Source organism: Hamadaea sp. NPDC050747, assembly GCF_040654195.1.
In the GTDB taxonomy this organism is placed as follows: Bacteria; Actinomycetota; Actinomycetes; order Mycobacteriales; family Micromonosporaceae; genus Hamadaea.
Genome location: NZ_JBFAHM010000012.1, coordinates 288357 through 346027, shown reverse-complemented (window position 1 = coordinate 346027; position 57671 = coordinate 288357). Strand labels below are relative to the sequence as shown.

The 57671-nt window shown below is 70.0% G+C and carries 49 protein-coding genes and 1 pseudogene (2 of these 50 cut by a window edge); 25 read left to right on the top strand and 25 right to left on the bottom strand.

Annotation, left to right across the window (positions count from 1 at the left end):
* The 14 genes from AB0H43_RS28790 to AB0H43_RS28725 form a co-directional block, all read left to right on the top strand.
* Positions 1–693: the 3' portion of a LysR family transcriptional regulator gene (locus tag AB0H43_RS28790; RefSeq protein ID WP_360004354.1), read on the top strand. Its footprint begins 267 nt before the window's first position; the window shows 693 of its 960 coding nt (coding positions 268–960); its start codon lies beyond the left edge, outside the window; it ends in the stop codon at positions 691–693.
* Positions 694–748: 55 nt separating this feature from the next.
* Positions 749–2107, top strand: coding sequence for an alpha-lytic protease prodomain-containing protein (locus tag AB0H43_RS28785; RefSeq protein WP_360004352.1), 1359 nt, complete (start codon positions 749–751; stop codon positions 2105–2107).
* 88 nt (positions 2108–2195) lie between these two features.
* Entirely contained in the window at positions 2196–4562 is a 2367-nt protein-coding gene (locus AB0H43_RS28780) for a M4 family metallopeptidase (RefSeq protein WP_360004350.1), read from the top strand.
* A 64-nt stretch (positions 4563–4626) separates the two neighbouring features.
* Positions 4627–5466 (top strand): carbohydrate-binding protein, encoded by an 840-nt coding sequence (locus AB0H43_RS28775; protein ID WP_360004348.1) that lies wholly within the window; start codon positions 4627–4629, stop codon positions 5464–5466.
* A gap of 161 nt (positions 5467–5627) precedes the next feature.
* Positions 5628–6158: a hypothetical protein gene (locus AB0H43_RS28770; RefSeq protein WP_360004347.1), complete on the top strand. Its 531-nt coding sequence runs from the start codon at positions 5628–5630 to the stop codon at positions 6156–6158.
* Positions 6155–6409 carry a hypothetical protein gene (locus tag AB0H43_RS28765; protein ID WP_360004345.1) on the top strand — a complete coding sequence of 85 codons (255 nt, stop codon included), beginning with the start codon at positions 6155–6157 and terminating at the stop codon, positions 6407–6409. The genes AB0H43_RS28770 and AB0H43_RS28765 overlap by 4 nt, the downstream gene beginning before the upstream one ends.
* Before the next feature lie 21 nt (positions 6410–6430).
* Positions 6431–7369 carry a helix-turn-helix transcriptional regulator gene (locus AB0H43_RS28760; protein ID WP_360004367.1) on the top strand — a complete coding sequence of 313 codons (939 nt, stop codon included), beginning with the start codon at positions 6431–6433 and terminating at the stop codon, positions 7367–7369.
* A gap of 165 nt (positions 7370–7534) precedes the next feature.
* The gene (locus AB0H43_RS28755) at positions 7535–8518 is read left to right on the top strand and encodes an SDR family oxidoreductase (protein ID WP_360004343.1); all 984 of its coding nucleotides are present in this window, start codon (positions 7535–7537) and stop codon (positions 8516–8518) included.
* A gap of 142 nt (positions 8519–8660) precedes the next feature.
* Positions 8661–10034: a condensation domain-containing protein gene (locus tag AB0H43_RS28750; RefSeq protein WP_360004341.1), complete on the top strand. Its 1374-nt coding sequence runs from the start codon at positions 8661–8663 to the stop codon at positions 10032–10034.
* Entirely contained in the window at positions 10031–10309 is a 279-nt protein-coding gene (locus tag AB0H43_RS28745; protein WP_360004339.1) for a phosphopantetheine-binding protein, read from the top strand. The genes AB0H43_RS28750 and AB0H43_RS28745 overlap by 4 nt, the downstream gene beginning before the upstream one ends.
* Positions 10306–11526: a cytochrome P450 gene (locus AB0H43_RS28740; protein WP_360004337.1), complete on the top strand. Its 1221-nt coding sequence runs from the start codon at positions 10306–10308 to the stop codon at positions 11524–11526. Before AB0H43_RS28745 ends, AB0H43_RS28740 begins: the two co-directional genes overlap by 4 nt.
* Positions 11523–12701 (top strand): condensation domain-containing protein, encoded by a 1179-nt coding sequence (locus AB0H43_RS28735; protein ID WP_360004335.1) that lies wholly within the window; start codon positions 11523–11525, stop codon positions 12699–12701. The genes AB0H43_RS28740 and AB0H43_RS28735 overlap by 4 nt, the downstream gene beginning before the upstream one ends.
* Positions 12701–14170 (top strand): AMP-binding protein, encoded by a 1470-nt coding sequence (locus AB0H43_RS28730; protein WP_360004334.1) that lies wholly within the window; start codon positions 12701–12703, stop codon positions 14168–14170. Before AB0H43_RS28735 ends, AB0H43_RS28730 begins: the two co-directional genes overlap by 1 nt.
* The gene (locus AB0H43_RS28725) at positions 14130–14660 is read left to right on the top strand and encodes a GNAT family protein (protein ID WP_360004332.1); all 531 of its coding nucleotides are present in this window, start codon (positions 14130–14132) and stop codon (positions 14658–14660) included. Before AB0H43_RS28730 ends, AB0H43_RS28725 begins: the two co-directional genes overlap by 41 nt.
* Before the next feature lie 3 nt (positions 14661–14663).
* Here AB0H43_RS28725 and soxR read toward each other — a convergent pair whose 3' ends face one another.
* The 3 genes and pseudogenes from soxR to AB0H43_RS28710 all read right to left on the bottom strand — a co-directional run bounded on the left by soxR (position 14664) and on the right by AB0H43_RS28710 (position 15835).
* On the bottom strand, positions 14664–15125 hold the full coding sequence (gene soxR / locus AB0H43_RS28720) for a redox-sensitive transcriptional activator SoxR (RefSeq protein ID WP_360004330.1): 462 nt from the start codon (positions 15123–15125) through the stop codon (positions 14664–14666).
* A gap of 139 nt (positions 15126–15264) precedes the next feature.
* A pseudogene (locus AB0H43_RS28715) lies at positions 15265–15387 on the bottom strand (ADP-ribosylation/crystallin J1); the annotation flags it as partial.
* A gap of 19 nt (positions 15388–15406) precedes the next feature.
* On the bottom strand, positions 15407–15835 hold the full coding sequence (locus tag AB0H43_RS28710; protein WP_360004328.1) for a hypothetical protein: 429 nt from the start codon (positions 15833–15835) through the stop codon (positions 15407–15409).
* A gap of 199 nt (positions 15836–16034) precedes the next feature.
* Between AB0H43_RS28710 and AB0H43_RS28705 the strand changes: the two genes are divergently transcribed.
* Positions 16035–16184: a hypothetical protein gene (locus AB0H43_RS28705; RefSeq protein WP_360004326.1), complete on the top strand. Its 150-nt coding sequence runs from the start codon at positions 16035–16037 to the stop codon at positions 16182–16184.
* A gap of 18 nt (positions 16185–16202) precedes the next feature.
* Here the strand turns inward: AB0H43_RS28705 and AB0H43_RS28700 are convergent, their stop codons facing one another.
* Positions 16203–16907, bottom strand: a complete 705-nt coding sequence (locus tag AB0H43_RS28700; protein ID WP_360004324.1) for an SDR family NAD(P)-dependent oxidoreductase — start codon at positions 16905–16907, stop codon at positions 16203–16205.
* Positions 16908–16994: 87 nt separating this feature from the next.
* On the opposite strand from AB0H43_RS28700, the gene AB0H43_RS28695 reads away from it, so the two are divergent.
* Positions 16995–17636 (top strand): helix-turn-helix domain-containing protein, encoded by a 642-nt coding sequence (locus AB0H43_RS28695; protein ID WP_360004322.1) that lies wholly within the window; start codon positions 16995–16997, stop codon positions 17634–17636.
* A 2-nt stretch (positions 17637–17638) separates the two neighbouring features.
* Here the strand turns inward: AB0H43_RS28695 and AB0H43_RS28690 are convergent, their stop codons facing one another.
* Entirely contained in the window at positions 17639–18991 is a 1353-nt protein-coding gene (locus AB0H43_RS28690; protein WP_360004320.1) for an NAD(P)/FAD-dependent oxidoreductase, read from the bottom strand.
* A 167-nt stretch (positions 18992–19158) separates the two neighbouring features.
* Here AB0H43_RS28690 and AB0H43_RS28685 point away from each other — a divergent pair, with 167 nt between their 5' ends.
* Together AB0H43_RS28685 and AB0H43_RS28680 are read left to right on the top strand one after the other, a co-directional pair.
* Entirely contained in the window at positions 19159–19770 is a 612-nt protein-coding gene (locus AB0H43_RS28685; protein WP_360004318.1) for a TMEM175 family protein, read from the top strand.
* Between the two features lie 25 nt (positions 19771–19795).
* Positions 19796–20128 (top strand): cupin domain-containing protein, encoded by a 333-nt coding sequence (locus AB0H43_RS28680; RefSeq protein WP_360004316.1) that lies wholly within the window; start codon positions 19796–19798, stop codon positions 20126–20128.
* Here AB0H43_RS28680 and AB0H43_RS28675 read toward each other — a convergent pair.
* Positions 20125–21081, bottom strand: a complete 957-nt coding sequence (locus AB0H43_RS28675) for an alpha/beta hydrolase (protein ID WP_360004314.1) — start codon at positions 21079–21081, stop codon at positions 20125–20127. The two genes, AB0H43_RS28680 and AB0H43_RS28675, sit on opposite strands and share 4 nt — an antisense overlap.
* Before the next feature lie 64 nt (positions 21082–21145).
* Between AB0H43_RS28675 and AB0H43_RS28670 the strand changes: the two genes are divergently transcribed.
* Positions 21146–21700, top strand: coding sequence for a TetR/AcrR family transcriptional regulator (locus tag AB0H43_RS28670; protein ID WP_360004312.1), 555 nt, complete (start codon positions 21146–21148; stop codon positions 21698–21700).
* Positions 21701–21841: 141 nt separating this feature from the next.
* Here AB0H43_RS28670 and AB0H43_RS28665 read toward each other — a convergent pair whose 3' ends face one another.
* From AB0H43_RS28665 to AB0H43_RS28590, 16 genes are all read right to left on the bottom strand, one after another.
* Positions 21842–22381: a hypothetical protein gene (locus AB0H43_RS28665; RefSeq protein WP_360004310.1), complete on the bottom strand. Its 540-nt coding sequence runs from the start codon at positions 22379–22381 to the stop codon at positions 21842–21844.
* A gap of 24 nt (positions 22382–22405) precedes the next feature.
* On the bottom strand, positions 22406–29320 hold the full coding sequence (locus tag AB0H43_RS28660; RefSeq protein WP_360004308.1) for a polymorphic toxin-type HINT domain-containing protein: 6915 nt from the start codon (positions 29318–29320) through the stop codon (positions 22406–22408).
* 145 nt (positions 29321–29465) lie between these two features.
* A complete protein-coding gene (locus AB0H43_RS28655; RefSeq protein WP_360004306.1) occupies positions 29466–33902 on the bottom strand; it encodes a LamG-like jellyroll fold domain-containing protein in 4437 nt (1478 codons plus the stop codon).
* A gap of 175 nt (positions 33903–34077) precedes the next feature.
* Positions 34078–34653, bottom strand: coding sequence for an alkaline shock response membrane anchor protein AmaP (gene amaP / locus AB0H43_RS28650; RefSeq protein WP_360004304.1), 576 nt, complete (start codon positions 34651–34653; stop codon positions 34078–34080).
* Positions 34653–35186 carry a DUF6286 domain-containing protein gene (locus tag AB0H43_RS28645; protein WP_360004303.1) on the bottom strand — a complete coding sequence of 178 codons (534 nt, stop codon included), beginning with the start codon at positions 35184–35186 and terminating at the stop codon, positions 34653–34655. The genes amaP and AB0H43_RS28645 overlap by 1 nt, the downstream gene beginning before the upstream one ends.
* Before the next feature lie 12 nt (positions 35187–35198).
* The gene (locus AB0H43_RS28640; RefSeq protein ID WP_360004301.1) at positions 35199–35570 is read right to left on the bottom strand and encodes a hypothetical protein; all 372 of its coding nucleotides are present in this window, start codon (positions 35568–35570) and stop codon (positions 35199–35201) included.
* A complete protein-coding gene (locus AB0H43_RS28635; RefSeq protein WP_360004299.1) occupies positions 35567–35758 on the bottom strand; it encodes a hypothetical protein in 192 nt (63 codons plus the stop codon). Before AB0H43_RS28635 ends, AB0H43_RS28640 begins: the two co-directional genes overlap by 4 nt.
* Positions 35755–36291 (bottom strand): hypothetical protein, encoded by a 537-nt coding sequence (locus AB0H43_RS28630; protein WP_360004297.1) that lies wholly within the window; start codon positions 36289–36291, stop codon positions 35755–35757. Before AB0H43_RS28630 ends, AB0H43_RS28635 begins: the two co-directional genes overlap by 4 nt.
* Positions 36291–36755: an Asp23/Gls24 family envelope stress response protein gene (locus AB0H43_RS28625; RefSeq protein ID WP_360004295.1), complete on the bottom strand. Its 465-nt coding sequence runs from the start codon at positions 36753–36755 to the stop codon at positions 36291–36293. Before AB0H43_RS28625 ends, AB0H43_RS28630 begins: the two co-directional genes overlap by 1 nt.
* 156 nt (positions 36756–36911) lie before the next feature.
* The gene (locus tag AB0H43_RS28620; protein WP_360004293.1) at positions 36912–37928 is read right to left on the bottom strand and encodes a methyltransferase; all 1017 of its coding nucleotides are present in this window, start codon (positions 37926–37928) and stop codon (positions 36912–36914) included.
* Positions 37925–39043, bottom strand: a complete 1119-nt coding sequence (locus AB0H43_RS28615) for an aminotransferase class V-fold PLP-dependent enzyme (protein ID WP_360004291.1) — start codon at positions 39041–39043, stop codon at positions 37925–37927. Before AB0H43_RS28615 ends, AB0H43_RS28620 begins: the two co-directional genes overlap by 4 nt.
* Positions 39040–40242: a hypothetical protein gene (locus AB0H43_RS28610; RefSeq protein ID WP_360004289.1), complete on the bottom strand. Its 1203-nt coding sequence runs from the start codon at positions 40240–40242 to the stop codon at positions 39040–39042. The genes AB0H43_RS28615 and AB0H43_RS28610 overlap by 4 nt, the downstream gene beginning before the upstream one ends.
* Positions 40235–40924 (bottom strand): tryptophan 2,3-dioxygenase family protein, encoded by a 690-nt coding sequence (locus tag AB0H43_RS28605; protein WP_360004287.1) that lies wholly within the window; start codon positions 40922–40924, stop codon positions 40235–40237. The genes AB0H43_RS28610 and AB0H43_RS28605 overlap by 8 nt, the downstream gene beginning before the upstream one ends.
* 101 nt (positions 40925–41025) lie before the next feature.
* A complete protein-coding gene (locus tag AB0H43_RS28600; protein ID WP_360004285.1) occupies positions 41026–41994 on the bottom strand; it encodes an anti-sigma factor RsbA family regulatory protein in 969 nt (322 codons plus the stop codon).
* Positions 41991–42815, bottom strand: a complete 825-nt coding sequence (locus tag AB0H43_RS28595) for an MEDS domain-containing protein (RefSeq protein ID WP_360004283.1) — start codon at positions 42813–42815, stop codon at positions 41991–41993. Before AB0H43_RS28595 ends, AB0H43_RS28600 begins: the two co-directional genes overlap by 4 nt.
* An 83-nt stretch (positions 42816–42898) precedes the next feature.
* Complete coding sequence (locus AB0H43_RS28590) at positions 42899–45151, bottom strand: hypothetical protein (RefSeq protein WP_360004281.1); 2253 nt, start codon at positions 45149–45151, stop codon at positions 42899–42901.
* Between the two features lie 186 nt (positions 45152–45337).
* On the opposite strand from AB0H43_RS28590, the gene AB0H43_RS28585 reads away from it, so the two are divergent.
* Positions 45338–47227, top strand: coding sequence for a hypothetical protein (locus tag AB0H43_RS28585; protein WP_360004279.1), 1890 nt, complete (start codon positions 45338–45340; stop codon positions 47225–47227).
* A gap of 126 nt (positions 47228–47353) precedes the next feature.
* On the opposite strand, the gene AB0H43_RS28580 is transcribed toward AB0H43_RS28585, so the two are convergent.
* Complete coding sequence (locus tag AB0H43_RS28580; protein ID WP_360004277.1) at positions 47354–49396, bottom strand: hypothetical protein; 2043 nt, start codon at positions 49394–49396, stop codon at positions 47354–47356.
* 214 nt (positions 49397–49610) lie between these two features.
* On the opposite strand from AB0H43_RS28580, the gene AB0H43_RS28575 reads away from it, so the two are divergent.
* On the top strand, positions 49611–49964 hold the full coding sequence (locus tag AB0H43_RS28575; protein ID WP_360004275.1) for a hypothetical protein: 354 nt from the start codon (positions 49611–49613) through the stop codon (positions 49962–49964).
* Between the two features lie 51 nt (positions 49965–50015).
* On the opposite strand, the gene AB0H43_RS28570 is transcribed toward AB0H43_RS28575, so the two are convergent.
* Positions 50016–50921 (bottom strand): RNA polymerase subunit sigma-70, encoded by a 906-nt coding sequence (locus AB0H43_RS28570; protein ID WP_360004273.1) that lies wholly within the window; start codon positions 50919–50921, stop codon positions 50016–50018.
* A 286-nt stretch (positions 50922–51207) separates the two neighbouring features.
* On the opposite strand from AB0H43_RS28570, the gene katG reads away from it, so the two are divergent.
* Positions 51208–53439: a catalase/peroxidase HPI gene (gene katG, locus AB0H43_RS28565; protein ID WP_360004271.1), complete on the top strand. Its 2232-nt coding sequence runs from the start codon at positions 51208–51210 to the stop codon at positions 53437–53439.
* Positions 53440–53572: 133 nt separating this feature from the next.
* On the opposite strand, the gene AB0H43_RS28560 is transcribed toward katG, so the two are convergent.
* A complete protein-coding gene (locus AB0H43_RS28560) occupies positions 53573–55036 on the bottom strand; it encodes an alpha/beta fold hydrolase (RefSeq protein WP_360004269.1) in 1464 nt (487 codons plus the stop codon).
* Positions 55037–55121: 85 nt separating this feature from the next.
* Here AB0H43_RS28560 and AB0H43_RS28555 point away from each other — a divergent pair, with 85 nt between their 5' ends.
* The 3 genes from AB0H43_RS28555 to AB0H43_RS28545 all read left to right on the top strand — a co-directional run.
* The gene (locus AB0H43_RS28555; protein ID WP_360004267.1) at positions 55122–55694 is read left to right on the top strand and encodes an ABATE domain-containing protein; all 573 of its coding nucleotides are present in this window, start codon (positions 55122–55124) and stop codon (positions 55692–55694) included.
* Between the two features lie 99 nt (positions 55695–55793).
* Entirely contained in the window at positions 55794–56957 is a 1164-nt protein-coding gene (locus AB0H43_RS28550; protein ID WP_360004265.1) for a hypothetical protein, read from the top strand.
* Positions 56958–57027: 70 nt separating this feature from the next.
* Positions 57028–57671 carry the 5' end (the start) of a S8 family serine peptidase gene (locus AB0H43_RS28545; protein ID WP_360004263.1) on the top strand. The gene runs 1825 nt beyond the window's last position, so the window shows 644 of its 2469 coding nt (coding positions 1–644); its start codon is at positions 57028–57030; its stop codon lies beyond the right edge, outside the window.

Here is a 57671-nt window from a genome sequence, read left to right as displayed (position 1 = left end):
CACCTCGGTACGCTGCGCGCCGGAGTGCAGCCGGACACCCCGGCCGCGACGTTGCAGGCGTTGCTGCGTGAGCTGAGCGCACAGGCGCCGGGGCTCGACGTCGACCTGCAGGAGCTGACGACGGGCGAACAGATTCGGCTGCTGGCCGAGGCCCGGCTCGACGTAGGCCTGATCAGTCATCCGGTCGACGCGCCGGATCTGCGGTTCGGCCCGCCGGTCACGGTGGCGTTGGGCGTACTGGTGCCGCGGTTGTCGCCGCTGGCCCGGCTCGGCGCGGTCCGGCTGTCTGATCTGGCCGGTCAGGATCTCGTCCTGCCACCGCGGGCGACCGCGCCGGGCTGGCACGATCACGTGCTGGAAGTGTGCCGGGACAACGGCTTCATCCCCAACCGCGTACGCCACGCGAGCAACCCGGAGTTCCTGCTCGGTCTGGTTCTGGCGGGCCGAGGGGTCGCGATCGAGCCGGAGTCGGCCGCCCGCCGGGAACCGCGCGTCGTCTGGCGTGCCCTGGAGGGAAGCCCGCTGCGGCGTACGGTGTCGGCGGCCTGGCCGGCACAGTCGCCGCATCCGGCGGCCGAACGGTTCGGCCGGATCGCGGCGGAGACGCTGGCCGGCCCGTCCCCCGCGGCACAGATCGAGCCGGTCACGGCGCCCCGGCCGTGGACCGTGGTGTTCACGCCGTCTTATCGTTAAGACTATAACCAATTTGGAAATATAAAGTTATCAGTTTCATTCCTAGATTCCAGGAATGGTCAACAGATCCAAGCTGACAACATGTCTGATCGCCGTGGCCGCGGTGGCCGCCGCCATGGTGATCACGTCGGCGGCCTCCGCCGGTTCGGTCGCACCCGCGACCGTGCCGGTCGCCGCCGACCGCGGCATGGTCGAGGAACTGGCCCGCACCCTGGGTGTCAGTCCCGACCAGGCGCTGGCCCGCCTGGGCCGGCAGGCGGCGTTCGCGCGTACGGAGGAGCGCCTGCGCCACGGCCTCGGTGATCGGTTCGGCGGGGCGTATCTCAACGACGACGCCTCGGTGCTGACGGTCGCGGTGACGAGCGCCGCCGAGGGCGCTCGCGTCCGGGCGGACGGGGCCGTCCCGGTCGTGGTCGACCGCAGCGAGGCGCAACTGCTCGCCGCCAGCGGGCGGCTCGACGGTCACGCGGCGTCGGCACCCCGGCAGATTCCCGGCTGGTACGCCGATGTGCGCACCAACCGCGTCGTCGTGCTCTACCGCGACGGCGGCCTGGCCGCGGCTCGGTCCTGGGCGGCGGCGAGCGGCGTGCCGTCGGGCTCCGTACGCTTCGAGTCCAGTGTGGAGCAGCCGCGGCCGCTGATCGACGTCATCGGCGGCAACGCGTACTACATCGGCGCGGGCACCCGGTGCTCGGTCGGGTTCGCGGTGACGGGCGGCTTCGTGTCGGCCGGGCACTGCGGCACGACGGGCGCCACGACGACGCAGCCCAGTGGCACGTTCGCCGGATCGAGCTTCCCCGGCAACGACTACTCCTGGGTGCGCACCGCCGCCGGCAACACCTCGCGGGCGCTGGTCAACCGCTATCCGGGCACGGTGCCGGTCGCCGGATCGCAGGCGGCCGGGGTCGGCGCGTCGGTCTGCCGATCGGGCTCGACGACCGGGTGGCATTGCGGCACCATCAACGCCCTCAACTCCTCCGTGACCTACTCCCAGGGGACGGTCACGGGGCTCATCCGCACCAACGTCTGCGCCGAACCGGGCGACTCGGGCGGCTCGCTCATCGCCGGTGACCAGGCGCAGGGCGTGACCTCCGGCGGTTCGGGCGACTGCTCCTCCGGCGGCACGACGTACTTCCAGCCGGTCAACGAAATCCTCCAGGCGTACGGACTCACGCTGACCGTCAGCGGCAGCACCCCGCCCACCAGCACGCCGACCACCGGGCCCACCGGTGGGCCGACGACTCCGCCGCAGGGCTGCGGCGGCCTGCCCGGCTGGAGCGCCACGACGGCGTACGCCCCCGGTGACGACGTGTCCTACAACGGCCGTCGCTGGGAGTCGACGTGGTGGTCCACCGGAGCCGAACCCGGCGCTCCCGGTTCCTGGTCCGCCTGGGCCGACCGCGGCGCCTGCTAGAGACCTCACGGTTTCCTCCCCCTGCCGGCCTGGGCGTCCACCAGCGCCCAGGCCGGCGCCCCCCACCCCCACAAAGGAGAACAACCCCGTGAAGCCCATCCGACTCCGGATCACCCTCGCGGCCACCGCCGCGGTGGCGGGTCTGGCCCTGGTGATGCCAGGTGTCTCGCTCGCCAGTGCCAGACCGGAGACACCGCCGGCGGCCGCGCCGTCAGCGGCTCAGGCGAGCGCGCTCGCCGCGCGGGCCGCCGACCGGGTCGCCGACGGCGGCCTCGACGCGCTGGCCAAGGGTCCGAACGAATCCTTCGTACGCCGCGACGTCGTCGCCGGGTCCGGTGGATTCCAGTACGTCTCCTACGAACGCAGCTTCCGCGGCCTGCCGGTGCTCGGCGGCGACGCCGTCGTCGTGACCGACCAGGCCGGCACCGTCCGGGACACCGCCTCCGCGCTCGGCCGGGGCGTACGCCTCGCGTCGGTCACGCCGGCGATCTCGGCGGGCCGGGCGACGGCTGTCGCACGAAAGCAGCTCAGCAAGATCGAGCGGGCGACCGCCGCCCGGCTGGTCGTCTTCGCCGCCCCGAGCGGCGATCGGCTGGCCTACGAGGTCGTGCTGGAAGGCGTACGCGCGAACGCGCCGAGCCGGCTGCACGTCGTCGTCGACGCCGCCGACGCCCACGTCCTCGATCTCCGGGACGACGTCCGGGAAGGCAGCGGCAACGGCTACTACAACGGCCAGGTGACCCTGAGCACCAGCGGCTCCGGCGGCTCGTACTCGATGACCGACAACACCCGGCCGGGCCTGCAGTGCGGCGGCCAGAGCGGTGGCGCGTACACCGGGACCGACGACTCGTGGGGCAACGGGACCGGCACCAGCCTGGAGACCGCCTGCGTCGACGCCCTGTACGCCGTCCAGCGCGAGTGGGACATGCTCGGCGCCTGGCTCGGCCGCAACGGCATCAACGGCAACGGCGGCGGCTTCCCCGCCCGGGTCGGGCTGAACGAGGTCAACGCGTACTGGAACGGCAGCTACACCAACTTCGGCCACAACCAGTCGAACACCGGGCAGGCCACCTCGATGGACGTCGTGGCGCACGAGTTCGGCCACGCGATCTTCCAGACGACCCCGGGCGGCGCCGGCTCCGGCAACGAGAACGGCGGCCTCAACGAGTCCACAGGGGACATCTTCGGCGCGCTGACCGAGGCGTACGCCAACAACCCGAACGACCCGCCGGACTTCCTGGTCGGCGAGGAGGTCAACCTCACCGGCAGCGGCCCGATCCGCAACATGTACAACCCGCAGGCGCTGGGCGACCCGAACTGCTACTCCTCGGCGATCCCGAACACCGAGGTGCACTCGGCGGCCGGGCCGAACAACCACTGGTTCTACCTGACCGCGATCGGCTCGGCCGGGGGCGGCGGCAACCCGTCGAGCCCGACCTGCAACGGCGGCTCGGTCACCGGCATCGGCATCCAGAAGGCCGGCCAGATCTACCTGGGCGCGCTGAACCTGAAGACATCGAGCTGGCGTTACGTCAACGTGCGTACCGCGACGCTGCGCGCGGCGGTCAACCTGTTCGGCGCCGGCTCGCAGGAGTGCCGCACGGTCAAGGCGGCGTGGGACGCCGTCAGCGTGCCCGCGCAGAGCGGTGAGGCGCAGTGCTCGACGGCCACCAACGACTTCTCGGTGGCGGTGAGCCCGACCAGCGGCACCGTCCAGCGTGGAGCGAGCGTGACCACCACCGTCTCGACCGCGACGACCGCCGGCAGCGCCCAATCGGTCACGCTGTCCGCCAGCGGCCTGCCGTCCGGCGTGACCGCGACGTTCAGCCCGGCGACCGTCACCTCCGGCGGGTCCAGCACGCTCACCTTGTCGGCGAGCGCCTCGGCGGCGACCGGATCGGCCACGGTCACGGTCAACGGCAGTGCGGCCAGCGGGTCGCACACCGCCTCCTACACCGTGACGGTGACGACCCAGCCGACCGGCGACGACTTCTCCGTCAGCCTGTCGCCGACGTCGGCCACCGTGGCACCGGGCGCGTCGACCAGCCCCAAGGTCTCGACGACGACCACGTCGGGCAGCGCTCAATCGGTCGCCCTGTCGGTGTCGGGCGCGCCCACCGGCGTCACCGCCTCGGTGAGCCCCACCACGGTGACCTCGGGCAACAGCGCGACGCTGACCGTCGCGGTGGCGGCCGGAGCGACGGCGGGCACCTACACCCTGACCGTGACCGGTGTCGGCGCGTCGGCGACGCACAGCGCGACCTTCACGCTGACCGTCAGCGGCAGTGGCGGCGGCTGCGGCGGCCTGCCGGAGTGGAACGCCGCCACCCCGTATGCGCCGGACGACCAGGTGTCCTACAACGGCCACCGGTGGAAGTCGACCTGGTGGTCGACCGGTGCCGAGCCGGGCGCGCCCGGTTCCTGGGCGGTCTGGTCCGACCAGGGCGCCTGCTGATACCGCCGGGGACGGCGGGCCAGAAGCCGCCGTCCCCGGTCCCTTCCCCACGAACGGAGAAGTCATGAGCGACGAAGAAGAACCGCGTACCGAGGAGTCCCGGGCCAACGGCGTGTCCCGCAAGACCCTGCTGCGCGCGGCCATGATCGCGCCCGCCGTGCCGCTGCTGGCCGGGGTGCCGGCGCTGGCGCGTACGCCCTCCGGCCAGCCGCTGGCGGCCACGCCCGAGTCCTGTGACGACGACGATCTGACGCCGCCGCAGATCGAGGGCCCCTACTTCAAGCCGGGGTCGCCGCTGCGCACCTCGATCGCCGACGGACCGGGCACCGCGCTGACCCTGACGGGCTACGTCGTCGGGCTGGCCTGCCAGCCGATCGCCGGGGCGCTGCTGGACTTCTGGCAGGCCGACAACGGCGGCAACTACGACAACGCGGGCAACCGTTTCCGGGGTCACCAGCTCACCGACACCCAGGGCAAGTTCACCCTGACCAGCATCGTGCCGGGGCTGTACCCGGGGCGTACCCGGCACATCCATGTCAAGGTGCAGGCGCCGGGCCGGCCGATCCTGACCACCCAGCTGTACTTCCCGAACGAGCCCCGCAATTCGACGGACACCCTGTTCGATCCCGCGCTGCTGATGAACGTGCAGATCGTCGGCTCGGGCCGGCAGGCCACCTTCGACTTCGTCCTCAACATCCAGGGCACGCCGCCGTCGCCGTCGCCCACCCCCACGAAGACCACCAGCCCCACCCCGCCCACCGGCGGCACCTGGGCGCCCTATGTGGCGTACGCGCTCGGCGCGCAGGTCACCTATGCCGGTCTGAGCTACGTCTGTCAGATCGCGCACACCTCGCTGCCGGGCTGGGAGCCGCCGAACACGCCCGCCCTGTGGCGGCGGGTGTAACACCCTGACACCTGGGGAGATCCGGCCGTCGACGTCGGCCTGGCGATGTCGGCGGCCTTCGGCGTGTTCATCCACAGGCGACGGTCAGCCGATTGCCGTCCATCGACACAGCCAATACCTTGGCTGGGGACGATCCGAGCATGGGGGACACGGGAGGGCTCATGGGATCGAAGCGATCTGTCGGCAAGCTCGCCGGTGAGGCCGCTCAGGGGTTGATGCGGCCACTGGCGAAGATCATCAAGAAGGGCGACCGGCTGCCGTCGGTCTCCCGGGCGGCACGCCCGCCCGTCCACGCGCACCCGGGACTCCACTCCCGCTCCGGCGCGCTGAGCAACCGTGAGGTCATGGAGCAGGGCGTCGGTCTGCCGCGTACGCCGGAGACGGTCGACCACTACTCCCGACTGGCCGGAGTGGACATGCGCGGCAAGCCCGTCGACATCGTCGAGGCGCCGGACGACATCGCGTACCTGGACTATCAGGGAGCCGTCGCGCGGACTGACGACATGGGCGTCCAGCTCGGCCCGGCCGCGTTCCAGGACGAGGAGACCCTCGTGCGGACCCTCGGCCACGAGAGCGTGCACGTGAAGCAGTACGAGGACGGCCGGGTATCGTCCATGACAGGGCCGCTGGAGGACGAGGCGTACGCCGCGGAGGACGCCTTCGTCGACACCTGGAGGAGGAACACCCGATGAGTTCGCAGCTCACCGTCGAGCGGACGTTCAAGCTGACCGGGCGCCCCTGGCTCCTGGTGACCGGGCGGCTCGACGGCGAACCGCTGAACATCGGCGACCAGCTGACCATCGCCGGCCCCGGCCAGCCGCCGGTCGGCGGCGTGGTGCGGTCGATCGAACTGCACAGCGCGCCCGGGACGACCACCATCGCCGTCGACCTCGAGCTGGACGACCGGATCCGGCCGGGCACCGTCGTCTCCCGCGCCGAATAGGCCACCGGCCGCTCCGTGTCGATGGGGATGCCCGAGCCCGGAATCGACCCTGCCTCCGCCACCACCGCCGCCGAGTTCGTGGAGTTGTTGCGCCGCGTCCGGCTCAGCTCGGAGCTGAGCTATCGGCAGATCGCGCAACGCGCCCGTGCGCACGGCGTCGCGCTGCCCATCAGCACGCTCGCGACGGCGCTCAACCGGGACACGATGCCCCGGCCGGAGGTCGTCACCGCGATGCTCCTGGCGTGCGGTTGCAGCCGAGACGAGCTCGCTCGCTGGCTCGGCGCGCGCCGGCAGATCGTCCTCGGCGCACCGTCCACTACGGACGAACCATCGGCCGGCCCGACGGACCCGGACGAAAAGGAGCCGGACGAGACGGCGTCCGCGGGGACGACAGCCGTGCCGGAAACGGCGGAACCACGTAACCGACGGCGGTGGCTGCGGGCTCGCGTACCCCTGTGGTCGATGCTGGCTGTGGTCGTCGCGCTCGGCGCGGGCGTCGCCTGGTGGGCCACGGACCGTGCGCCCGAAACCGTGGCCCCGGTCCCGGCCTCGCCCGCAGCGGTGCGGGTACGCCCGATGAGCGGCCCCGGCTGCCTGAGCGAGCACGCCGGCAGCAGCGGCTACCTGTTCATCGAGCCGTGCGAGCAGGCGTATCCGGCGTTGTCGACGGAGCCCGCCGGGGGCGAGGCGTTCCGCTTCCGCACCGACCATCCCGAGTTCGGGCCGGGCTGCATGGGCGTCGACCCGGTCTCGGACAGTGATCGGCCGTCCGACGGCTATTGCACGGACGTCAAGCACCAGCTCTTCACGGCGATCCCGGCGGGCGGCGGGCACCTGCTCCGCAACGTCGAACTCGGGCAGTGCCTCGCGGTACGCCCAGAGGCCGGCCAGCGAGCGGTGGTCTTCGCGGCGTGCTCGGCCGACGATCCGGCGCAGGTGTTCGCCGTCGACCGCCTCTGATCGGCCGCACCCCTCTCACCTGCGCGAACGTCGGCCTCGAACGCCTTCGAACGATGCCGAACGCGTTCGCCGTTGACCTCGATCAACTGCCGCGGCTAACAATCGACCCCGGGGACCGCCGGGTTCCGCCGGCCGGCGGGCCCCACAACGGGGAGTGCACAGACGATGACGATTTTGCTGACCGGGGGCAGCGGGGCTGTGGGCGCGGCCGTGCTGGGGACGGTCCCGGCCGGAGCGCCGGCCACGCGGATCGTCGCGTTGGTGCACCGCGGTGATGTCGCCGCCGCGACAGTGACAGGCGACATCACCGCATCCCGGCTCGGTCTGGCTCGCGACGAGTACGCCCGGCTCACCAGCGAGGTCGACACGGTCGTCCACTGTGCCGGGGCGACCGAGTTCACCGCACCCGACGAGGTGATCCGCGCGCTGAACGTGACCGGTACCCGGCATGTGCTCGAGTTCGCCGCCGACGCCGGGGCACGGGTCGTCTTCGCCTCGACCGCCTTCGTCGTACGCCGGGACACCGCCGCCCCGCTGACGCGGTGCTACCTGGAGACGAAGCTGGCCGCCGAGGAGCTGGTACGCGCGGCGGGGCTGCCCGCAGCGATCGCCCGGATCGGGGTCGTCATGGGTGACGCCCGCACCGGGCGGATGAGCCGGTTCCAAGGCCTGCACTCCACCGTGGATGCGGTACTCCGCAACCTGTTGCCGGTGCTCCCGTTCGCCCGGGACGCCGCGATCGACGCCCTGCCGCGCGACGTCGTCGCCGATGCGCTGCTCGGGCTCGCCGCGGAACGCGGCACCGGCGTCAGTGAGCATTGGCTGACCGCTGGACCGGCCGCGCTCACGATCGGGCGCATGGTCGAACTGGTCGCCGAGCGGGCGCCGGCCCTGGGCCGGACCGTCCACCCGCCGCGGTTCGTCCGTCCCGCGCTCGTCGACCGGGTCGTCCGGCCGGCGTACATCGATCCGCTGCCCGCCCCGCAGCGCCGCAAGTTCGCCAATCTGATGGCCCTGGCCTCGTTGTTCGACGGCGTACCCGGGTTTCCGACCACGCTGGCCGAACCGCCCACCACCCGGCGGCTCGAGGAGGCGTTCGTGGCCACCGTCGACTACCTCGCCGCCAGCCGTGGACTTCTCGCCGCCTGACGGGCTCTGGCTATGGGCGCTCGTCTCGGCGGCTGGATCAGGGTTCTGGGTCGAATCTTGGACCTGGATCCGGCCCAGAACCCTGATCCAGCGCATACGTGCCGCGTCCGAACACCGAACGCAGACCGACTGGGAGTCGCTCATGACCGCCGAAGCACCACTGTCCTATGCCCAGCAACTGCTCGCCGCGTTCGCCGTCCACGACGGAGGCAGCGTCTTCGGCGGCGGATTCGTGAACTGGTGCGCGCATGAGCTGACCGGCCCGGTCACGCCGGAGCTGCTGCAGGAGGCGCTCGACGAGCTGGTCGTGCGGCACGGGGGGCTGCGTACGCTGGTCGTCCGGGACGAGGGCTTCCCCTTCCAGCGCGTCGCCGAACCCGCGCCGGTCCCGTTGCGCGTCCACGACGTCACCGCGTCCACAGCGGAGGAACGCGTACGCGTCACCGCCCGGATCACCGCCGAAGCCCTGACCCGGCCGCTACCTCCCGACCAGGTTCCGCTGATCGCCGCCGACCTCGTCCGATTCGGTCCGGCCGTGTCGGCGTTGATCCTGATGATCCACCGCACGGTCGCCGACGGCTGGACGATGCAGGTCGCCATCCGGGATGTCGTCGCGGCGTACGAACGTCGCCTCCGCGGCATGGCCACCCCCAGCGGACCGGTGCCCCAGTACGCAGACCACGCCCTGACCGAGGCCGCGCCCGACCGGGAGAAGCGGATTCTGGAGGCGCTGCCCTACTGGCGCGAGCAGCTGTCCGGCGTACGCCGGGTCGGCATTCCGGCCGACCGCCCCCGGCCGGCGCCCGGCACGGCGGGCAGCCGGGAGAAGGCGCTGCACACGTTCGTCCTGCCGGATCCGGTCGTGGCGGGCCTGCGCGAGCAGGCCCGGCGGCTGCGGACCACCGAGTTCACTCTGCTGCTGACGGCGTACGCCGTCGCGATGGCGGGGCACGCCGGTCAGACGCGCGTCACCGTGCCGGTGCTGTCGGCCGGGCGGGGCGCCGGGGACTGGGACGGCATCGGCTTCTACCTCAACGGCCACGTGCTGCGGCTGGACCTGTCCGGTGCGATGACGGTCGCGGAGGCGGTCGCGCATGTGCATCGGGTCAACACCGAGGCGCTCCAGCACGACGTGCCGCTCGTCCGCGTCCTGGAGGAGCTGCCGGAGCTGGCCGAGGCGGCCTTCGACGCACGGGACGTCGTGCCCGCGCCGATGCAACTGTGCCGTCCGATCCCCCGCGCCGAGGACCCCGCCGCGAGCATCCACTATCGACGGCTGACGCTGCCGCCCGACGTCGTGCGGGAGACACCCGTCATGCCGGTGGACTTCCTGTGGGTGATGGAGCCGTACGACTCCTTCGTCGTCCGGGTGACCTACGACCCGGCGATGTTCGACGCGGACACCGTCGAGCGGATCGCCGGGCGGTTCCGTTCGGCCGCCGACCGGCTCGTGACCTCGCCGGACACTCCGCTGGCCGCGTTGCCGGCCACCACCCCACAGGAGGTACGCCGATGAACCGCCAGGCCCTCGACCTGAGCACCGAGTACGCCGCGCCCCGGGACGCCGTCGAACAGCAGCTGGCCGACCTGTGGGCCGCTCGCCTGGAGGTCGAGCCGATCGGGATCCACGACGACTTCTTCGAGCTGGGCGGGGACTCGCTGCTGGCCGCCGAGCTGCAGCTGGCGATCGACCAGCTGTTCGGCGTCGAGGTGCCGACGTGGACGTTGTTCCTCAGTCCGACCGTGGCCGAACTCGCCGCCGCCATCGTCGCCGAGCTGGCGTCGGCGTGACCACGCTCGTCGATCTCGCCGATCCCGGCCTGTACGCCTCCGGCGACGCGCACCGGGTGTTCCACGCGTTGCGGGAGGAGGATCCGGTGCATTGGCAGGCGCCTTCCGGCGACCGGCCGGGCTTCTGGTCGGTGACCCGGTACGCCGACGTCAACCGCGTACTCTCGGACTACGAGGCGTTCACCAGCGAACGCGGTACGCTCCTCAACCTGCTGGGCCGCCCGGATCCCGCGGCCGGACGGCAGCTCGCCGCGACCGATCCGCCCCGGCACGACCGGATGCGGGCACCGGTGCAGCAGGCGCTGAACGCCCGCGCCGTCGACCTTCATCTGTCCGCTGTGGACGAAGCCGTGGACGCCGTCCTGGAACCGGTACGGCGGTCGGCCGGCTCCGTGATCGACCTGGCCGGGGTGTTCCGGCTGCTGCCGCTGGCCGCCGTCGGTCCGCTGCTCGGCGTACCGGAGTCGGACTGGGCGCGCCTGGCGGAGCTGGCAGCGATGTGCGCGGCGGAGGACGATCCCGACGTCCAGCTGCCCGACGGCGTCGCCGCGACACTCCAGCGGGGGCATCGAGAGCTGTTCGCGTACTTCGCCGACCTGGTCCGCGACCGCCTTCGCCGGCCCGGTGCCGATCTGCTCAGCATCCTGGCCACGATGCGGTTCGAGGGGGCTCCGCTGCCGGTCGGCTCGGTCGTCGCGAACGCGTACAGCCTGCTGCTCGGCGCGGCCGTGACGCTGCCGTGCGTGCCCGCCGCCACGCTCTGTCACCTGGCCGAGACCGGCGCCTATCGGGAGTGGGCGGAGCGGCCGCGGTCGCTGGACAGCGGAGTCGAGGAGGCGTTGCGCTTCGCCACGCCCGGCATGCATTTCGTCCGGCACGCCCGGCACCCGGTCCGGGTCGGAAACCGGGACGTCGAGGCCGGCCAACCCGTGGTCGCGTGGCTGGCCGCGGCCAACCGCGACCCGGAGGTGTTCGAGGCCCCGGACCGGTTCCGGCCAGAGCGGCGGCCCAACCGCCACCTCGCCTTCGGCAGCGGGCGGCACTACTGCGTCGGCTCGCACATCGCCCGCCGCACGCTGCGTCTGCTCTTCGGCCGGTTCCTCGCCGAGGTGACCGACGTCGAACCGGCCGGTCCGCCGAGCCGAGTCCGCTCGGCGTTCCTCGCCGGGTTCAAACACCTGCCCGTCGTGGTCCGGCTGCGCGGAGGCGCCGCATGATCCCGCTCACCTATGCCCAGGAGCTGCTCGATCTCGTCGAGCGGCACGCTCCGGGCCGCACCACCGGCGACCGGTTCGTCGTCGAGCAGTCCTTCCGGATCACCGGCGTGATCGAGGCCGAGCCGCTGCGGCTGGCGCTCGGCGACGTGGTCGCACGGCACGAGGCGCTGCGGAGCGTCCGGGAGCCCGGCGGCAGCCGGGTGGAGCCGCCGGGTCCGGTCAGCCTGGACGGCTACGCCGATCCCTTTCCGGCGGGCGACCTGCCCGCGCTGCGGGCTCGGCTCGCCGGCGATCGGCTCGACCTGGCCGCGCACCACAGCGCCGCCGATCCGTGGTCGGTCGCCGTGATCGTCCGGGATGTCGCCACCGCGTATCACGCACGGTTGCGGGGTGACCGGCTCTCCCCCAAGGTCATGCAGTACGCCGAGATCGCGGCCGACGACCGCTCACCTCAATGGCAGCGGCGCATCGCGGAGGTGCTGCCCTCGTGGCGTACGCGGCTGGCCGGGATCGGCGCGGTCGACCGCCCCGGCTGCGGCCCGGTCACCGGCGCGTACGCCGAACTGCCCTTCCGGCTCGGCGACGGTCTCTGGCAGGCAGTGGTGAGCAGCGCCCGGCGGGCGCGCAGCACGCCGTTCACGGTGCTGCTCTCGGCGTACGCGGCGACGCTGTATCCGGCCGGGCTGCAGGCCGAGGCGCTGCTGCCGGTCATCACCCCGGGCCGCATCCCGTCGGAGTGGGACACCGTCGGCTTCCTGCTCAACGTGCTGACCATGCGGGTGCCGATGCCCACCTCCGACGATCCACCGGAGCTGGCCCGGCGGGTCGACGCGGCCTGCCGTCAGGCGTACGCGGATGACATCCCGCTCGTCCCGGTGCTGGGCGAGGTGCCGGAGTTGCTGGCCGTCCTGGCCGGTACGCGAGCCGCCCCAGCCTTCCGGTTCGTCGCGCGGCCCCCGATGACCCCGCCGATCGTCCAGCCACTGTGGACGGCGAGACCGGCCGGGCCGGAGACGCCGCCGTCGGTCGTCCTCGGCTGCCCGCTGCTGTTCACGCTGCACCCCGGCGGCTCCGGGATCGTGACCTACGACGTGGGGGCGTACTCGGCTGACCGCGTCGGCGAGCTGGTCTCGGCGTACCTGCGGCGGCTGCCGTCGTTCACCGGAGCCGCCTGATGTGGCCCGATCACATCCTGAATCTGATCGAGCCGCACCTGTTCGGCGACGCCGTCGCGGTCCGCGACCAGGACGGGCAGCTGACCTACGCCGAGCTGGCGGACCTCAGCGCCCGGACGGCGGCGGCGCTCGTCGACGCCGGAGTGACCGAGGGCGAGCCCGTGCTCCTGCACACGCGCCTGTCCCGGTGGGCGATCGTCGGCATGCTCGGCGCATTACGTGCGGGCGCGTGTTACGTGCCGGTCGACGCGGCATTCCCGGCGAGCCGCCAGCGCCAGTACGCCGACGCCGCCGGGGCGCGCGTCGTCCTCACCGAACCGGGGCTCTCCCCGGTGCGACCGGAGCTGGCCGCGATCGACCTGACCTCGCCGCCCACCCGGCGAGCCGCCCGGCCCGGACGGCTGGCCTACACCTGCTTCACCAGCGGCTCCACCGGTACGCCGAAGCCGGTCACGATTTCGGCCGCGGCGCTGGCGTACTCGACGGCGGCCCGGCTCCGGTACTACCGGGACCCGGTGGGCGGCTTCCTGTTGTGCTCGTCGATCTCGTTCGACAGCTCGGTCGCGGGGATCTACTGGACGCTCGCCTGCGGCGGCACCATCCTCATCCCGAGCGTCCGGCCGGGTGACCTCGTCGCGCTCGGCCGCACGGCTCGCGCGTACCGGCCGACGCATCTGCTGCTCGTGCCCTCCCTCTACGCGGTCGCGCTGCGCGGTGGGCTCGCCGACGACCTGCGAAGCCTGCGTACCGTCGTCGTCGCGGGCGAGGCCTGTCCGCCCAGCCTGGTCGGTGACCATTTCGCCCAGTTGCCCGGCACCCGGATGTTCAACGAGTACGGCCCGACCGAATGCACCGTCTGGTGCACGGTCCACGAGTGCATACCGGAGGACGCCGGGGAACGCTCAGTGCCGATCGGCCACCCCATCCCCGGTACGCGCGTCGCCCTCGCCGACGGCGTACTGCACGTGCACGGTCCCGGTCTGGCCGAACCGGACACCGTCCCGCGCACCACCCTCGACGGCCACGCGTTCTACCGGACCGGCGACCTGGTGACCCACCGTGCCGACGGTGCTCTGCTGTACCACGGGCGCGGCGACGACCAGCTGAAACTCGGCGGGATGCGGATCGAGCGGGCCGAGGTCGAGCACGCGCTCACCGGCGCGCCCGGGATCGCGTACGCCGCCGTAGGCGTGGCGGACGGACGGCTGGTCGGCTACGTCGTCGCCACTCATCTCGGCGGCGAGGTCGACCGCCGCGCCGTCCGCCGGCACCTGCTCGACGCGCTGCCGGCCGCCGCCCTCCCACTGCGGTTGATCATCCTCGACGAGCTGCCACAGCTGCCCAATGGCAAGATCGACCACGCCGACCTCGACCGCCGCGCGGCGCAATTGGTTTGCCGGGATGCGCCCGGTTGGGTAGGAAGATCACATGTTGACGGGCAGCAAGGTCGGGCTCCGCGCCCGGCATGAGGAGGACATCCCGGTTCTGCGGACCGAGCTGTTCAACGATGTGGTGAACGCCGCACGTGCGGACAGTGGGCCGTGGCGGCCGATGTCGCCCACGTCGAAGGATCCCCGGCTCGTGGCGGACGGCCAGGAGCCCGGGCATGTTCCGTTCTCCGTGGTCGAACTGGCCGGCGGCAGCCTGGTCGGCGCAGCGACCCTGTGGGGCATCGACACCCACCACCGGTCGGCGCACATCGGGCTGGGCTTGCTGCCGTCCGCCCGCGGCCAGGGATACGGCACCGACGTGGTCGCCGTGCTCTGCCACTACGGCTTCGTCGTACGCGGCCTGCACCGGCTGCAGATCGAGACGCTGGCCGACAACACCGCGATGCTGCGCTCCGCAGAGCGCAACGGGTTCGTCCGCGAGGGCGTACTGCGCAAGTCAGCCTGGGTGCTCGGCGAGTTCCTGGACGAGGTGCTGCTCGGGTTGCTGGCCGAGGACTGGCGGCCCTGACGGTCAGGCTCGCGTACGCAGCAACCGGCGCGGCCCTGGTCCGTCGCCGCCCAGCACGTCGCGTGGATTGGTCAGGTGGCACGCCCGCAGCGACAGGCAGCCACAGCCGATGCAGTCGGTGAGGTCGTCGCGCAACGCCTGGAGCTGGGCGATGCGCTCGTCGAGGACGGCTCGCCAGCCGCTGGACAGCCGCTCCCAGTCCTCGCGGGTCGGGGTGCGTTCGCTGGGCAGCTCGTCCAGCGCCGCCCGGATCGCCGTCAACGAGATGCCGACGTTCTGGGATGCTCGGATGAAGGCCACCCGGCGCAGCGTGTCCCGGCTGTAGCGGCGCTGGTTGGTGGCCGACCGCGTACTGCTGATGAGGCCCTTGCGCTCGTAGAAGTGCAGCGCCGAGACGGCCACGCCGCTACGCTCGGCGACCTGGCCGACGGTGAGTTCGTGCGAAGGGGTATGCGCCCTGGGCATGTCACCGACCGTAGCATCGACCTGAACTTAGGTTGAGGTTGCGCTCTTGGCCGGCGGATCAGGGATCTCGGTCGAATCATGCCGCATGATTCGGCCGAGATCCCTGATCCAGCGCCGACGCGTTACCGCGCGAACGTGATCACGGCCGGAACTCGTGGACCACCTCGATGAACCCGACGATGTGCTCGTTGAACTCGTCCAGTTCCTCGGCGGGCACCCACAGTTCGAGGATGTCGCGCCCGCCCGCCTGCCGCACCGGGTAGGTTCCGGCGCTGACGCCGTCAGAGGCAGATCCAGACATACATCGCGCGGTCACCGATCCCGGCCCGAGCCACCACCCGCAACTCCGGGATGAGCTTCGCGAGCCAGTCCGGCTCGGGCCTCATCCACTCCTCGGCCTCGCTCCACTTCGCGGCCAGCTCGGGAATCCGCTCGTCGGGGATGCCCGCGATCGCGGCCCGGCACTCCTCCCGGATCCGGATGACCCACGGACCCTCCTCATCGGACGGCTCCAGCATCTCCTCGTCGCCGCGGTGCCTGCGCTGGTTGTACTTGACGCCGTCGACGGCCGCCCACAATTGGCCCAGCAGGATCGTCGGCTCCACCCATTTCGCCGCCAGCTGCGGCAGGTCGGTCGGCAGCGGACCGTGCTCCTGGCAGGCCGCCGCCTCAGCCGGCGTGGCGGCGAAGTAATCGGTCAGGATTCCCACCGGCCGACCCTAACGACACCGTCCGACAACGCCACCGATCGGCAACCACGCCGTCCGGAAACCAGGCCGTCCGACAACGACAATGACCGGCGACCACGCGCGGGATACGTTTGCGCGATGACCTGGTCCACGACGACCGACATCGACGTCTTCCTCGCCGCCGCGGGCGACTTCCTGCGTACGCACGACGACCAGCACGGTGAAGCCGTCTTCGCCGCCGTATGCAGCGGCTCGGGAGGTCGCCCACGATGCGCTCGTCTTCGCGGCCGCCGGAGACGAGGCGGCGGCCCGCCGCTACCGAGACCTGGGTTTCGTTCCAGTGCTCGACCGCGTCATGCTCCAGAGCTGAGCCGCCGCCCTGCGCCGCTCAGGTCAACGCGTTGAAGACCGCCTCGGCCCGATCGCGCTTGGTGTACAGCTCCCACGCGGCGTCGGCCAGGTCGTCCGGGTCGAGGATCGGGAGGCCGCCGGTCGCCTGAGCGCTCATGAACCTGTGGATGTCACCGCGTTCGATCAGACCGCCGATGGTCAGTGTGCCGGCGTACACGCCTTGACCGGCGAGCGCGGCGTTGAGGGTCACGGCGTAGTTGCGCAGCGCGGCCGAGGAGAGGGCGAGGTTGCCCAAGGCCGGCATCGGCACCACCGAACTGAGTCCGCCGGCGAACAGCAGACCGCCCTCGCCGCGCTCCACCATGCCGGGCAGGACGAGCCCGACGAGATCCACTGCGGCGTACACCCAGCTCATCGCGGTACGCACGGAGTCGCTGTCGGCCTGCGTGATCGGCGCCGGCCGGTCGGCGGGGTCGAGCGCGGCGGGCCCGTAATACACGATGTCCGGCGATCCGAAGCGGGCGCCGATGGCGTCGACGGCGGCGGCGAGCTGCGCCCGGTCGCGGACGTCGGCGACGAACGCGTCCGCTTCGATGCCGGCGTCGGCGAGCGAGCCGAGATACCCGGCGTGCCGATCCGGCGTACGCGAGACGAGCGCGACCCGATGCCCCTCGCGCCCGAAGCGATGTGCCACGGACAGGCCCAATCCGGGTCCGACGCCGAAGACTGCGACTGTTCCCACGATCTCCTCCTAAGTTGAGGTTCCCCTCAGATTAAGCCGACCGTAGCACGAACATGAGGATGCCCTCAACTTTGTAGGATGGTGGGCGTGACCACGGGAACCAAGCCGCTCCGGGCGGATGCCGCGCGCAACCGCGACCGGCTCCTCGCCGCCGCGGGCGAGGTCTTCGCCGAGCGCGGACTGGACGCTCCGCTGGAGGAGATCGCCCGCCGGGCGGGGGTGAGCATCGGCACGCTCTACAACCACTTCCCCACCCGCGACAGCCTGTTCGACGCGATCTTCCCGGCGCGGATGGCCGTGCTGGACGCGGCCGCGGCGCGGGCGCTCGCCGATCCGGATGCCTGGGCGGGCTTCGTCGCGTTCACCGAGACGCTCTTCGCCTTGCACGCGGAGGACCGAGGGCTCAACGACGCGCTGGCGCAACGCGTACCGCTGTCGCCGGGGGTCGTCGACGCCTGCCATCGCTGTTTCCAGCACATCGAACAGCTGGTGGCGCGGGCGAAGCAGAGCGGTGCGCTGCGCGACGACTTCGAGGTCGCCGACTACGCCGCGTTGATCTGGGCGATGTCCCAGGTGATCCGGGAGAGCGCCGGGAGCGCTCCGGACTCGTGGCGGCGGACGCTGGCCTTCTTCGTGGACGGGCTACGGTCCGGCGCGGCCCATCCGCTGCCCGTCCCGGCGCTCACGCCGAAGCAGCTCGCCGCGATCATGGCCGCGCCACCCGACTGACGCTAACCGGCCGCGGCGTCCTCGCGTACCAGCTGAAGGTGCTCTTGCGGATCACCGCCCGTGACGAAGGCGCGGCGCGGGTGCTGCACCGAGGCGAGCGAGACGATGTCGCGGCCGAACGCCACGGCGGTCAGCCAGATCGCCGCCACCCGGACCTTGCGCTCCCAGCTCGGCACCGCGAGCACGTGGTATCCACGATGGACGAGCCAGGCGAGCGGGCCCTTGAGGACGAGCCGGCGGTACTGGAAGATGCCGCGGCCGAGGCCCAGCGTGGCGATCGTGCCGAGGCTGTGGTGCAGGTAGGGCTTCACCTTGCGCCCCCGCAGGCTCGCGAGGATGTTACGCGCGAGCAGCTTGCCCTGCCGCACCGCGTGCTGGGCGTTCGGCACGGTGATCGCGCCGTGACCCAACGCCAGGTCGGGCACGGCCGCGTCGTCGCCCGCACCCCACGCGTCCGGCACCGGCTCGGCCTCGGTGCCCACGCGCAGGTCCGCGCGCACGACGAGCAGGCCACGATCGTTGATCGGCAGATCGGTGTGGCTGCGGACCATCGGATTCGCGCCGTTGCCGGCGGTCCAGACGATCAGGTCCGTGTCGAACTCCTCCCCGGTCGACAGCACCACATGCCCGCCGGTCGCCGAGAGCACCTGGGCGTTCAGGTGGACGTGGCCACCGCGCTTCTCCAGCGAGCGGACGACCCACCGCCCCGGCCCATCGGTGACCTCGGGCAGGATCCGGCCGCGGGCCTCCACCAGGTGGAAGGCCAGCTCACTCTGGTCGATCTCCGGGTACGCCTGGAGCAGCGACGTGGCCAGCGACAAGAGTTCGCCGAACCCCTCGACACCGGAGAACCCGCCACCGACGAACGCGACGGTGAGCAGCCGCTGCCGCTGCGGTCCCGGCGGCAGCGCCGAGGCGCGGTCGAACGCGGTCAGCAGCCGGTCCCGGATCGCGACCGCCTCCTCGACGTGCTTCATGCCGATCGCCTGCTCGGCCACGCCGGGGATGGCGAACTTGCGGGTCACCGCACCGGCGGTGACGACGATGACGTCGTAGCCGAGCGGGAAGGGTTCACCGTCGGCCGGCTGGACCGTGACGGTGCGGTGCGCGTGGTCGATCTGCGTGACCGAACCGGCGACGAGCCTCGTCTTGCGCAGATGCCGCCGCAGCGACACCGCGGCGTGCCGGGCCTCGACCGAACCGGCCAGCACCTCGGGCAGGAACGGCTGGTACGTCATGTACGGCCGCGGATCGACCACGATGATCCGAGCCTCGTCCCGGCGGAGCCGCCGCTCCAGCTTCCAGGCGGTGTAGAAACCGGCGTACCCGCCGCCGACCACCAGAATGGTTCGCATTCGGTCCTCCATGTGATGCCGTGTCGCGCACTCACCCCCTAGACCGGACAGCCCCCGGCTTTGTGACAGCCGCCGGTGTGACGGCGCCGGTTTGTGACAGTCGTCGCTCCGCGTCGTTGCTGTAGAAGACGCGTCACTCACGCCGGCATCGTCGGAAGGGCGGATCCATGCGAACCAGTCGACTCGAGGCGTTCAGCGACGGTGTGCTGGCGATCATCATCACGATCATGGTGCTGGAGCTCAAGCCCCCGGCCGGGCACGAACTGTCCGACCTCCTCCACACCACCGGCGTCGGCCTGCTGACCTACCTGCTCAGCTTCGTCTACGTCGGGATCTACTGGAACAACCATCATCACATGTTCCACCTGGTCCAGCGGGTCACCGGGGCGATCCTGTGGGCCAACCTCGCGCTGCTGTTCTGCCTGTCCCTGTTCCCGTTCACGACGGCGTGGATGGACGAGTCGAACTTCGCGCACACCCCGGTCGTGATCTACGGCGTGAACCTGCTCGCCGCCGCGATCGCGTACTTCGTGCTGCAGTCGGTGATCATCCGGCACCAGGGCTCGCAGTCGCCGCTGCGCAAGGCCGTCGGCCGCGACGTCAAGGGCAAACTCTCGCCGATCTTCTACCTCACCGGCATCTTCAGCGCGCTCGTGATCGACCCGCACGGCGACGTCGGCGTCGCCATCGCACTGGCCTGCTTCGTCGGCGTCGCGATCATGTGGATCGTCCCCGATCGCCGCATCGACCGGGTCGTGCACCAAATCGAGGACCGCTGAGGTCGGCGAGTCTAGGGTCGGAACCATGAACAAGCTTTCGCTGGTGGCGTCCGGACGTGAGCAGCTGGACCGGGCCCAGCGGTCCGGATCGGGCCGGGCCGCCGTCACGGTCTACGGCGGACACGAGCACGTCCTGCGGCAGACGGTCATCGCCATCGCGGCCGGAGCCGAACTCGCCGAACACGTGAACCCTGGTGAGGCGACCGTCTTCGTCATCGACGGCCGCGTACGCCTGACCGGAGCGACCGCCAGCTGGGAGGGGCTCGCCGGGGATCTGCTGATCGTGCCGGACGAGCCCCATTCGCTGAGCGCTTTGGAGGACGCGGTCGTTCTGCTGACCGTCGCCAAGCTCGGCTAGCGGCGCAGGTGGTCACGAAGGAACTCGAGAATCTCCCGGCGAGCCGGGCGGGCAGCCGGAATCAGTCCGGGCGTACTGATGAACCCGTGGACGGCCCGCGGATACACGGTCAGCCGCGCGGCCGAGCCATCCGCTCGCAGCCGTTCCGCGTACGCCCGGCCCTGGTCGAGCGCGGCGTCCAGCTCCCCCACCACGATTAGAGCGGGCGGGAGGTCCGCCAGGTTGTCGGCCTTCACCGGAGACACGGCGCTGGGGTCGACGGTGGACGGAATAGCCAGCCGGTGGGCGGTACGCCACTCCCCCAGCGACAGCCCCGGATTCCCACCGTTCGCCGCGACGGAGGGATAGTCGGCCCGCGTCTCCGACCAGTCGGTGCCGGGGTAGGCCAAAACCTGGGCGTGGATCGGCGGCCCGTCCTTCCGAGCACGCAAGGCGACGAGCGTGGCGATCGTGCCCCCGGCGCTTTCGCCGAAGACGGCCACGGCCGCCGGGTCGACTCCCCAGCCGAACGGGTCGCCGACCAGCCGGGCGAGCGTCTCGTACGCGTCGTCGACCTGCGTGGGCATCGGATGTTCCGGAGCCAGGCGGTACGCCACCGACACGACGATCGCCGGCAGGCTAGCCGCCAGATGACTGTTGAGCCAGTCGTTCTGGGCCGGGAGGCCGACGATGAATCCGCCGCCATGCAACGACAGGATCAACGGCAGCTTCGCCGACGCGGCGTTCTTCGGCCGATGCACTCGCAGGGTGAGCCGCCGTCCCGGCAGGTCGATCTGGTGCTCCTCGATGCGCGTACGCCGGTCGGGCCAGCCCGTGATGATCCGCGCCACGCGGGAGGCGCGGATCCGATTCACCTTCGCTCGGATCGCGACGACCTCCTCGTCGGTGACGGCGTCCCAGTCCAGCGTGTCGCGCAGGACGAGGCGGGCACGAAGCGGCGCACTACCAGGCATGACGGTCCTCCCGAAGTCGATTACGCTACTAACGGTAGCGTAATCGTGAGGATAATCTGATCTCGTGCCCGCATCCACCGCGTCCTCGGCCGGGCGGCCGCGAACGGACTTGAACGCGACGGTCTTCGCCGCCACCCTGCGCGCTGTGCACGACTTGGGCTACGCGGGAGCGACGATGGACCGCATCGCGGAGGCGGCCGGGGTCGCCAAGACGACGCTCTACCGTCGCTGGCCGTCCAAGGGCGCCCTCGTCGTGGACTGCCTCCTCGACGCGCTCGGTCCAGTGCCCGTCTCCGGCGTACGCCGGGAGGAGATCATGGCCACGGCGATCCGCTGGATCGCGGCGAAGATCGGTGAGCCCGGCGTCGGCGCGGCGTTCGCCGGCGTGTTCAGCGACGCCGTCAGCGATCCGGCACTCCGGACCATCCTGGCCGGTCGCTTCCAGGAGCCCTATCGGCATGCGCTACAGGGGGCCCTGGACGAGCCCGACGACCGGGTCCTGCTGTTCATCGACGTCGTCACCGGGACGTTGCTGCATCGGATGGGCATGACCGGCGAACCGATGCAAGGGTCGGATGTGGACGCGCTCACGGAGATGGTCCTGCGCACCTTCGCCTGAAATCGGCCGGCGAAATGTGATGACGCCAGCCTCCGGTTTCAGATGCGGCAACGACGCCCGAACGTGACGGCATGCCGGTCACGAGGCGTGGACCGATTCAAGTGTCCGGACCACGCCTCGTACACCGACAGTCGATGCGTCCTATGCCCAGTCCACGGCCGCGAAACGAAGCCCCGTAATGCCGGCGGCTTCGATCGCTATCCGCACGTCTTCGCCAAGGAATACGTCAGGATACATCTCTGGAATGCGGAAGATCCGATTTCTCAGCCGGTCGGCCGCGGCCCTGCGGAAAGCGGGAAAGCGCATGATCTCGTACGTCGGGAACTTATCGATGATCGATTTTTCGCGATCAACTAGATCCTCCAGGACAGTAGTGACTTGCACTGCCGTGAGCCGGTTGCTCCGGAACGTCCCCGTCGCATAATCCCGAAGATCCGCCTTGCCAATTTGCTCGAGCAGGAGGAGGCTCCGGTCGTCGCAAACCCAGTCCAGTAGTTCCCCATGCGAGAACACATTGGGCACGCGACCGGCGTCGCCCTCCTCCCACTCGAACGTCAACTCCGCTCCAACCTGGGGGTATGGCATATTCCAATCGTGCTCGACACTGTCCAACGGTAGCGCATCAGTTCCACCGAACAGCATCCCGTACTCATCAACATCGAGCTCGACCAGAAAGACCATTTCACTGCCAACTTTCGGAGGAAATCAACCCCAGATAAAATCATCCACTTGCGATAGTTCTTGCTTCGTCGCGGCTAGGAAATCCAGCACTCCCTGCTTGCCACCCGCGCGGTCCGCTGCTCGAATTTCTGCGTTCAGCCAAGCATAGTAAGTGTGACGGAACGTTGCACTGTGTCCCTTTTGACTCATCCAGACGCCGTTCTCTGCCGAGTTGATGTCGATACCATGCTTCTTGAGCAGACGCTGTGCCGGCGCGGCGAGTTTTGACCCGCATGGAACGATATGATGCGCTTGGGCATCGATATTCGCTGGCTTGGCCTCACCGTTGCGAGTGAGATTCCTACCCAGCTTCGCGCTATCACAGTTGTGGACGAGGACTGGGGCCGAGTCGACCACCACGTAATAGGTGTGGACGACGTCCACGGTCAGGTCGAACATCTGGCGATCGCCGACGAAGCTGACGACCGACGCCACTCGCATGGCAGCGCCGGCGGGCCGGTCTGCGACTCGCAAGCTGTGGCCGACCTTCAGGTCGGCGGCGTCGACCCACTTCTTGGCCGTATCGTCCCAGAACGGGTGGTGCCAGGTCGTCGAGATCGTCGACGTCTGGCCGTCCTCATCGACGACGGTGACGTCGGTGAGGTCCTTGTCCTGGTTGATGTGCCGGGTGGAGACGGTCTCTTCGGTGGTCTTGCCGCTCTCCGGGTCGGTTGCCACCACCTTGTCGCCGGTGGTCAGCTGCTCGATCGGCTTGACCGTTCCGTCCGCGAGCAGCACGAGCGTTCCGGCTGCGAAGCTGTGCTTGCAGCTTTCGGCGCCTTCCTTCGCAGCTTCCTTCGCTTCCCGCTTCGCCCTGGCCTCGGCGGCTTCCTTCGCCGCCCTTCGCGCTTCCGCTTCCGCCTTCGCCTTGGCCGCCTTCGCGGCCGCTTCGGCTTCGGCCTTGGCCCTTCGTGCCGCGGCTAGTCGTTCGGCCGCTTCCCGGGCTGCCTTGCGGGCGAGCTGGTAGTACTCCTCAACCTGGGCGAAGATGCGCTTGGCCCACTTGAGTTTCTCCCAGAAGGCGTTGACCGCCGACCACGCTCGCTCGATCGCCTTGACGAGCTTGGGGAGTTTGAAGATCTTTCCCCACGGGATGATGTTCGCGACGATCGAGATGCAGGCGACGATGTCGCCCTTCTGGAAGCAGTCGAGGATGTCGTTGATCCCCAGCAGCTCCTTCAGGATCTCGCCGCCCGCCTCCAGGATGATGTCCAGGATCGACATCTTCTGGATGCGCTTCGCCTCGTCCAGCATCGCCTGGATGTCCGGCGGCAGGGTGATCTCACCCTCGCCGGTCTCGTCCGTGGTGTCTCCGCCGGTCCCGCCGGCGTCGCCGTCCTCCTTCAGCATCAGGCCCGACGGATCGGAGAAGCTGGTCGGATTGTTGTTGGCGTACGCGTAGCCGTGCATCTGTTGCGGGTCGCCCTGATCGATGATCGGGTCGACGGAGATGAACCGTCCGGTGAGCGAGTCGTATTCGCGGGCCCCGAGGTGCACGAGACCGGTGGCGTCGTTGGTGCCGCCGACGAAGCCTTGACTGCCGGTCCAGTTCGGGGTCGTCCGAAGCTCGCCGAACGGCGTGTAGCGCCGACGGTCGATCGTCGCCGTGTTGGCGGCGTCGATCGAGACGACAGCGGTCTGCTGGCTGTTGGAGCAGAGCCACTTCAGTCCGGTGGCCGTACGCGCGGCGACGGTCTGGCCGGCGAAGTCGTAGTACCTCGTGGCCGTCTTGACCGTGCCACTGAGCTTGACCTCGGTGTCGCCGATCCAGGCGGTGACGGTGCTGCCGTCCTTCTGCAGCAGCCGGTTGCCCGCCGGGTCGTAGATGTAGCTGGTGGTCTTGGTTCCCTCGACGACCTTCGCCAGAGTGCCGTCGGAGTTCCAGGTCAACTGCTGCAATGCACCGGACGCGGTCGGCCGCTGGGTGGTGTTGCCGGCGTTGTCGTACTTGTAGTCGTACGCGCGGGTGCCGGCCGCGTCCGTCACCTTGATCTGGCTCAGGGAGTGCGGCTTGTCGCCGCCCGCCGACGGGTAGACGTACTCGGTCTTGACGTCGGTGCCGCCCGTGGTGATGGCGTGCTTGATCTGTTCGGTGCGGTTTCCGACGGTGATCTCGTTGTTCTGGCCGCTGGTGTCGTACTTCCAGGTGTGCCAGTAGGGTGCTGGCCCGCCCAGCGTTCCACTGGTCGGCTGCGAGGCGCAGTCGTTGCTGCTCGGTGTGTACGCCTGCTTGAGGCGCCGCTTCTCGTCATAGTTGAAGCACTGCGTGTCGGTGGTGCCGCCACCGGTGGTCACCAGTTGCGTCAGGTCACCGATCGCGTTGTAGGTGTACGCCTCCTTGTGCGAGTTGCCCAGACCACCGTCCCGGGTGACGAAGATGCTCTCGGTACGCCGGGAGCCTTCCTCATAGGTGTAGTTGAGATTGACCCGCTTCGGATACGTGCCCAGCACCAGCTTGCTCACCTCGCCGTACGAGGTGTAGAAGGCCGTGTTGACGTAGGTCCCGAGCTCCGACGACATCGACAGGGGCAGGCCCTCGGCCGTGTAGCCGTAGGTGAAGGTCTCCTGCGGGAGGTCGCCGATCTGCGGTGAGGTGGAAGTCGCCGGGGAGCCGTCCGGGTTGTAGGTCGTGCTGAAGGTGTACGACCCCGCCAGCAGACCCTCCGACGGAGGAAGCGTGACCGTGGTCCCGGTCGGCCGGTACGCGGTGTCGTATCCCTGGACCGAGACGGTGTACGGATTGCCGTCGACGTACCGGGTGGACGACGTCGGCGCGCCCTTGACCAGGGTGTCGAAGGTGGCCTCGGTCAGGATCGTGCCGGTCTCCGAGTCCTTCCGGGTCCGGATCACCCGGCCCAGATCGTCGTACTCGTAGTAGGTCTTCTGACCGACGTCGGTCTGCGGGTCGATGTTGCCCTCGCTGTAGACCACGTCATTGGCGTCGTTGTACGAGACCCGGCTCTTGCCCTTGTCCGGGTCCGTACTCTCGATCAGGCGCCCGCGGACGTCGTACTTATATGTCCACTTGTTGTTCGCGGAGTCCCAGATCTCGGTCTGCTGGCTACGACGATTGAACTTGTACTGCGTACGGGTGAAGGCTCCGGTGACGCTGCCGGAGGTGAACTCCTTCAGTTCCGTCGCCCGTCCCAGAGAGTCGAAGGTGACCTGGGTCGGTGTGCCGCCCGAGGGCGGGATGGACGTGATCCGGTCGCCCTCGAAGACGGCTTTGCTTCGCCACTGCTCGACGCCCTTCTTCAGATAGATCTGGTCGGTGACCCGACCAGATCCGTCATAGACAGTCTTGACCATCGCGGGGATCGTCGCGTCGTCGAACGACTGGTACGTGTCGGCCGGCGCGGCCGGATCCCAGAAGCCCGAGTGCTGCTTGACTACCTGGCCACGCGAGTTGTAGAAGGTGCTGGACACCGTCCGGCCGCCGCCCGGCGCCGCGACCTGGGTCTGCACGGACCGCATAAGTCCGTCGAACAGCTCGATCGACACGTTGTACGAGCCGTCGGAGCGAATGCTCCGGGTGGTCACAGCGTTGGTTCCGTCGGCCTGCCGGATCTTGTAGTCGATGAAGGAGTTCGGCTGGTCCACGCCCTTCGTTCGGCCGGGGAGCCAGGACCGCACGAGGCGGCCGAGTCCGTCGTACTCCAGCTCCGTCGTACGTCCGTTGGCGTCGATCTGCTTCAGCGGCGCGCCGTTGCCGACCTCGAACAGAGTCCGGGTCTCATGCCCGAGCGGGTTGATCGTCTTGACCTCGGTGACCGGCCCGCCGGTCGCCGGCGTGTAGACCGTCTGGGTCAGCTTTCCGGCGGAGTCCCACTGCTTGACACCCCGGCCGTACGCGTCCGGCTCGATTTTGGTGACCTGGATGTACTCCCGGCCGGACGGTGTCCATTTCTTGATCTCCTCGACGGAGGTCACATCGCCCTTGGCGACGGCCATCGTCGACGACCACGTCGTCGCGCCGTCGTACAAGGTGCGCTGGTCGGAGATGATGTCCTGCTCGCTGGCGACCTCGGCCGTCAGGGTGCCGTCCGGATTCAGGTCGGGCACCGCCGAGCAGTCGAGAGCGTACTTCTCCGTCCGGATCGCGAAGGTCGTGCCGGGCGCGTAGGTGATCCGAGTGCATTCCTCGTCACCGCTGACCGTCTCGTCCCCGAGGTCCGACAGCTTGGTCACCATGCCCAGGCTGTTGAAAGACTTGGTGATCTTGTTGACGCGGGTCGAGTTGTAGGTCTTCGACTGCACCCGCGTCGAAGCCACCTGGGTGAAGGCGGCCTTCACGGTGGCCCACGTGTGCGTCTCGGTTGCGGTCGGGGTCGACACCCAGCCGTCGGAGATACTCCGCGTCAGCACCGTGCCGCCGTCGGCCGAGTACGAGATGACCTCACGGGGTTGTCCGGCCAACTCGGGCAGGTCCGCGACGACGCCGCCGAGGCCGTCGGTGATGTTGGTGTCGGACGCCGGGCGCTTCGACGCGGGATTGGACGGATTGTCGCGGTCGCCGTCCATCCCCCGGTAGTACCGGGTCACCTCCAAGGTCTTGCCGTCGGTGGCGTTGCCGGTTCTGGTCTCGACGAGTCCGTAGCCCCGCCATTGCCCCCACGTCTTCTTCTCCGGCGCGACCAGCCCGTTGTCCTCGTCGTAGTGCCAAGCGGCATTGCCGACGTACTTGTACGCGGTGGTCGTGTTGAGGCCGAGGCCGATGGCGTTGCGGTCTTGCTCGTCGACCTGTGCGACGACGTACTTGTGGAACCAGTAGAGCCCCTCGGTCCCACCGGGCGGCGTCCACCACACCGGCATGCATCGCATGGTGTTGGCCTGCGGACTGGCGGGCAGGTTACTCAGCGAGCACTCGGTCGGCGCGTAGGTGATCACCGTGGAGCCGCCGGTCTCGTTGTCGATGTGGGTCATCCGCCACTTGCGGACGGGGTTGTTGGTCGAGCTGGTGATGCGGTTGTCCGTCGGGGCGCCGTCGAAGACCACCGCCGGCATGGCGGCGTCGGTCGAGCCCAGGTGCCCCGTGTGCACGATCTTCTGCAACCACAGCACCGGCGTGCCGATGTTGTCGCCGGTCGAGGGGAATCCGTGCGTCAACGTCCAGGAGTCGACGTCGTCGTAGGCGGACCCTCGCAGGACGCGCGTGGTCACCTTGCCGAGGCGCTTCGAGGTCCAGAAGGTCGGCGCGAGCTTCGTGCACGCCGAGACGCACTCTTGGTCCCAGGGCACGTCCGGGTAGTCGCCGGGCTTGGCGCACGGCGACCCGGGGACGCACCGCTCGACGGCGTCGAACTTCACCTGCGCGGTCGCCGCGGTAGCCGTCCAGGTCTGCCCGGCGCGCATGCCGTACTCGATCCGGTCGAGCCAGCCGCCGCGGACGTAGGCCTTGTCTACGCCCATGGTCATGGACCGGTACTTGTTGGACTCGGCGCCGTAGAAGTAGGCCATCGTGTTGCCGTGCGTGTCCACGACGTAGTCGAGGTTCCACCGCCAGGCTTGCTGGCACATCGAATCGGCCGGCTTGGTCCGGAAGCAGGGCTCGCCGGTGTTGTTGCCGATGACCGGCGCGGTCCAAGCCGAGTTGCTGTTCGGTGCGCCCGGCATACCGGTGACGCCCGCGCTCGCCGGAAGGGCCGAGAGCTTGTGGAGCCCGAAGAAGTACTGCGTGCCGTCGGTGGTGGTGACCTTCCAGAACTCGCCCTCGGTGCTGCCGTCGACGTTCAGGTCGCCGTTGTCGGCTCCGGTGAGCCGCTCCACCTTGGACCCGTCGTCGTTCTTGAACCGCCACACACCGGTTGTGTCGTCCTTGACGAGCTCCGAGGCACGGCCGTTGAGCGAAATGGTGGCGTTGTCGCTGAACCAGCAGTTGTCGTACGCCGACCAGCCGTCGGCCTGGCAGTCCTTGTACTTGCGTTCGACGTAGCCGGGCCAGTAGTCGAAGCCCTCGCCCAGCCAGGACGGCTGAGTGTTGGCCGACGACACCCGGCCGTCCACCGTTCCCGACGAGTAGGCGAAGCCGACCTGGGGCAGCGGGCCACCGAGCGCCGGGGGCATGGTCATCTGGTAGGACCAGGAGAAGTCGCCGGTCGAACCGCCCGACTTCCAGGTCGCCGACGGCGACAGGCTGGACGCCGCGTAGTCGCCGCCCTCGCCACTCTCGCCCGAAGCGAGTGCCACCATCACGCCGGCTTCGGAGACTGTGATGTCACTGCGCACGGTGTGCTGGGCGGTGTCGTTCGTGCTGGGGAGCACAGTACCCAGGCATTCCGCGCGTCCGGGCGTAGTCAGCGCACAGTCCGGCACCACCATGAGACGGAGCCGGCCGGCCCAGTCCCCGCCATATGCGTCGCGAAACGACGAATAGTCGACCTCGGTCGAGACCGCTGCCACGCTAGCGGCCGAGTCCACTCGGGACATCCGGAAGAGCACGCCGTCGAAGCCGGCTGCGACTGCCTTGTCGTGACCCAGCATCTCCAGGCGTACCTTCGCGGGCGTCGGCGTCGCCTGGCGATCGGCACCTCCCCCCGCGGTTCCCCGCGCCGGGCCGATGCGTACGGGCAACCCATCGGCCTTCACCGCGGCGGTGGATCGCTGCGCGGCGGCGGCCGAGAGGTCCACCTCGACCGCGGAGGGCGTCGGCCAGGCCGGTCGGCTGCCCGCCTTGAGGCTGGCCTTCTCCGCCCGGTTCTCGCCGCGCGGAATGGGCGCGTGATTGGTCGTACGCGTCGCCGCCGGCTCATGCGGTGGCGCGCCCGAGTCGGTGGCGATAGCGGCTCTCGCCTCGGGCGTCCAGCCCATCAGCGACACTGCCAAGATCACCGGCAGCGCGGCCGCGGTCAGGAACACCCACCGCGGGGATCGTCGCCGGGGCTTCCATAACTGAAGTGTCATGACAACTCCTCGGAGGGGACGAGGTGCTACGGATTTCCTCAGGCCGGTCGGGTCGGCCTTGGCATTTTTACCTGCGCATAAATGGATGCCTGATGTGCGGGGACGCCCCCGAAGCATTGCTTCGAGGTCGTCCCCGCCGCTGCGGCTAGGCTGCGCCCGTCGCGTACAGGGCAGCGATCTCCGAATCGCTCAACGCGCGCTCCCAGGCGCGTACGTCGTCGATCTGACCGTCGACGAAGTCCACCCGGGTGCTGTTGGACCGAGCGGCTCCGATGACAAGGTTTCCGCTGGCCGCGACCCCTGTTGTCACGGCGACGCTGCCTTCCAGGACGCCGTTGACATAGAGCCTGGCCTGCCCCATGGACAGGTCGTACACCCCGACGAGGTGGACCCATGTACCGGTCGCGCTCGGAGTCGTCGAGGTCACGGCGGATCCGCTGTACGCACCGCCGTAGATGGCGTTGGACAGGGTGAAGCCCCACTTCCCGGCCGGTGTGGCTTGAAGGTAGAAGGCACTGTAGACGGAGCCTTCCTGCGCCACGACGGTCTGGTACCGGCCGGTCGTGTCGAGGTTGACCCAGGCGGAGACGGTGAAGCTCTGCCGGGTGTTGATCACCGCTCCGTTGGTCCGCGCGTACCCGGTGCTGCCGTCCAGGGTCAGAACACCGCTCATCTGGTGGTTGGCTACCCCATTGGCGGTGATGGCGGCCGAAGCCTGGCGGCCTGAGGCATCGCCTATCGGATTGTCGTAGAGGCGCTTCGTGGTCATGTTCCAGTTCGCCAGAAGGCCGTTGTTCGTCGGCGCCACCGGCCGGAGGAAGAAGGTCTGGCTCGCATAGCCGATGGACTGACACGGCCACTGATGGATCTTGGTTCCGGCGTCGATGCTGGGGCCTTGAATGTCCAAGCACTTGCCGGAGAGGTTCGAGACGAACCGGACCGCGATCTCATTCGGGTCCCGCGCCGTGGAACTGGCGCCGGTGACGTACTCGATCTGGAAGGATTCGTTGCTCTGCCCGGGTGTGCAGGTGTTCTGGATGAGCGGACGTCCGTCGTCGGAGAGCGCTCCGGAGATGTTCAGGCACTTGTCCGGGTCGTGCACTGGATGTAGCCGGACGTACGCCGCCCCACGCTGCTCCAGGGTGTACTGCCCACTGAGGATGCCCGCCGCACACGGCTGCTGAGTATTGATGGCGCCCTCGGTGGACCACGCCCCGTTGACTCCGTCGTGCACGGAGACGCAGAGGCCCGAGTACTTCGAGACCACCTGGTAGCGGGTGGCTCCGGAATGGCTGAGGTCGCCGACGCCGACCGGTCCCACCGCGCCCTGCGTTCTCAGTACAGGCGCCGGGAAGAGATCGACGTTTGGCGAATAGATGATTGTGGTTGTGCCGTCCGGAGCGCGTCTGACCGAGACTCTGATCGTTGGCGACGAGGAGGTCATCGTCCACACACGTTGCTGAGCGGCCCCACAGCAGCGGTAGGTAAGGACCGAGTCCTCCTGGCCGTCGCCTGTCGTGTCACGAAGCGTCAGCTCCGTCGAGCCCGCGCACCAGTATTCGGTGCCGGTACCGGACGTCCATTGTTGGGTGTGCGGGTACCAATGGCCGGGTTGGTCGGTGTCCTCGACGGTGAACGTGTAGATCCCCATGTTGCAGCCACCGAAGTCGTAGGTGGCCACGATCCCCGAGTAGGGCGAGGTCGACGCACCGTAATGGCCGCTCGCGAACTGGGAGTTCGCCCAGCACCAGGCGCTGGTGTTGGTCGAGTCCCAGATGAGGTGACCGGCGGCGAAGAGGGCCTGCCCGGACAGCCTCTCGTGCAGGTACATCGCGGTGCGGCAGGACCCGTGGTCGTAGAACTCGGCGACGTCCGTGCCGGGCTGACCGTCGAACTCGCCCACGACGAGCTTCAGCTTGTTCCAGTCCGACATCGCGAGCTGCGCCAGCCAGTCCGACGGGTTGCCGAACCGCAGCTGGTCGTCGTTGGGCGTGTCGGCGTCGGTGCCGGGGTCGACCCAGGCCACGAAGGTCTTGAGCATCCAGCTGCTCGTCGTGCCGGTCGCCACGATCAGGTCGTCCCGGCCGTCGGCGTCGGCGTCCCCGGCGAGCACCTTCAACGAGGCCAACGCCCACTTGCCGGCGTACGCCGTGCCGGCGGTCTTCGAACTCCAGACCTCGACCTCTCGCAGGCCGGTGCCGTCGGACGTCAGCGCCTTGAGCACGACGTCGTTGGCGCCGTCGGCGACGAACGCCGCGAAGTCGGTCTTGCCGTCGCCGGTGAAGTCGCCCTGTGCCACCTTGGCGTTGGCGCTGCTGTAGGGCGCCCGCATGAGGTACGCGCGCTGTTCCAGCGTGCCGTTGCCGCGGCCGTAGAAGGAGTAGTAGACGCCCTCGGTCGCCGAGAGATCGCGGAACCCGGCGACGTCAGCCTTGCCGTCGCCGTTGACATCGCCACGAACATGGGTGACCGGCGGGGTCGTGCTGTCGAGCGGATCGTAGACGTCGAGCACGTTGGTGCTGTACTGACTTCCGGTGATCGTGACCGCGCGAACGAACAGCTGTCCCGAGCTCGTGGGATAGCCGTCGCCGTCCACTTCCCATCGGGCGACCGGCACGGTCGCCGTGCCATCCGGCCCGGCCGGGACGGTTTGCGCGTTCGGTGATTCGACGGCCTGCTGACTGAAGCCGTAGCGGTAGGCCGCGACCCGGCCCAGGTCTGTCTGCGTCGGCCGGAACGTGAGCCACGTCGTCGATCCGTACCTGAGGATGTTGAAGATCTCGGTACCTGGGCCTTCGGGCTGCTGCGTCTCCAGCCCTTCCACGATCGGCGGGTCGGTAAGGGTCGCCGAGTCGAAGGCGAGCTCGCACACCGCGCTCCAGGCTCCCGCCTCCATCAGCGAGCCGTCGGGATACAGGTCCCAAGGGCGTACGCGGTAGGTGTAGATCTTGGCCACGTCGAGGGGGGCGGCAGGTGCCGCCGACAGCGTGCTGTTCGGGGCGCCCGGGTCGGAGTAAACCGTCGTCTTGGTGCCGGACGACGAGACGAGCTCCAGCTCGATCTTGACGTTCGTCGAGGGCTGCGGCGCCTTGTCGTCGTCCTTGACGTACGCCTTGAACGTCGGCTGGAGCGTGGTCGTCGGGAGGTACTTGCGGTACGCCGCACCGACGCCACAGGAGCCGTCGTCCTGCACCCGGACGCTGGAGACGGCCGGAATGTGGTCGTACTCCAGGTGGATCTTCGGCTTGTGCTCGCCCTCGTTGGAGTCGAACTTCTTCCAGCTCAGGTCGTTGGTGAGGGTGAAGTTGTCCTTGTTGTCGTCGCCTACGGCGTGGATCACCATGGCTGCGGTGCTCCAACCGTTGGCGAACGCGTCGTCGATGACGGGCGCGACGTCGGTGGAGACCCACCCGGCCGCGCAACTGCCGCTGTAGCCCTTCGTCTCGGTGCTGGCCGGCGCGTCCTCGCGCCAGGTCGGCTCGTTGCCCCACTGCACCGAGCCGCTGACCGAGTCGGTCCGGGTGGCTCGCCATCCGAACGCCGTGCAGGACCACGAGTGAAACTCCCAGAGCTGGAGTTTCGCCGAGTAGATCTTCGCGCCCTTGAAGCCCGCCAAATTGTCGAACCGCAGGTAGGACCGCGCTTTGCAGGCGGTGCAGCCGTGCGCGGTGTCGTCGGAGAAGCCGAGCTTGAGCTCGCTGGAGGACTGGTTGTCGCCGACGCTGTAGGTGTTCTGGACGAACTCGTCGAAGCCGGCACCGGGGTCTAGCACCAATCCAGGGTCGACCGTCACCGGGTACCGGGTCGCCGGGTCCCGGAACCAGGCCAGGTCCAGCCCCAGACGAGCCTTGCCCTGCCGCAGACTCAGACCCATGCGAGTCTGCCGCGGCCGCTCGCCGGACCGGCCCGCCGGCTGCGCGTCCCAGGTCAATGGCAGTGGCATCCGTGCGACGACCTTGCCACCGTCGCCGAGCCATTCGCCGGTCCCGTCAGCCTTCGGCGCGAAGATTCCGCGACCGGAGCGGACCGGTAGTTCCAAGCCCGCGACCCGGGCTGCCGCCTCGACGTTCTTGATGACGAAGAACTGCTCGAAACCGCCGGAGCGGGCCTGGACGGTCAGATCCACACCCGGCAGGATCTCCGGATAGGTCGCGGTGTCGCCGTCCAGCCGCGGCTCCGGGATCCGGCCTTGCCAGCCCAGCCCCAGCCGCTGCCCGTTGACCGAGATGGTCGCGAGGTCGTGCTCGCCCTCGGCGGCCGGTCCGGCGAGCACCAAGTCCTTGGGATGCACCTTCGGCCGGATCGTGCCGTCGGCGTTCCGCTCCAACGTCATGTCGAAATCGAGCCATTTGCCATCGCGCTCGAGGCGGACCGGCACGGCGTTGATGTCGGCGGAGGCACGGCCGGAGGGTTCGGCCCAGATGCGAGTGGTGGCGGTGGTCAGGGACAGGATCTCTACCGGCTTGCCCGACTTGTAGGCCGCCTCGTACGCCGCCTGCGGCCAGTACGTCGCGGTCGGCGGGGCCGCCTCGGCGACCTCGGTCCGGGCCAGGACGGCGATCGATGAGGCGACCAAGGTCATCGCTAGGAGCGTACGACTGATTTTGGGCGCAGTTGAACCAGCGAGCATGTTGCTCCCCCGTGAATTGAGCGATGCTGGAGCAGCACGCTAAAGCCCGCCGTAGCGTCTCGTCAATATCCTAAGTAGACACACAGTGCAGCGGCCCAGTTCGGGCCGCTGCACGGTGGAGAAAATCTCAGTGGACGCGTACGCCCGCCTGCCGCTGCGCTTCGAGGTCGAGTCGCACTCGCAGGTCCGGCCGGTCGAGCGCCTGCCGGGCGTGGGCGACCGCGTCCTGCTCGATGCGATCGCGGAGGGCGGCCAGGTCGGCGTCCAGATCGGTGTCGACCTCGATGGCCAGCACCGGATCGTCCGGCTCGCCGACCAGCCGGGCGTGGGCCGACCGCACGCCGCGGTAGCTCTGCACCTCGGTTTGGACCGCGTCGCCGACGGCGGGTGCGGCGAGGGTCACCCGGTCCCGGCCCTCGTCGGCCCGCAACCGCAACTTCCGGACCCGATCGGTGCTGAACAGGATGGCGACGAGCCAGCGCAGTGCCAGGAGCAGCACGATCAGGGCCAGTACGCCCACCACCGGCCACAGCCAGCGCCCGTTGTCCCCGGCGTAGGTCCAGACGCGGTTGGCGGCCAGCAGACGGGCGGCCCGGTCGTCGCCGAATCCGCCGAAGGCGGCCGTCGCCGTGGCCACTCCGGCCGCGAGCAGGAGGAACCCGATGATCGTGAGGACGGTGCGGTTGGTGCGATCGGCGTGCATCAAGACCTCCCGGCGACGGTGACGTTCAGCCGCGGCCGGCGCGACAGGCGCATCCGGTCCAGATGCCGGCCGGCGGACGCGGCGACGTCTTCTTGCAGCGTGACGCGTTCGGGGAGGCTGTCGCGGGCCGAGGCCAGCACGCGAATCCGGTTCCGGCCGACCTTGACCCGTTCGGGCGTCACGCCGTCCACCTCTCCGGCCGCGGCCGTCATGTCCTGCGCGAGTCCACGCCGGGTCACGGCGGCGTCCATGTTGGCGTCCGGGCTGTCGACGGGCAGCCGGCGTATGCGCGACGGCCACAGTTCGAACAGCAGCAGAGCGATCCCCACGAGGGCGAGCAGCAAGCCGGTCGCCTTCAGCGCCGTGTCGTCCCAGCGCGTACGCCGGGCCCAGTCGAGCGCGCTGGGCCAGTCCACCAGGACGGGCCGAGCGCCGACGGCGGCCGCCACGACCTCGATGATGGCGACGACGGACACCGCGATCAGCGCCAGGGCGACGACGATGCCCAGCAACCGGTTGACGATCTTCCTCATGGTCCCCTCCCCCTACGACACCCGGGCGTGTGAGGGCTTCTCCGTGATCAGGTCGGTCACGTCGATCCGCACTTCGCCCACTTCCAGCCCGGTCAGCTCGTGCACCCGGGTCCGCAGGTGACGGCTGAGGTCGGTGGTCGCCTGGACGACCGACGCGGGCCAGCGGACGCCGGCCGTCACGTCGAGGTACGCCCGGCCGCCGTCGACGTGGGCCGACACGGCCGGCCGGTCGTCGAGACCCGACCGGCCGCCGATGTCGGGCACCTCGGTCGCCAGGTACGCCGCGACCTTCGCCACCACCGCCTCCTTGATGTGGATGGCGCCCAGCTCGCGACCGGCCCGATCCTGATCGGGCGGTGCGGCCGTCGCTACCGTGGCGGTCACCGCGCACTCCGTCGCTGCTGCCCGAAGCTGCTCAGCGCGCCCAGGTCGAGTTCGCCGCCGAGCACCTTGGCGACCGCCCAGCCCGCCAACGCGAACAGTCCGACGATCAGCATCTGGCCGAAGCCGACCAGGACGACGACCAGGCCCAGGATCAGGCCGACGGCCGTGCCGACGATTGTTCTGGTCATGATGTGCCCCTCCCCTTGCTCCGCCGACCGGCGCTACCGGCCGTTCCCGGTTCCTGCGGGACTGCTTCCCGCGCGACCGGCTCCTTCGCGATCGGTTCCGCCGCGATGGGTTCCGTCGCCATGGGTTTCGACGTGACTGGTTCCGACGAGGCTGGTTTCGACGTGACTGGTTCCGGCGCGACTGGCTCCTTCGCCGCCGGGGTGCCCGCCGGGGCGTCCTCGCCTGGTTCACCGACCACGTCGGCCACCAGCACGTCCACCGGCCGTCCGCCCGATAGGGGCGCGACCGCGGCGAGCACTGCCGCGCCGATCTCCGGGATGGTCCGGCCCCAGCGCGTCCGGATCTGCACCTCCACCGCGGATTCGGTGACGCGTACGCCGACCACCCGGCGACCTGGTAGGTAGGTCGCCAGTTCGACTGGTGATCCGGCGTAGAGGTCTTCCACTCCGGGGCAGCGGCGTACCGCTTCCACGATCGCGTCGACGTCCACGTCGTCGGTCAGCTGGCCCGGAGTCACGGCCGGCGCCGTCATCACGACACCCGGGCGGGCGTGTTCTGATCTTCGTCGGGTAGGTGCACGTCGTCGACGTTCACGTTGACCTCGACGACTTCCAGGCCGGTCATCCGCTCGACCGACTGCTTGACGTTGCGCTGCACGCTGTGGCCGAGTTCGGCGATGCTCGCTCCGTAGTCGACCACGATGTCGAGGTCGACCGCGGCCTGCGTCTCGCCGACCTCTACGCCGACGCCCTGCGACACGTTCGGCCCCGAGCTGCCGGGGATGCGTTCCCGGATGGCCGCGAACGCCCTCGTCGTGCCGCTGCCCATCGAGTAGACCCCGGAGACCTCCCGGCAGGCCATGCCGGCGATCTTCTGGACCACTCCCTGCGCCACACTGATCTTGCCTTCTTGCGTGGTGAGACGGTCGGTGCCCGTCGTCGCCGGCTTTCCGCTCTCCGGCGGACGGGCTGAGGGCCGTTCCATCGTCTGAGTCATCGCCTGCGCTCCTTCACTCCAGGTGACGGCATGACTACACACTGTTTACCGGAAGAGCCGCGGCTAAACCTTCTCGTCACCGTCACCCGGGGGCATACGCGGAGTCGCCGATAAATGCCCCATTAGTAGCGATGTTCTGTTTGGGCCGAAACCCGGTCATGCAGGCCTCCGGGCCACCACCAGTTCCCACGCCGACGGCAGCACCTCGACGTGATCGAACCCGGTCTTCTCCAGCAGCGTCGTGTAGAACGACACCTCCCGGAGGCGGCTGACACAGCTGTCGACGCCGATCAGGAAGTACGACCAGAAGAACTGCATCGCCAGCCGGTCGGGCGTCCGGAACTCCTCACAGATCAGCAGCTGACCGCCCGGCTCCAGGGACGCGTACGCCGATTCGACGAGACGCCGGGCGACGTCGGCCGGCCAGTCGTGCAGGACGCGGACGAACGCCATCGTGTCGTAGCCGCCGGGCAGCGGTTCGGCGAAGAAGTCTCCGGCGACGAAGCCCAGCCGGGCCGGGTCGGCGCACTGCGTACGGGTCTGCTCGACGAGCGGGCCGACCGCCGCGAGGTTGTAGACGTCGGCGTGGACGTGGGGCACGTCGGCGACGACGCTCGCGGCCAGCGTCCCCGCGCCGCCGCCGACGTCGAGGAACCGAGTCCGGCCGGACCACAGGCGGCCGGCGTACCGGTGGAAGACTTCGAGGACCGGCCCGAGCCCGAGCGACATGCTGCTCTCGAAGGACGCGGTCTGCTCGTCGGTCCGCGGCGGCCAGGCGAAGTCGTCGTCGGTCATGCCCACCTCGCCGCGCAGGCTGCCGGCGAGCCGGCCGTGCAACAGACGCCACGGATACCGGTCCCGGTCCCGTTCGATCGCGTCCGGCCCGAGCCCGGCCACCACCGCCTCCCGCAGTCCGGGGACGGCCCGGTACTGAGTGTCGCCGATGTCGTCGCCGTCCTCACGCCGTAGGAGGCCGAGGCTCTCGACGCAGTCCAGGAACTTATACAGCCGCAACGGTTTCAGACCATGCCGCTCCGCGAGGTCGGCGAGGCGTACCGGGCCGGGTTCCAGCTCGTCGAGCAGGCCTAGGTCCAGCGCGGTCGTCAGGACGTCGACCGCCTTGGCCCCGTTGAACAGCAGACTCATCAGCGCTCGCGGGGAAACCTCCGTCATCGGTGCCACTCCTGTTCCACGGCGTCCATGAACTCGTCGATCTCGTCCAGCGTGTTGTAGATGTGCGGCCCGATCCGCAGATAGCCGCGCCAGCTGCAGATCAGGTTCCGCTTCGCCAGCCGGTGCTTCACCGCCTCGCCGTCCGGCACGTCCAGGCACACCACCCCGCCGCGGTCCGGTCCGTGCGGGCTGACCGCCGGAATCCCCGCGGCCGCGGCTCGGTCCAGGATCCGCCCCGTCGCCGCCAGCGAGTGCGCGCGGATCGCTTCGATGCCCACGCCTGCCAGCAGGTCCAGGCCGACCCGCGAGATGAGCGCGCTGAGCGGAAACGGAGTGCCGCCCGCGAACCGTTGCGCGCCGGGCGCCCAGGCGGTCGCGGGCTGGAACGACAACGCGTGCTCGCCCGCCTGCCAGCCGGTCGCGGTGGGCTCCAACCCGTCCGCCAGCTCCGGGCGCACATACAGAAACGCGGTACCTACGCCGCACATCCACTTGTGCGAGCCGCCCAGCACGAAGTCGACTCCCAGCGCGGTCACGTCCAGCGGCATCACACCCACGCTCTGGAAGGCGTCGACGATCACCAGCGCGCCCACCTCGCGGGCCCGGCGGACCAGGCTCGCCAGGTCCAGCGTCGCGCCCGAGGAGAAGCTCGCGTGGGGCACGCAGACCACGAGGGTACGCTCATCGATCCGTCGTTCCAGCTCGGCCTGGTCGATGACGGGACCGCCGTCGCCGACGATGTCGACCTCCGCGCCGAGCCGTCGCTGAGCCTGCCAGACGAACGGGATCGTGGGGAACTCGCGATCGGTGATCACCACCCGGTTCCGGGGTGATCGGAAGGTGAGACAGGACGCCACGCGGGACAACAGCGTGCTGAGGTTGGCGTCGGTGACGACGCTGCCCGGAGCCGCCCCGATGAACCGTTCCAGAGTGGACACATATGCGTCCAGCTCCTCGTGCCAGCCGTGCCACACGTCGTCGCGCCAGCTGCGCAGCGTGTCCCAGTAGCGTTCTAGCACCGCCTGCGCACCCCGCGGCACCGCGCCCGTCGAGTTGCTGTTGAGGTAGACGCAGCTCGCCAGCAGTGGAAACTCCTGGCGGAGGGGATGACTCACGTGGGTTCCTCCTGCCGGGGTTCGTGCTGCTGAGCGAAGACCGGGAGATCGCGGACGGCGGCGAGGTAGGGCGTGCCCTCGGTGTACCCGGTGCCGGGACGGGTGCCGAGCATCCGCACCGCGATCCGGTAGTGCGTCTGCCGCCACTGCAGCAGGGCCGCCCCGAACTCGGTCATCCGGCGGCCGAGCAGCGCCCGCTGGGATCCGCTGAGCCCCGCCGACCGGTACGCCTCGTCCAGCGACGGCTGACCGGCGACCACGGTGTCACGGATCTCCGGCACCGACCGGTATGCCATCGAGTCCAGCCGATCCGCTTCCGGCGACCGGCACAGGGACTCCACCCGTTTGTACGACCGGGACTGGATGGCGCTCGCGCCCTCGGTGTAGACCCGGAAGGTCCGGAAGGACTCCGGCTGCACGGTGGCCATCAGGGAGAACATCGGCGCCGCCCCGTCCAGCAGCCGGCGGGCGTACGCGAGGCGCTCGGCCGCCGCGTCCGCCTGCCCGGCGGTCACCTCCGCGACGGCCTGGCCGAGTTCGACGGCCAACGCCGCGAAGGTCGTCTCGTAACCCTGGAGTACGCGGATGAACAGGTACTCGTCGTGGACCTGGTCGACCGGCAGCATGCTCGCGTCGAGCGCCCGGCGTTCGGTGGCCCCCTGCGCCGACAGCACCACGTCGCACAGCTGCGCGGCGGTGGCGGCCGGATCGGTCGCCGTGGTCGTCAGCAGACCGAGCCGGCCCAGCGCCGGCGCGAACGCCCGGACGCCCAGCCGGTACCGCTTGGTCACGAGCTTCAGACCGGGCCGCTGCCGGGGCAGCGACTCGGTGGCGCCCGAGGCGGCGGCCAGTTCGAAGCGCAGGGCGTCGGCGATCAACTGCACCGTCAGCTCGTCGTGGCGGCGGCGTACGGTCGCCGGGTCGTCCGGCAGCCGGATCAGGCTCAGCGCGAGATAGGTCTGATAGTCGTAGCGCCCGTCGAACTTGTCGAGCGTGACGTCCAGGAAGTCCCGCAGGAAGCAGTCGGCCGCCTGCGCCCGGGCCGGGGGCACCGCCGTTCGCCGGACCTGATCGAGCTGCACGAGCAGGTCCTTGGCGACGAAGTGCTTGCCGGTACGCCGGAACTCCGCCACGACGGCGTCGTACGGGAACGCGTCCGGGCGGCGGTCGCCGGACAGCCACGACGCCAGCTCACGCACCCCCGTGGCCTCCCAGCACCCGTAGTTGCCAGAGTTCCGGGAAGAAGCGGTAGTCGATCAGCTTCGCCAGCCAGTCGGCCGGGCTGTTCGGGGTGCCGATCATGCCGTGCCCGCCGATGCGGATCGCGATCGTGTAGTGGCGTACGCGCCAGAGGGCGACCCGCTCGTCCCAGTCGACCATGGCCTCGGCCAGCCGGTACGCCGGATCGGTGGCGACGCCCGGATACAGCGTCGCCGGGTCGATCGCCTGATCGTCGAGGTATGCCTGGAACGCCTGGCCGAGCCGGCGGCTGGCCTTCTGCGCGTCGCGCCAACCCGGTGACTCCGCGCCGGAACCGTTGCCCAGCGCCGGTTTCATGGCCTCGAAGTCGGCCGGTTTGAGATACCGGAACATGTCGAGCTGATCGGTGACCAGCCGGATCGCCAGGGACGCCCGCCCCAGCAGCAACTCGGCTCCGGCGAGGTCGTCCCGGCCGACGAGGACGGCCGCCTCGTCGATCTCGGCGACCGCCAGTTTGAGCCAGAGTTCGCTGGACTGATGCACGACCTGGAAGAGCAACTCGTCCCGGTGGACCACGTCGTCAGGGTGTCGTTGCAGGCTGAGCAAGGTGTCGAGGCGCATATAGCGCGCGTAGTCGGTGTCGCCTTCGCCGGGCAGTTCAGGTGAGGTGTGCCGCTTCACCGAGCGTCCTTCCCGTCGGGCCGGGCGCCACCCGGCCAACGTAAGGACACATCGGACCATCGAGCTGTCTGTATGTCAACCTTACCGGAACGGTCGTCGCGTCAACGATCTGCGTCCGGATCGCCCGCGGTGAGACGGATCGTGAAGCCCGACGCGTCCCGATGCATGCCGACGTGGTCGCACAGTTGGTGACTCAGCCACAGGCCAAGCCCGCCGGGATCGGCGTCGGGCGCCGGCAGCAGCCCGGCGAACGGGTCCTTCGGCCCGGCGCCCTGATCGGTGACGGCCAGGACCATCCGATGTGACGAGATCCACAGCCGTACGCGGACCGGCCCGCGCCCGTGCCGGATCGCGTTGGTCACGCCTTCGCTGACGGCGACCATGAAGCCGCCCAGATCCGCGCCCGCCGAGCTCAGCGCGGCCGGAGCCGTGGTCCGCACCGCCTGCCGGACGGCGGCCGGGGTCGGGTCGACGAGGGTCCACGCCGGCGCCTGGCGCAGCAACGGATCCACCGCCGCGGGCCGGGGCTCGCCGAGGTAGCTCATCGGGTCGACGTAGGTCTCGCTGAGGGTGTGCCCGCCGTCCGGGTCGGCCGTCCGGGGATGCGTACGCAGGACATCGGCCAGCACGCCGGGCGGAGTCGTCCCCGCTCCGTACGCACACATGCTCCACAACGGGAACTCGTCGTACGCGTGGTTGATGGCCGATTCGTAGCGCGCCCACCAGTCCCAGGTCGCCCCGAACGCCGAGGCGTCCAGTTCACCGATGATCCGAATCTGGTGTGCCCCTTCGGCGACGAACTGGGTCAGGATCCTGCGGTACTCGGCGATGGCCGCGGCCGGGCGGGCGTACATGTCGCCACCGGCCAGGTACACGATGCCGGAGTTCCCGCCAATGGCCCGGCGAAGGAGGTCGGCGTGCGGGCCGCCGAAGGCGACCAGCGTCGGCTCCCCCGCGGCGACTCCGCCGAGCAAGAACGGCACCGCGATGTCGAGCAGCTCGCGCTCGGAGTCGTAGACCGCGGCCTCGTGGAAGTAGCCGGTGTGCCCCGCGGCCGCCCCGCTCCTCACACGATCACCTCCAGACCGGCGTCGTCCAGCCCCAACATGTCGGACAGGCGCTTGGCGACGCTCGGTCCGCCACGCAGCACGATCCGCCCGCTGTGCTCCTGGGCCAGCTTGGCCAACGCCACCAGCGCGGCGTGGTGGACGAAGCCCAGACCGGTGCCGGTCAGCTCCAGCGGCGGCCCCGCCGACGGCAGGCCCACCGCCCGCAGCGCTTCGGCCAGCAACTCGACGTTGTCATAGTCGATGTCACCGGCCAACCGCAGGCGGCCGGAATCGGCGTACACGTGAAACGGAGCATAGCCCGGGCTCGCACTGGGGTGCAGGCACGCCAGGAGGCGGAGGTCGGCGGGCGGCACCACCGTCCGGTCGTAACCGCACAGGCCCTGGAACGGATGCCCGTCCATGTACGCGTCGACGAGCTGCTCGTAGCGGAGCAGCCGATCCACTGCCGGAGGCGTCGACGTGAGACCGGTCACATTCGCGAACGCGCGCAGCCCGGCGAAGCCGTCACGGACCGCCCGCTCGGTGGCCTCACGATAGAAGGCGACCTGGTCGGCCGGGTCGACCAGGTCGTGCGGGTACGCCACGCGCTCGGGCAGCAGTTCGGCGCGACCGGTACGCACCGCGGGACCGAGCGCCTCGTCCTCGGTCCACCAGTGCTCCTCCCCGGGACCGGCGACGATCAGGACGCGTTGACCGGCGTCGAGGCCGGCGAGGGCGAACGAACGGGCCGCGGCTCGCCACTCGGTGCGCTCGGCGTACACGAAGCAGACGTGGTCGTGCGCGCCGACCGAGTCGTCGTCGATCACCCCAGCGCGCCGCATGCCGCCCCATCTACCCCCGGACCGGGCGACGCCAAACAACATCAACAGGGGCGCCCCGCTCCCAGGGCGCCCCGTCGCGGAGGTCAGCCGACGTCTGACCGACCGGCGGCGGCCACGATGGCGTCCTTCTCGGACTCCGTCAGCACCTTTGTGCGTACCAGCTGGTCGGTGACCTGGGCGACGTGCGCGACGAACGCGCCGTGGCCCGGCCAGTCCGCCTCGTCGCGGATCAGGTCGTTGACGGTGCAGCCGTCGCCCGCGTAGCGATTGACCACAGTGGAGTCGATGTCGCCCACGGTGATGTGGGCGCGCAGGTCCGAGCCCACGCAGCTGTCCGGCTCGGGCACGTAGCGCAGCAGGTGCGAGCCGTATTGGACCGCGCCGTTGGCCGCCTTGACCCCGTTACGGAACCACAGGTTGCCCCGTGGGTCCTGGGTGAGCCGGTAGGTCTCGGTGTCCCGGAGCACGCGGACCTGCTTGGACAGCGGGTCTATCTGCAGCAGGTTGCCGTCGAGCGACGCGTAGACGTGTTCGTCGGCCGAGTTCACGATCAGCTCGTCCTGGACGCCCGAGGCGCGGCCCGGGATGTCCTGCCGGTGCACGACGGCGCCGGTCGCCGGGTCGAGGAGGAACAACTCGCCGTCCGCGAGCCCCCAGAGCAGGCCGTCCGGCCCGGCCACGAGCGATGAGATCGAGTTCGCGCCGGGCACCGGCGTGTACTCCGCGATCTTCTCGCCCGTCGCCAGGTCCGCGGTGAAGACCTTGGCCTCGGTCGCCTTGGGCACCGTGCCGCCGCCACCGCCGATCGTCGTGCCCGCCCAGAGGCGGTCACCAAGCACCGCCAGCGAGATCACGCCCTGGTCGGCCACGATGTCTCTCCGAGTTGTACGCACACCGGTGCGGACGTCGTAGACGGTCAGTGCGCCGCCCCAGAGACCGTAGTCGGGAGTGCTGCCGATGTAGACCTTCGTCCCGGCCCCGGCGAAGGCGAGCGGCCGGTTCTGCCCGTCGGGTTGCAGCCGGAACAGTTCCCTCGGGTTCGTGTTGACCACGTACGGCTTGGCCGGGTCGTACTCCAGCACCCCGCCGTAGGGGTAGACCCCCTGGTACATCTTGCCGTTCAGCCAGCCGAACCCGTCGGCCTGCCCGAGCCGCCCGAGGTTGGCGGGCGTGCCCGTGGCCGGGTTCAGGACCGACAGGTTCCCGTTGATGTAGAGGTTGGTGTAGATCCGGCCGTCCGGTCCGGCGCTGATGCTGTTGATGTCCAGCGCCTGCGGCGGGAACGGCAGCCGATACTGCTCGCTCGCTCCCGTGGCCGGGTCGTAGGAGAAGGCCTGACCGGCGTAGTTGCCGATGGTGGCGTACAGCCGGTCGCCGGGCCCGAAGCCGAAGCCGATCCCCGCCCCACCGGCGGCTACCGGGGTTCCGCTGGAGGTCAGGACGGCGCCGTAGGTGTCACTCTGCACGTCGTAGCGCCAGAGCTGATTCGACGTCGAGGTGAAGTACACCGAGCGGCCGTCCGGAGCCAGCGGGGAGGTGCCCCGGGAGCTGATCGTGAAGCCGTCGGCGAGGACCGCGCCCGAGTCTGGATCGAGCACGAGAGCCTCGAGCTTGCTGCGCTTGACGAACAGCCTCCCACCGGCGAGGTTGATGTCATAGGGGTAGCTCGCGTCGCCTTGCAGCGCGGCCGGGAGGATGTCCCGCTTCTCGCCCGTGGTCAGGTCGAGCCGCACGAGGTGCCCGTGACTGCCGATCGCCGCCCAGATCACGTCGCGAACCGGGTCGACGGCCACGTCGACGGCGTACTGCTCGCCGGGGAACATCGAGCCGTAGTCGCGGAATCCTTCGGACGGCGAGTAGGAGAAGACGTGCGCGCCGGGGTAGGTGCCGCCGTAGATCCGGCCGTCCGCGCCCGGCCGCAGTCCGTAGAGGACGGTCTGCCCGGCCACCGGCGCGCCGAGGTCGGTCGTCGTCCGGGTCTGCGGGTCGTACGCGTACACGTGCGCGTTCGGGTAGCTGCCGGCGTAGACGGTGCCGTCGGTCGCCTGGGTGATGCCCCACGCGCCGGACGAGTCGGCCAGGTACGCGGTGTCGACGAGTTCGCGGGTGACGGGGTCGACCACGCTGAGCACGCCGGGCGAGCCCATCTGGACGCCGTACGCGACCGCACGGCCGCCGGCGCTTCCGTAGTAGCTCTCGAACACGGTCAGGGCGGTCTGCTGTACGCCGAAGTCGGTCACAGTGCCGGGTGTTTCGGCAGCCTGCGCTGGTAGTGGCGCGGTCACGGACAGGACGACGGCGAGCGCGAGTCCACTTCGGACGATACGGCCGATCATCGGGCCTCCGATCGGGAAGGGGTTGCGCCGACTCTATTACGGGTACGCCCGAAACTCCACCACTCGACGCAGCTTCCCGAATGTGGTGAGCTAGATCCTCATTACGGATCAGGCCGAAACCATAATAACGTATCGGAGGAACCGTTGCGACGCCGAACTCTGCCCCTGCTTCTCAGCTTGGCGGCCGTGGCACTGGCCTTACCGGCCGGCCCCGCCGCCGCTGAAACAGCCGGCCTCACCAGCCCGCCCGGGACGGTGACCGATCTCGGTCCCGCGTCCGAGGTCACCTCGGTCAACGGCGCCGAACTGATCGACGGCACCGTCTACACCGCCACCGGCGGCGTCTCCCCCACCATCGTCGGCGCGTACGACCTGGACAAGCAGGTCGTCGACCGGCGGTACGCCCTGCCGACCGGCGGTGGCGCGTGGGCGACCGCGGCCGTCGGCACCGACCTCTACGTCGGCACGTACACCCCGGGTGACCTTTACCGGATCGACACGACGTCGACCACCGTGACCAAGGTCGCCAGCGTCGCGCCGGACTCGTTCATCTGGGCGCTGGTGGCCTCGCCGGACGGCAAACTGTACGGCGGCACGTACCCGGGCGGCCGCGTCGTCGAGTACGACCCGGCGACCGGCGTCCTCCGGGACTACGGCGCGGCCGTGCCCGGCGAGCAGTACGTGCGCAGCATCGCCGTCGACGCCACGACCATCTACGCCGGCGTCGGATCCCACGCGCATCTGATCGCCATCGACCGGGCGACCGGCGCCAAGCGGGAGATCCTGCCGGCCGCGTACGCCGACCGCACGTTCGTCGCCACGCTGGCGTTGGAGAACGGCATCCTCGCCGCCGGGCTGTCCGCGACCGGGACGATGCTCCTCATCGACACCGCCGACCCGACCCGGTACGAGGTCGTGCAGACCGCGGACAACTACGTCACCGCGATCGCGATCGACCCCGCGCGCAACGACGTCTACCTCGGCACCCGCCCGTCCGGCACACTGCGGAAGTACGACCGGGACACCGGCGAACTCAGCACCCTGGCGATCCCCTACGACGGGGCTTCGTTCGGCCGGCTCTTCGTCACCGGCGATCAGCTGCGGGGCGTCGTCACCAACACGATCGTCACCTACGACCTCACGACCGGCGAGCTGAGCGGCGTCGACCTGACCCAGGCCGGCATGCCGCCCGCCCCCGAACTGGCCATGGCGGTCACGACCGACGGGCCACGCGTCTACGTGTCCGGCAAGGCCGGCGTCCAGGTGCACGACCTGGTCGCGGGCACGTCCGAGCGGCGTTTCCTGCCGGGTGAGGCCAAGGCGATGACGCCGATCGGCGGAGACGTCTGGCTGTCGGTCTACACCCTGGCGTACCTGTTCAAGCTGGCTCCGGACGGGGATCCGGTGCGGATGGCCACGATCGGGCACGACCAGACCCGGCCGCTCGACGCCGACTACTCCCCCGCCGACAAGCTCCTCGTCGTCGGCACAGAACCGGAGTACGGGCGCTACGGAGGGGCGGTTGCGTTCTACGACCCGCGGACAGGTGCGCTCGACGCGTACCGGGACGTGCTGCCCGACCAGTCCGTCCGGTCGGTCGCCGTCAAGCACGGCACGGCGTACCTCGGCGGAAGCATCAACAACGGCTTCGGCACCACTCCGCGTACGACGGAGGCGCACCTGGCCGGCTTCGACCTCGCGACCCGGACCAAGACCTGGGACATCGTCCCGGTGCCGGGCGCGGGCCAGATCGTCAGCCTGGTCACCACCGGCAACCGGGTCGTCGGGCTCACCGAGACCGGCGTGCTCTTCGCCGTCGACCCGGCTCGGCGCGCGGTCGTCGCGACCACCACGGTGGCGCCCGGCCAAGGGCGGATGGTCCAGGTCGGCAGCGTGGTCTACGGCACCACCGGCAAGGACATCTGGCGGCTCGACCCGGCCACGATGACCGTCGCCGCCTTCGTCACCGGGCTCAACGCCCAGTGGTACGGCGGATCGGCGCTGCTGGCCGCCGCACCGGACGGCACCGCCCTGTACGCCCTGCGCGGCCGGAACCTGGTCCGCGTCCAGCTCTAGCGGTCGCACACTTTGGCGCTGCCGTTTTTCGGCGCTGGATCAGGGATCTCGGTCGAATCTTGGCGCATGATTCAACCGAGATCCCTGATCTGGCGCTTTGCCGCGTCAGCGGGCGGACGGAACGCGTCAGCCGACGGTCACCCGGAAGACCTCGGGGCCGTCGCCGAGGAACAGCCGCCCGTCCGGGTGCACGGCGAGGAACTCCGCCGAGCGGTCGAGCAGCTGGGTGGGCGTACCGGTGGCGAGGTCGACCTGGATCAGCAGGTGGCCGTTGACCAGGGCGTACAGCACGTTGCGGGTGGCATCGTAGCCGAGCCGGCCCCGGCTGTCGGCCACGCCGGGCGCGAGCTGGATGCGCTGGACGACCGTCCGCGACGCGACGTCGACGGCGAACAGCTGCCCGCCGGCCAGGCCCCACAACCGGCCGCTGCCATCGAGGGCCAGCGCCGGGATGGCGGTCGCGCCGGGCACCGGCACGAACTCGAACGCCTTGCTGTCCGAGGCGACGTCCCAGCCGAAGAGCCGGGCCTCGGTCTGGGTGGGCGGCGGCACGCTGTAGCCGCCGTCCTTCGAGGTGCCACCGACGATCAGGCCCGACTGGTACGCCAGACTGACGATCGACGAGTCCGTGACGACCGGACGGTGCACTGTGGAGGTACCGGTCTCCTTGTCCACGACGACCAGTGCGCCACCGAGGGTGGTGTTCGGCATCGTCCCGTACGCCACCTTGTCTCCCGCGTCGGTCAGCGCCCGGGCGCGTACCTGGTCGTAGGACTTGAGGTCGACCAGCTTCACCGGGTTCTCCGGCGTTCCGGCCGGACCGGGCGAGTACTCGGAGCTGCTCCACGCCTTCCCGAGGTCGTAGCGGTAGAGCCGCGAATCCGGGTACGCCCCCAGGTACACCTGGTCGCCGACTTCGAGCACGCTTTCCACCTGGGAGAACCGCTGGAAGTCGGCCTTGCCGGTGTCGGGGTCGATCTTGGCCAGGCCGCCGTTGAGGTAGCCACCGGCGTACACGGTGCCGGAGGCTCCCGCACTGAGCGCGGCGAGCGGGATCGGCTCACCGGGGACGTCCGTACGCACCACGTCGGACCGGCCGGTCAGCGGGTTGTACCGGAACATCTCGCCGCGCCAGAGCAGGCCGACGAGCGTACGCCCCGGCCAGTCGCGGTCCGCCAGGGTCACCCAGCCGATTCCGCGGTTGTTGACCACGCGCCCGGCGAAGGACAGTCCGGTGTCGACGAACTCCCGGGTCTCCGGCTGATATCCGGTCAGGTGACCGGCCCGGGTGAGGTAGACCATCCCCTTCGGACCCGGCTCGGACACGTCGAGCCCGGCGACGTCGGCGATCAGGTCGGTCCAGCGCCCGGCCGCGATGTCGTAGACGCCCAGCTTGCCGGTGATGGCCGCGCCGTACCGGGCGTACACCCGGCCGTCGTACGCGTTGAGGTCGTACACGGTCAGTCCGGTGCCGCTGCCGAGTCCGTCCGGCAATGGCAGTTCCCGACGCGTACCGGTGGCGGCGTCGATCTCGAACAGGTGCGCGTCGGGCTGCGTACCGGCGTAGATCTTGCCGTCGGCGACCGCGATGCTGCGGACGTACTGCACGCCCGGGAGGACCTGACCGTAGTCGCGGGTCGCGCCGGTCGCCGGATTGTACGCGAACACACGGGCGCCCGGATAGGTGCCTCCGTAGACGATCCCGGCGGAGTCCACCGACAGCCGCCAGATGTACGACTCGGACGGCAGCGGGCGGCCCAGGTTCTCGATCGGGCTGTCCTTGCCGGGCTTACGCCGATAGAGGTCGCCCGTGCCGTACGCGCCGACGTAGATGGTCCCGTCCGGGGCGGCCGCCACCGCGTACGAGCCGGGTGCACCGGTCAGTTCCTGCACGGACACGGTGGTTCCGGTGGCCGGGTCGATCGCGGCGAGGTGGGCCGGTTCGCCGGAGATCGCCGACCACAGCACGGGCCGCCCGTCGGGGCCGGGCGCGACGATGCCGCCGATCATCAGCACGTCGCGCAGGGGGATGCCGAGAGATTCGACGGTGACCGCCGCCGCGGTCGTGGCGGTGCCGGTGGGGCCGGCTTGCGCGGCCGGCGGGCCGCCGAGGGTGAGGGCTGTCGCTGCCACCGCCGTGAAGGCGATGAACCGGCGAACGAGGGACATGAGGGTGCCTGCTTCCTGCCGGTGGGGCCGGCGGCGCATGCCGTCGGCTCGGGTTGAGGGCGTTTCCGATATCTGCCGTACGGAGCCGGAAGCTCGCGATCTTCCGCGTTCATCGCGATTACGGCCCCGGCCGTAATCAGGGTAGCCGCCGAACGCAGAGCTGTCGATCATCGGCCGGCGAATCCGGGGCGCCGCTTTGGGGTAAGCGGCGGGCATGCCCAACAAGTACGAGCTGAACCCGGAAGCGGTCGCCTTCGCCCGTGAGCTGATCGACTCCCGCCGGTACGTGCTCGACAGCGACTGGGGCGCGGTCCAGCCCAAGGCCGACGCGCAGAACGCGTACCTCGACAGGCACGACTGGGCCGAGTACGCCGCCTGGCACCTCGGTCTGACCATCGGCGCGGCCGACGAGACCAAGGCCCGGTACGCCTTCGTCTACGGCGACCTCCGCCGGCTGCACCGCACGGGACTGATCGCGTGCGTCTACCGAGCGTCGGAGTATCGGCACAAGGATGTGGAGCTGGCCGCGCACGAGCTGCTCCAGTACCTCGACGCGAAGAGCGGCTGACCGGCCGTATCAGCCCAGCCTCCGCGGGGTGCGTCAGTCCAGCGGGGTGCGTCAGTCCAGTAGTCGCGGCAGGCCGAACGTGGTCACGTGACGGCCGCCGACGAACGCGTTGATCTCGGCGATCCGCCCGTCCACGATGTGGAGCACGTCGACGACCAGCGCGTCGTACCGCGTACGCCCGGGTTGCCGGAGGTAGTTCGCCACCGCCGGCCGCCCGTTCGCCGAGACCGGGAAGGTACGCCAGTCCAGCGGCCGGGTGAGGAACTCGGCCACGGCGTCGCGACCGAGCACCGGCGCATCCGGCGGCATCGTGAGGCGTACGTCGGCGGCGAGCAGGTCGCGTAGCTCGGCCGGATCGGTCGTGCCGAGGTAGCGGCGCAGGATCTCGTGGTCCGCCGCGGTCAAGTGCGGTCGCCGCCAGTCGCGGGGATCGGCCGGGGCATGGCGGCGTACGGTCGCGCGGGCGCGCTGGACGAGGCCGTTGGCCGCCGGGACCGCGACCTGCAGCGCGTCGGCGACCTCCGCCGGCGTCCAGCCCGACACGTCCCGGAGCACGAAGGCGGCCCGCTGCCGGGCCGGCAGGTGCAGGAGGGCGGCGACGAGCGCCAGTTCGACGATCTCGGCGGCGGCCTGCTCGGCCTGCGGACCGGCGTCGAACAGGCAGTCGGGGTAGGGCCCGATCTCGGTGCTCCACTCCAGCACGTCGCCGACCGGCCGCGTACGCCGTTCGGCGGGCTTGCGGCTGTCGAGGAACACGTTGGTCGCGATGCGGTGCAGCCAGGTCCGGACCGACGAGCGTCCCTCGAAGGCGTCTCGCGCCTTCCACGCCCGCAGGAACGTCTCCTGCACGAGGTCGTCCGCCTCGGCAACGTTGCCGGCGAGGCGGTAACAGTGCGCGTGCAGCTCACGGTGGTGATCGTCGTACGCGCCCGTCAGCCAGTCGCCGGAGCCGGTCATCACTTCACGGTATCGGTCCGCCGGCCCCGGTCCATGACAGTCCGATGACGGTTGCGGGCCTGTGTCGTCAGTACAGGTTCCGGCGCGACGGCCGCCCGATCCCCCAGCGGAAGCTGCTGGACCGCGGCGAATGGACCGCGGCGAACCTGCCTAAACCCGTCGGGCCGAACACAGCGCCGGTAGACTTTGTGCGTTAAGTTGACTTGTTCCAGTTTAATTCCGTTTCGCGGGGAACTGCCGACGCCTGCCCGCAGTTCCCCGGTGAACCGCCAACTCGGAGGAAGCAATGAGCGACACCCAGGGCGCCGGCCAGGTCGCACCGGATTCCGTGACCGCGCAGGGCAGCGAGAGCGAGAACCCGGCGATCGACTCGCCGACGCCGAAGACCGGCGGCCGGCCGCGTACCAATCGCGACTGGTGGCCCAATCAGCTCGACCTTTCGGTGCTGCACGCCCACTCGTCCAAGAGCAACCCGCTGGGGCCGAGTTTCGATTACGCCCAGGAGTTCGCCAAGCTCGACGTCGAGGCGCTCAAGCGGGACATCGTCGCCGCCCTCACCACCTCGCAGGACTGGTGGCCGGCCGACTTCGGCCACTACGGCGGCCTGATGATCCGCATGAGCTGGCACGCCGCGGGCACCTACCGGATCCAGGACGGGCGCGGCGGCGCGGGCGACGGCGGCCAGCGGTTCGCCCCGCTCAACAGCTGGCCGGACAACGCCAACCTCGACAAGGCCCGGCGGCTGCTGTGGCCGGTCAAGCAGAAGTACGGCCAGCAGATCTCCTGGGCCGACCTGCTCGTCCTCGCGGGCAACGTCGCGCTGGAGTCGATGGGGTTCCAGACGTTCGGCTTCGGCTTCGGCCGGGAGGACGTCTGGGAGCCCGAGGAGATCTTCTGGGGTCCCGAGGACGCCTGGCTCGGCGACGAGCGGTACGTCTCCGAGAAGGAGATGATCGGCGGGGTCGGCGCGACCGAGATGGGTCTCATCTACGTCAACCCGGAAGGCCCGCAGGGCAACGGGGATCCGCTCGCCGCGGCGGCGTTCATCCGGGAGACGTTCCGCCGCATGGCGATGAACGACGAGGAGACCGTGGCGCTGATCGCGGGCGGCCACACCTTCGGCAAGACGCACGGCGCCGGGGTCGCGGCCGACCACGTCGGCCCGGAGCCCGAGGCCGCTCCGCTGGTCGAGCAGGGGCTCGGCTGGCTCAGCACGCACGGCACCGGCAAGGGTCCCGACACGATCACCAGCGGTCTCGAGGTGACCTGGACGGACCGGCCGACCCAGTGGAGCAACCGCTTCTTCGAGATCCTGTTCGGGTACGAGTGGGAGCCGTCCACCAGCCCGGGCGGGGCCAAGCAGTGGGTGGCCAAGGACGCCGAGGCGATCATTCCGGACGCGCACGATCCCGGCCGGAAGCACCGGCCGACGATGCTCACGACCGACCTGTCGTTGCGCGTCGACCCGGCGTATGAGCAGATCTCGCGCCGGTTCCTCGAGCACCCCGACGAGTTCGCGCTGGCCTTCGCCAAGGCCTGGTACAAGCTGCTGCACCGCGACATGGGACCGGTCAGCCGCTTCCTCGGTCCCTGGGTGCCCGAGGCACAGCTCTGGCAGGACCCGGTGCCGGCCGCCGAGGGCGAGCTCGTGGGCGACGCCGACGTCACGGCGCTCAAGGCGAAGGTGCTGGAGTCCGGGCTCACCACGGCGCAGTTGATCTCGACCGCCTGGGCTTCGGCCGCCAGCTTCCGGTCCACCGACAAGCGCGGGGGCGCCAACGGCGCCCGGCTGCGGCTCGACCCGCAGCGCGGCTGGGAGGCGAACCAGCCCGAGCAGCTGGCCACCGTTCTGTCCACTCTGGAGGGTATCCAGCAGGAGTTCAACAGCGCCGGCGGGGCGAAGATCTCCCTCGCCGACCTGATCGTGCTGGCCGGCTCGGCGGCCGTCGAGAAGGCCGCCCGCGACGCCGGCGTGCCGGTCACGGTCCCGTTCCACCCTGGGCGTACGGACGCGACGCAGGAGCAGACCGACGTCGAGTCCTTCTCGGTGCTCGAACCCCGGGCCGACGGATTCCGCAACTACCTGCGGCCCGGCGAGAAGACCATGCCCGAGGTGCTGCTCATCGACCGGGCGTACATGCTGAACCTGACCGCACCGGAGATGACCGTTCTCATCGGTGGTCTGCGGGCGCTGGGCAACAACGTCGGCGGCACGGCGCACGGCGTACTGACCGACCGGCCGGGCGTGCTCACGAACGACTTCTTCGTCAACCTGCTCTCGCCGGGGACGAAGTGGACGGCGTCCGCCTCCGACGACCAGGTCTACGAGATCCGCGACGTGCGTACCGGCGAGGTGAAGTGGACGGCCACCGCGGTCGACCTGATCTTCGGCTCGAACTCGCAGCTCCGCGCGCTCGCGGAGGTCTACGCCAGCCAGGACGCCCGCGAGAAGTTCGTCACCGACTTCGTCGCGGCCTGGACCAAGGTCATGGACCTCGACCGGTTCGACCTCGCCTGAGGCCGGTCGTCACCTCGCGGGGCCGCCCTCTGGACGCGGCTTAGTGCGGCGGATCAGGGATCCCGGTCGAATCTCGCATCAAGATTCGACCCTGATCCCTGATCCTCCGCTGATCTTGAGCGCGGCGGAACCGTCAGGCGTAGGCGACCGTCACCCGCTGCCGGTCAAACCGCCCGGTCTCCGCCGCGTCGACGACGGCCGCGGCGAAGTCGGGGATGCTGACCCGGCTCTCGCCGCTCGCTCCGACGATCGGAGTGTCCCGCGCCTCGACGAGATAGTCGCCCGTACGCGGACCCTCGACGAGGTGGACCGGGGGCGGGCTGACGTAGGTCCAGCTCACCGGGCCGGTCGACGCGCGTAGCAGATCGAGGGCCTTGGCCTGGTCGCGGGCGGTCTGCAGATACATCGCGGGGAACTGTGGCGAGTCGACGAACCGCTGCCCCGCCGGGTCCTGCAGACTGCCTCCGCCGCCGACGAACACCAATCGCCGTACGCCGGCCCGGCCGAGCCCGTCGAGCAACGCCTGCGCGCCCCGGGGGACGAGCGAGTCCTCCCCTTTGATGGCGACGACGACGGCGTCGTGCCCGGCGACGGCGGTCGCGACCGAGTCCGGATCGGTGACGTCCATCGTGGACCGTCCGAGTGGCGTCAGCCGGTGGCCGCGCTCGGCGACCTCCCGCGCGACCGCCCCGCCGAGCCGTCCGCCCGCGCCGACGACCGCGATCCGCCGGGGCAGCCGGGCCAGGAAGGCGTCGATCAGCGGGACCATCTCGGGCAGCGCCTCCTCCAGGGCGAAATGCCCGGTGTCGAAGACGTGGACCTCGGCGTCCGGCAGGTCGGTGCGGTACGCGTACGCCCCGGTCTCGGGGAAGAAGGCGTCGTTGCGTCCCCAGAGGACGAGCGCCGGCGGCCGGTGCTCGCGCAGGTACTGCTGCCACCGCGGGTACGCCTCGACGTTGCTCCCGTAGTCGAGTGCCAGCGCGATCTGGGCCGCCTCGCGGCCGGGCTGGTCGAGGAAGTGCTGGTCGAGCGTCCAGCCGGCCGGGTCGACCCGCGAGACGTCGGCCGTGCCGCCTTCGTACTGACCCCGGGTCACCGCCGCCGTCAGGATTCCCCGGACCTGGTCCTCCGCGCCGGGCACACCCGGCTGGTTGGCGATCATGCCCTGGGCCAGCTCCGACAGCCCTTCGGCGTACGCGTTGGCGTTCTGCACGATCAGCCCGGTGACTCGCTCCGGCCGTCGTTCGGCCAGCCGCAGCCCGACCGGGCCGCCGAAGTCGAACAGGTACAGGGCGTACCGGCGCAGCCCGAGGACGTCGGTGAACTTCTCGATCGTGTCGGCCAGCCCGTCGAAGCTGTACGCGTAGTCCGCCGGAGCCTCGGTGAACCCGAAGCCCGGGTAGTCCGGCGCGATGACGTGGTAGCGGGCGGCCAGCACCTCGATGAGCCGCCGGTACTGGTGCGAGGCGCTCGGGAAGCCGTGCAGCAGCAGCACCGCCGGCGCGTCGGCGGGTCCGGCCTCCCGGTAGAAGACGGTGACGCCGTCGACGTCGGCGTATCGGTGGTGCACCTGCGAGGGGATCGGCAGCGCGGTCATAGCTAATGCCTCTTTCCTGTCGTGATGCATTAGATCTTCGGCGACGGCATCTAATGCGTCAAGGAGCTGAGGTACCATTAGCCATGTGATCGAGACGACACCGCCGCCCCTCGTCGGGGAACCGCTCGCGTTGGACCTGGTCAACACGCTCGCCACCCGGCCGGACGGAGTCGCGGTGGACCTGTTCGCCGAACCGGCGACCGCCTCCGCGTGGCTTTCGGCGCAGCACGACCTCGATCGCCTCACCGCCATCCGCCCCGCCGATCTGGACCTGCCACAGCTGCGGAAGCTGCGCGAGCACGTCGCCGGCTGCGTCGACGCCGCCCGTCAGGCGACCGCCCCGCCCCCGGCGGCCTTGGCCGCGCTCAACGACGCCGTCCGGGCGGCCCCGGCGTACGCGCAGCTCACCGTCGTCGACGGCACGCTCGTGCGACGGGTGGATCGCAGTGGCGTACCGGGTCGCGACCTGCTCGCCGAGCTGGCCGAAGCGGCGGTCGACCTCGTGACCGATCCGGCCGTCCGTCGCGTACGCGCCTGCGAAGGGGCCCGGTGCCGTCTGCTGTTCCTGCCCGCTCATCCGCAACGCCGCTGGTGCTCCCCGGCGACCTGCGGCAACCGGGCTCGGGTGGCTCGGCACTACCAGCGTCACCACGGCTGAGCCTGCGCCTCCGCGGATTCGTGTTGGAGAATTCTCCGGTCCCACCCGAAGCCTCGGATCTACGATGGATCATCGGTTTTGGAGCGCGGGGGGTGCGTCATGACCGAGGTTGTCGCCGCGGACTACACGGTGGTCATCGATGTCAACACCACCACCGTCGGGTTCACCACCGTCAAATACGACTTCGAAGGCCACTCCTACGCGCTGTGGCACCGATACGTCGGACTGCCCGGGCAGCCCGGCGTGCCGCAGCCCTGGCGCAAGGTCAGCCTGCTGGAGAAGCTGCTCGACACCTATCCGGACCCGACGCCGCAACAGCAACAGCGCGCCGAGCACGAGGGCCGGTTCACCTCGGCGCCGATCCATCCCGGACAGCAGCTCGAGTACGGGATCATGATGGACCCCGACCTCGACCCGAACGTCGGCGCCCTGGCCGGCGAGATGGTCAGCCGCATCACGATCATCGGCCTCGGCGAGCACACCGACGCCGACTGGATCGGCGACGAGTACATCGACATCGGTGGCACCTACTACTTCCACCAGCTCGACACGTTCCCGCACGGGGCGACTGTGCTGCGCTTGCAGATCGGGGCCGACCCACCGGTGCGCGACGCGTACGGGCAGAACATCGTGGCCCAGCCACTGGTGACCGTGTGGAGTCCGTACGGCGGCAACCACGCGGTCGAGGCGAAGCCGCTGTTGCCCGGCAACGTCTACTTCGCGACCATCCTGATCGTCGACACGACCACCGGCCAGTGGACCGAGCGCGACCCGAATCCGTTCCGCACCAAGCGCCGCCGGATCGAGCTGCGATTCCCGGTCATCGAGGTGGTCAACGACGGCGACCCGGCCGGCAGCGGCGAGGCCGAGTTCGCGGTGGCCGTGTTCGAGGGCCGGAGCAACGGCCCGGTGGTGCGGGTGGACGGCCGGCAGCTCGGCGACGACGACAACCCGCGCGACGTCTCCACCGGCGACTGGTTCGCCACCAACATGACGCCGATCGTCATCGGCCCCAAGGTGGTCACCCCGGACTTCGCGGAGGTCTGGGTCGTCGCGAGCGGCACCGAGTACGACGGCATCGGCGAGTCGAACGAGCACGCCAGCAGCGAGCCGTACGCCCCGGGCTTCCTGCCGATGCCGGTCGGGCGCGGCCTGGAGACGGTGAACCTGCAGGGGCTGACCTACACCGCACGGCCGTGGGCGTCCGGGGACGACTTCGCCTTCCGCCTCTACATGAACTACGACATCACGTACTGGAGCTAGACGTACTGGAACGGCTCACGAGACTCGCCGCTGTGATCGGATTGTGAACCCGCCGGGCGAGCATCGTCCGATGAGGACTTTCCGGGGTGCGGCCGCCGCGTTCGCACTGCTGCTCGTGCTGTCGCCGCCGCAACCCGTGTTCGCCGCGGCCGACGATCCGTGCGTGGCCGCCGCGAAGGCGGGCAGTGAGGCCGAACGCGGCAAGATCCTGGCCGCCATGCCCGACGAGGAGGGTTGCGACGGCCCGATCACCGTGTACGCCGACCCGTCGGTGACGCCGACGACCGAGCCGTTGCCCGGATTCGAGCGGGACACCACCCGGCCGGTCGCCGCCATGCGCGACGCCGACGGGGTGATCACCGAGTTCGTCGCCGACGAGATCCTGGTCGGCTCGGCCGACGAGACCAGGGTGAAGGACCTCGCTGAACGGTGGAAGGGCACGATCCTCGCCGAGGCGCGGCCGGACAAGTCCGACGTGACGACCTACACCGTCCGCGTACGCGGCGATCTGGCCGACCCGAAGTCGTTGAGCGACAACCTGGCCAAGCTCAACGAGGGGCGCCGGAAGGCCGATTCGCTCGCGGTGTCGAGCAAGGAGGCACTGGGGCTGCTGACCATCGCGGCCCAGGAGGCGGTCGACGCCGACGGCATGGCGGTCGGCGTCAACTGGCTCCTCCGCTCGGCGTCGTACGCCTCCCGGTCGCTGGCCGAGGC

Excerpts from the sequence above, each read along its gene's own strand:
- AB0H43_RS28785 (WP_360004352.1), top strand. The coding sequence starts at position 749 with ATGGTCAACAGATCCAAGCTGACAACATGTCTGATCGCCGTGGCCGCG.
- AB0H43_RS28775 (WP_360004348.1), top strand. The coding sequence starts at position 4,627 with ATGAGCGACGAAGAAGAACCGCGTACCGAGGAGTCCCGGGCCAACGGC.
- AB0H43_RS28770 (WP_360004347.1), top strand. The coding sequence starts at position 5,628 with ATGGGATCGAAGCGATCTGTCGGCAAGCTCGCCGGTGAGGCCGCTCAG.
- AB0H43_RS28765 (WP_360004345.1), top strand. The coding sequence starts at position 6,155 with ATGAGTTCGCAGCTCACCGTCGAGCGGACGTTCAAGCTGACCGGGCGC.
- AB0H43_RS28760 (WP_360004367.1), top strand. The coding sequence starts at position 6,431 with ATGGGGATGCCCGAGCCCGGAATCGACCCTGCCTCCGCCACCACCGCC.
- AB0H43_RS28755 (WP_360004343.1), top strand. The coding sequence starts at position 7,535 with ATGACGATTTTGCTGACCGGGGGCAGCGGGGCTGTGGGCGCGGCCGTG.
- AB0H43_RS28750 (WP_360004341.1), top strand. The coding sequence starts at position 8,661 with ATGACCGCCGAAGCACCACTGTCCTATGCCCAGCAACTGCTCGCCGCG.
- AB0H43_RS28745 (WP_360004339.1), top strand. The coding sequence starts at position 10,031 with ATGAACCGCCAGGCCCTCGACCTGAGCACCGAGTACGCCGCGCCCCGG.
- AB0H43_RS28735 (WP_360004335.1), top strand. The coding sequence starts at position 11,523 with ATGATCCCGCTCACCTATGCCCAGGAGCTGCTCGATCTCGTCGAGCGG.
- AB0H43_RS28730 (WP_360004334.1), top strand. The coding sequence starts at position 12,701 with ATGTGGCCCGATCACATCCTGAATCTGATCGAGCCGCACCTGTTCGGC.
- AB0H43_RS28725 (WP_360004332.1), top strand. The coding sequence starts at position 14,130 with ATGTTGACGGGCAGCAAGGTCGGGCTCCGCGCCCGGCATGAGGAGGAC.
- soxR (WP_360004330.1), bottom strand. The coding sequence starts at position 15,125 with ATGCCCAGGGCGCATACCCCTTCGCACGAACTCACCGTCGGCCAGGTC.
- AB0H43_RS28690 (WP_360004320.1), bottom strand. The coding sequence starts at position 18,991 with ATGCGAACCATTCTGGTGGTCGGCGGCGGGTACGCCGGTTTCTACACC.
- AB0H43_RS28685 (WP_360004318.1), top strand. The coding sequence starts at position 19,159 with ATGCGAACCAGTCGACTCGAGGCGTTCAGCGACGGTGTGCTGGCGATC.
- AB0H43_RS28680 (WP_360004316.1), top strand. The coding sequence starts at position 19,796 with ATGAACAAGCTTTCGCTGGTGGCGTCCGGACGTGAGCAGCTGGACCGG.
- AB0H43_RS28675 (WP_360004314.1), bottom strand. The coding sequence starts at position 21,081 with ATGCCTGGTAGTGCGCCGCTTCGTGCCCGCCTCGTCCTGCGCGACACG.
- AB0H43_RS28665 (WP_360004310.1), bottom strand. The coding sequence starts at position 22,381 with ATGGTCTTTCTGGTCGAGCTCGATGTTGATGAGTACGGGATGCTGTTC.
- AB0H43_RS28660 (WP_360004308.1), bottom strand. The coding sequence starts at position 29,320 with ATGACACTTCAGTTATGGAAGCCCCGGCGACGATCCCCGCGGTGGGTG.
- AB0H43_RS28655 (WP_360004306.1), bottom strand. The coding sequence starts at position 33,902 with ATGACCTTGGTCGCCTCATCGATCGCCGTCCTGGCCCGGACCGAGGTC.
- amaP (WP_360004304.1), bottom strand. The coding sequence starts at position 34,653 with ATGCACGCCGATCGCACCAACCGCACCGTCCTCACGATCATCGGGTTC.
- AB0H43_RS28645 (WP_360004303.1), bottom strand. The coding sequence starts at position 35,186 with ATGAGGAAGATCGTCAACCGGTTGCTGGGCATCGTCGTCGCCCTGGCG.
- AB0H43_RS28635 (WP_360004299.1), bottom strand. The coding sequence starts at position 35,758 with ATGACCAGAACAATCGTCGGCACGGCCGTCGGCCTGATCCTGGGCCTG.
- AB0H43_RS28630 (WP_360004297.1), bottom strand. The coding sequence starts at position 36,291 with ATGACGGCGCCGGCCGTGACTCCGGGCCAGCTGACCGACGACGTGGAC.
- AB0H43_RS28625 (WP_360004295.1), bottom strand. The coding sequence starts at position 36,755 with ATGACTCAGACGATGGAACGGCCCTCAGCCCGTCCGCCGGAGAGCGGA.
- AB0H43_RS28620 (WP_360004293.1), bottom strand. The coding sequence starts at position 37,928 with ATGACGGAGGTTTCCCCGCGAGCGCTGATGAGTCTGCTGTTCAACGGG.
- AB0H43_RS28595 (WP_360004283.1), bottom strand. The coding sequence starts at position 42,815 with ATGCGGCGCGCTGGGGTGATCGACGACGACTCGGTCGGCGCGCACGAC.
- AB0H43_RS28590 (WP_360004281.1), bottom strand. The coding sequence starts at position 45,151 with ATGATCGGCCGTATCGTCCGAAGTGGACTCGCGCTCGCCGTCGTCCTG.
- AB0H43_RS28580 (WP_360004277.1), bottom strand. The coding sequence starts at position 49,396 with ATGTCCCTCGTTCGCCGGTTCATCGCCTTCACGGCGGTGGCAGCGACA.
- AB0H43_RS28575 (WP_360004275.1), top strand. The coding sequence starts at position 49,611 with ATGCCCAACAAGTACGAGCTGAACCCGGAAGCGGTCGCCTTCGCCCGT.
- AB0H43_RS28570 (WP_360004273.1), bottom strand. The coding sequence starts at position 50,921 with ATGACCGGCTCCGGCGACTGGCTGACGGGCGCGTACGACGATCACCAC.
- katG (WP_360004271.1), top strand. The coding sequence starts at position 51,208 with ATGAGCGACACCCAGGGCGCCGGCCAGGTCGCACCGGATTCCGTGACC.
- AB0H43_RS28560 (WP_360004269.1), bottom strand. The coding sequence starts at position 55,036 with ATGACCGCGCTGCCGATCCCCTCGCAGGTGCACCACCGATACGCCGAC.
- AB0H43_RS28550 (WP_360004265.1), top strand. The coding sequence starts at position 55,794 with ATGACCGAGGTTGTCGCCGCGGACTACACGGTGGTCATCGATGTCAAC.